This is a genomic window from Xenorhabdus indica (assembly GCF_014467235.1).
Classification (GTDB): Bacteria; Pseudomonadota; Gammaproteobacteria; order Enterobacterales; family Enterobacteriaceae; genus Xenorhabdus; species Xenorhabdus indica.
Window position 1 is genome coordinate 1 of the sequence record NZ_NKHP01000001.1, and the last position, 57,671, is coordinate 57,671.

Below are 57,671 nucleotides of genomic sequence, written 5' to 3' on the forward strand. Positions count from 1 at the left end.
CCGTACGCCTAATTCAATCAGGTAGTGCGCCAGACGGTTGGCGCGGAGGTTAAGTTCACCATAGCTGATAGTTTGTTCTTCAAACATGACGGCAATGGCATCGGGATGATGCGCGGCTTGCGCCTCGAATAATTGATGGATCAGCGCGTTCTGTGGGAAAACGGTCTGAGTGGCGTTAAAGTCCACTAATAGTTGTTGACGCTCTGTCGGAGGTAAGACGGGTACATTCCGAATCAACTGCTGCGGATTGCAGTGCAACGCTTCGACCAGACCGCTGATGGTGGTAGCCAGGTAATGGGTAACACGAGCTGGATCGATACTTGTCACAGTCTGGGCAGTCAGGCGGAAATTGGTTCCCAGATCATCCACGGATAAAGTGACAGGGTAGTTAGTCCGCTCTCCTATGGTGACGAGACGTATACCTGTCTGGTGAGGCCCAATCATGCCAGATCCATTGGCCTGGCTGTGACGATAATTGAGCAAGGTGCTGAACAATGGCATTGGCAGTGTAACACCGCTGCAACGTTGTGCCAGCACCAATGGCGCTTGTTCATGCTCCAAGAGTGTCGTCAGGCTGTGGTAAGCTGCCTGTATAACTTCCTGCACACTGCGATCTGTCAGAGAGATCCGCACGGGAAGGGTATTAATAAACATACCCAGTGTTCGGGCCGTGCCAACACCGCCTGATAATCTGCCCAGTAACACGGAACCAAAGACCACATCATCGCAACCGCTGATTTGTGCCAACACCTGCGCCCAGGCTGCATGGAACAATACTCCCGGACTGACGCCCAGACTACGAGCTTGAGTGCGGATCGCTTCTGCCAGAGTCGGTTCGAGCAGAAGTTGGGCTTCGATAATCGGTTCATTATCATTCTGCATTGAAAGCACCCCGAACGGTGCGGTCGGTGTGTCAATATCAGCAAGTTGGGTGCGGAAATAGGCTTCGTGTACCGTAGCTGGGACGCTCAGGGTTTGAGCAATAAAATTGCGATAAGGTAGTGCCGCGGGTAACGCCTCGGCATGGCCCTGTTGTATTTGGGTAATCTCGGCAAAAATCAGCGCCAGTGTCATATGGTCGCAGACCAGATGGTGGAAGCGCAGCGCCAGCAACCATTCTTCCTGTGCCGGATCGTAGGCGATATCTGTGGCAAACAGGGGGGCACGGCTCAGGTCGAGACGATTACAACGCTGGTCAGTGTGGGCCAGTAACTGAGTTGGAACGTCTTCTGCTGTGGCCGGAGTGAAACTGTTAACGTGCAATGGTGCTTTGCGCCAAACTACCTGAACAGGTTTCTCTAGTCCTTGCCAGTAGGCGGCAGTACGCAGAATATCATGGCGATCAATAACTTGTTGCAGAGCGACAAGGAAGGTATCGAGACGTTCACGGTTGTCAAAGGCCAGCAGGCTCAATAACAGATAAGTATCGCCTTGTTCCTGCAATAGATAATGGAACAAGATACCTTCCTGTAGCGGTGCCAACGGATAGATATCCTGTACATTACTCACTCCGCCAGGGGTTGCCTCAATGATGGCATCAATCTCTGTCTGGGACAGCGCAACCAATGGCAACATATCGGGCGTGATGTGAGTACTGTGTGCGGGGATACAGTTAGGTGGCACAGCAAACGTTTCAGTGTCCCCCTGAATAGCCTGTGCCATTTCGTTCAGGATCGGCGTAGAGAATATACTGCGTACATCAAGTTGCCAGCCGAGATCATATAATCGTTCGATCAGACTAACAATCATCAGTGAATGCCCGCCCAGTTCAAAGAAATGGTCATGACGACCCACTTGTTCCACTCCCAACAACTCTTGCCAAATTTCAGCCAGCGTGATTTCGATTTCACCGACCGGAATTTCATAGCCGCGAGCAACCACAGCGGATACATCCGGTTCAGGCAGTGCCTGATGGTCAAGTTTGCCGTTGGGCGTCAACGGAAAAGTTTCAAGTATGACAAAAGCACTGGGCAGCATGTATTCAGCGAGCTGCCGGGCAAGTTGTTGACGTAGATTGGCGGGAGACAGTTCAATACCCTCTAAAGGCCGGACATAGGCAACCAGACGTTTCTCGCCAGTAAGATTTTCGTGGGAAATATTTTCTTCATCGGAAATATATTCACGTGCCAAGACCACGGCTTCACGTACCCCGTGACATTGCATCAATTTGGCTTCAATTTCGCCTGGCTCAATACGGAAACCGCGCAGTTTGATCTGAAAATCATTGCGACCAAGGTATTCAATATGACCATCGGGCAGCCAGCGGCCGAGATCGCCGGTTTTGTACATACGGGCGTCTGATACAGGAGAAAACGGGTCAGCCAGAAAACGTTCCGCCGTCAATTCGGGGCGATTCAGATAGCCACGGGCAACACCCGCACCGGCAATATGGATTTCCCCCGTCACACCGAGAGGCACCGGTTGACCGTGGCGGTCAAGGATATAGATCTGGGTGTTGGCGATTGGGCGGCCGATATGGCTGACAAAACCTGTCGTCCGGCTCATCCGTGTCCAGGTTGAATAAGTCGTCGTCTCGGAGGGGCCATACAGGTTACAGACGTTTTGTACGGATGAGCGGGCAAACAAATGCTCAACGACATGAGGTTTCAATGCTTCACCGGCTAAATTGACCGTCTGGGTAGTCATAGGCACGGCATTGACTTCAAGCAAGTGCGAAATGGCGGAAGGCACCGTGTTGATCAGGCTGACGGGATGTTCAGTTGTGACCAGTGACAGCACATCAGAAACAAGATGAACCGTACCGCCAGAAATAAGCGGAGCAAAGCATTCGTACACCGCCAGATCAAAATTCAGCGAAGTGGCAAAAAGCGTGTGTGATAATTCTTCCCGGCCAAAAGTCCGTTGTGCCCAGGTCAGGAAATTGATTGTATTACAGTGAGTGATCGCCACACCTTTCGGCTGGCCGGTAGAACCGGAAGTGTAAATCACATAGGCCAGATGACGTGATGTTAATCCTAACGCGTGTACATCCAGATTGTGGGTAGGTTGTGACGTCAGGAAGGCTTCTTGGTCATCAAGTATTACCGTAGGTACTGGGGTATTTAGTTTTTCGACGAGTGTTGTTTGAGTCAGCAAAGCTATCGGCTTAGCATCTTCCAGCATATAAGCCAGTCGTTCACTAGGATAGGCCGGATCAAGCGGAACATAGGCACCACCGGCTTTCAGGATAGCAAGTAAACCCACTACCATATTCAGATTGCGCTCAACACAGATGGCGACCCGATCATCAGGCTGTATCCCCTGTGCAATCAGATGGTGAGCCAGTCGATTGGCCCGGTAATTCAGTTCATCATAACTCAGCGATTGGTCTCCACATACCACAGCCGTTGCATCGGGAGTGCGGGTAACTTGTGTTTCAACCAGTTGGTGAATCAAAGCATCCTGTGGGAAATCTGCTTTTGTAGCGTTGAACTCCACCAGAAGTTGTTGTCGTTCTGTTTCTGGCAGCATCGGCAGAGTGGCAATACGTTGAGTTTCATCGGCCACCATTGCCGTCAGTATATGGGTTAAATAGCCAACCATGCGCTCGACAGTCGCACAATCAAACAAATCCGCAGCATATTCCAGTCCACCAGTCAGGCCGGCGTCAGTTTCAGTCAACAAAAGCATCAAATCAAAGTGCGCGCTATGACTTGTCTGCTCAATCCGAGCGATCTGTAAACCGGACGATGTTTGATTCCGGGCGGGAGTATTGTCTAAGGCCAGCATTACCTGAAAAATCGGGCTGTAGCTCAGGCTGCGCTCAGGTTGCAACGCTTCTACCACCTGCTCAAAAGGCAAATCTTGATGGGCATAGGCAGCAAGTGCTCGCTCACGAACCTGTGTAAGCAGATCGGTTACGCTGGCAGAATCATCCAGTGTGATACGCAAGGCCAGTGTATTGACAAAGAAACCGATTAAACCTTCCAGTTCACTGTGCGGACGATTGGCAACCGGGGTGCCGATAACAATATCATCCTGACCACTTAACCGGGCAAGTACGATACTCCAGGCCGCCAGTATAGTCATAAACAAAGTCGTGTGATGACGTTGTCCAACGGCTTTCAGTGATGCCAATAAAGTAGCATCAAGATGGAAAGGCACCTGACTGCCGGTATAAGTCTGTACTGGCGGGCGTGGTCGGTCAGTGGGAAGTGACAGCAAGGCCGGGGCACCTGCAAGTTGCTTCTGCCAGAAATCACGTTGTTCAGGGAGTGTCGTTGCCTGCAAACAATCACGTTGCCAAACGGCATAATCGGCATATTGAATGGTCAATGGTGGCAACGGATCGCCTTGACCATTGAGGGCGACATGATAGAGCACATCCAATTCGTGCTCCAGTACACCTATAGACCAACCGTCAGCAATAATATGGTGCAGGGTAAGCAGCAACATATGGGTCTGGTCCGTCAGTTGCAACAGTTGAACGCGGAGTAAAGGGCTTTGACTGAAGTCAAAAGGTGTCTGCGCTTCAATAGCGGTAAGATCAGCGATGTGTTGAGTGTGGGCGTCTGGAGTCAATGAACGCAGATCCTGATAAGACAGAGCAACGCTGCTATCGGCGGGATTATTGATGTACTGATAGGGCTGCCCTTCAATCAGGATGAAACGGGTGCGCAGGCTCTCATGACGGACAATCAGGCGTTCGAATGCAACGATGAGAGCTTGTTGGTTAAGTTGTCCCGTCAGACGCAGTAACACCGGAATATGGTAAGCCAGACTGGCAGCAGGATCGAGCTGACTAAGGAACCACAACCGTTGTTGGGCGAAAGAGAGCGGAAATGGACGGCTGCGATCATCAATGGCAGGAATAACAATCTGAGTAGTGACCAACGCGCTGGTAAGCGTCTGAGCTAAGTCTGCTAATAGTGGTTGGGCAAAAAGTTGTTGTAGTGATAATTCCCGCCCCAATACCTGACGCACACGTGCAGCAAGCTGAACGGCAAACAATGAATGCCCCCCCAGTTCAAAAAAATGGTCGTGACGACCAACCCGCTCAAGCCCAAGCAAGTCTTGCCATATCTGTGCCAGTCGCGTTTCTATTTCCCCCATTGGCGCTTCATATCTGCGTGTCACCACAGCCGATGCATCAGGAACGGGAAGTGCACGACGGTCGAGTTTACCGTTGGGAGTTACAGGAAAAGCATCAAGCGTAACAAAGGCACTGGGTAGCATATAGTCGGCAAGATGCTGAGCCAATTGTTGACGCAGTTCTGCCGGGGTTGGTTTCGCGCCATCCAAAGGTCGCAGATAGGCAACCAGACGCTTGTGGTCTGGTTCATCTTCACGTAGCAGAACGACTGCTTCACGTATCCCGTGGCATTGTGCGAGTTGTGTTTCTATTTCACCAAGTTCGATACGGAAGCCACGCAATTTAACCTGAAAGTCATTACGACCGAGGTATTCAATGTTGCCATCGGGTAACCAGCGGCCAAGGTCGCCGGTTTTGTACATGCGCGCATCTGGTTTTGAAGAGAAAGGATTAATAAGGAAGCGTTCGGCAGTCAGTTCAGGACGATTCAGGTAGCCACGAGCCACACTGGTTCCGGCGATATGTATCTCACCAGTCACTCCGATGGGAACAGGCTGACCATATGGATCGAGAATATAGATCTGAATATTGGCGATTGGGCGGCCAATAGGGGGAAAAGTTGACCACTGTTCAACATCTTGGTCCAGTGTGTATGCCGTTACTACATGGCTTTCAGTCGGGCCATAGTGATTATGCAACTGGCATGATCCGGTACGCTGTATAAAGTGGCGAATGGCCGGTGTAATGCGCAGTTGCTCGCCAGCAGTAATGATATGAGCCAGACAAGAAAAATCGCCTTCAATATGATTTGCCGCCTCGGCAAGGTGCTGTAGCGCAATATAAGGCAGGAAGATTCTGTTTATCTGTTTTTGCTGAATTAGGCGAAGGAATTGTTGAGGTTCTCGACGCATTTCTTCATTCATCAAGACCAAACATCCGCCTTCGCACAGAGTCGTAAATATTTCCTGGAAGGCAACATCAAATCCTGGCGCTGCAAATTGCAGTGTTCTACCGGGAGCTGTTTTATCAGAACCAAAGAGATGTGAAAAATTCTGGCGATGCCATTGTAACAAGTTAAACAAGGCTGCCAGAGACATTTCCACGCCCTTAGGCAATCCGGTAGAGCCTGAGGTATAGATAACATAGGCCAAATTGTGTGATGTCAATCCCAGTGATTGTGTGTCTGGATTGTGAGTGGGTTGTTCCTCCAGAAACGGGATTTGCGGGTCGAGGATGATTTGGTGTACAGATGTGCCGGGCATGACACTGCTTAGCATATCAGCAAGTGCGGTCTGGGTAAGCAAAGCCACTGGAGTCGCGTCTTCAAGCATATAGCGCAGACGTTCGGTCGGATAAGCAGGGTCCAGCGGCACATAGGCACCACCTGCCTTGAGGATGGCAAGCAAACCCACGACCATTTCCAGACTGCGTTCGACACAAATAGCGACTTTATCGTCCGGGCGCACGCCTAACGCAATCAGATAATGTGCCAGACGATTGGCACGGTGATTGAGTTCGTCATAACTCAGTGCCTGATCTTCAAATATCACGGCAGTTGCGTCAGGATGGTGTGCTACTTGCGTTTCAACCAGTTGATGGATCAGGGTGTCTTGCGGGAAGTTCACTTGAGTGGTATTGAAATTGACCAGCAGTTGGTTCTGTTCTGTCAGTGATAAAATCGGTAAATTTTGAATCAGGGTCTCTGTCGATGTAAGAGCGGCCTCTGTCAATACCGCAATACGGGATTGAAGTGCTATCACATCTGCCCGATTCAGGTAGTTGGTTGAGAAATTGAACTCAACCGTGACAGGTTGATTGGTATCCTCACAGCCAGCAAATGCGTATCGGCGAAGCATGATAAAGAGAGGGAATGGGGTGCCACGTTGTATTGCGGAGTATTGGAAAATAGTACCCGAATTAGTATCCGATGAATTAGTATCCGATATAGTAGTGCCCGGCATGTTAGCGTTTGCTTCGAACAACTCAAATGACAATATGATATCGAATAACTGGGCGCGTCCTGTCTTTTGCTGGATTTGTGTATGCCGGTTAATCTCTGCGATGGGTAAACGTTGACGTTTATAACAACGACGTAACTCCGCAGCGGCTTTGTGCATAACATCAAGAAAGGTGTCATGAGGTGTAATGGTTATACCAACAGGAATAACGGATGAAAACATTCCTACTGTGCGTTTTTGTTTAGCATTCCTGCGGTTATGCACCGGAACACCAATAACGATCTCCTCAGCATCGGTACTGTGTGAGAAATAGCGAGTGCGTGCGAAATAGCACGCCAGAATGGCATACATGAAATGTAAGACAGACAACCCATGCCTGGTCACCGTCTCTTCAATGCGCTGAAAGAGTCCGTTATCTAATTGCCAAAGTAAAGGCTCGGTTTGCCCATGAGAGGTGGTTTTCTCTGGATTTAACGGTTGGAGCAATGCGGGGGGTAAGTTCGCATAGCGTTCCAGCCAAAATTGCCGATCTTGCACATAACGTTGTGAGTCGAAATAGGCGTTATCTTCGGTAACAAAATCAAGATAAGAAGATGCAGGCTCGAATAGCTGTTCTCCCCGGATTAAACCGCCATAAATATAAGCAAGATCTTCAGGAATCAAGCCTAAACTTGTAGCATCCCCGATCAAATGATGGCAACAGAATTGCCAGTACCAGCGTGTATCGTTTACTCGTAGTAGTTCAGCACGCCACAGAGCGCCATTAAAATCGAACGGTTGCATGAAAGCTGCCCGGATATGTTGCGTGGCTTGGGCTTCTGCGTCGGTATGCTGTGAGAAATCGTGAATTGTCACAGAAATGGGCAAAGTTTCTGCAATTTCCTGAAGGGGTAACGCTTGGGTATTGATGAGTCGTAAACGTAATGCGTCATGACGATAAACAACAGTTTCAAAAGCACGCATTAACAGAGCTTCATCCAATTTTCCTTCAATGAGAACAACTGAACCAAGATTATAGCAGGGGTTATCAGGTCGGATAATTTGGTCAAGCCAGACGACTTGCTGAGTAGAACTGAGTGAAAATTGGCAAGAAGGTACAGAAGAATTCTCAAATGCAAGTGGCTTTTCGTTATTGATACGACTGCATGACATAGGCATTGCTTAACTCCTGCTAGTTAGGCTAATGATTCGGCTAATGGATTAAATGTGAGTTATCTGACGTTGTTACCCATTGAAGATATTTAAGAGTTACATTTTTCATAAAACAGATACTGTATTTTTTAAATTGCCATCCTAAAAGGGGGATACTTCATTTATTTTTGATATGAGTAATTAAAATTGCTGATGGTTTTTTCATGAGATGAATAGTGATGAGTAGTAATCAAATTTGCCTATGTAATTTTTTCTAATAAATAGGCCGATATTAATGAACTAAATTGGCTGGCGATAATAATATCACAATGCAATAAATCAAAATGAAACATCAATAATATTAATTGAAATGGTAGGTGTGAAATAGCAGGTGGGAAGCAACTTCCAGGAGATCAGCATCTTTTGTTTTCTGGTTCCATTTCTATGATAGGGAAAGAACAAGCATAGAATAAGTATGAGAAATAACAGGAGGGGTTTAATGCCTCTCCTGCATTTGCATTGGGTTAGGTGTATTAGGCTAGATATGATCTGTCAGTTTGTTGTCCTCGGTAATCACATTTATACCGTGTGTTTAGCCAAGTCTTTAGGGGTTATTTTCTTGGACACATTGTCTTTATTAATCGATAAGACTATCTTTCCATGTAATCCATCCAATAGATTATCCCCTATCTTTTTTACTGTTAAAATTGCAGCTCTATTTTTAACGCCAGAAAAGATGGAGTCATCTTCATTTTTAAGCCTATCAACATCCCTTGGAGAATACATATCATTCATCATGACTTCTTCAGATACATCCTCAGGGAAATAGAGTTGGCCTACAAAATAGAATTTATCTTCCTGTCTTTTTTGTACATTCGCCTTCCTTGCTGATAAATGGATATGTAAAGCTCTTCCCGCATAAAATCCAGGGAAAATGGTAGTGAACCTGACGATGCCTTCTTTATCAGTCCGTTGCGCCCCACGAAGGAATGTGCTTTCATCCGTTCTTGAAATCGTCCCTATACCACCAGATGGAGCCTCGATATCTGGGTTTATATATTTCCAACCTGAATACTTACCCATTGCATTACAATGCCATATATCAATAAAGATATCATTTAAAGGTTTGCAGGTGACAGAATCAATTATTTTCATTGTCAATAAAAGAGGTATTCCTGGTTCATCCTCTGTTATATTCCTTCTCAACAGTTTGTTATTTATAAAATAGGGGCCTGACATTTCCTCTGGGGTCATTTCACAGACGCCGATATTAATATCCTCCTCTCTTTTGGATTGGCTATTTGAAGAAGCAAGAGCGCCTGTTGGAATCAGCGGTAATAATGAAAATATTGCACCAGTAATACTCGCCTGTTTCAGAAAAAGTCTTCTTTCATTTTTCATAAAGTGGTTCCTTATATGTTATTTTCCTTATGTGTTATTTAATAATATGATTTCATTCAAAGCCAGGTACGAGGTCAATGCAGGCGCTGAATGGCTATTAAACTGAAAAAGGGCAGCCAGCGCAAGTTGGTCATGTATTAAATAATTAGATACATATATTAAATATAGTTTATAGTTTTCACGCTTAATGAAAGTTCCTGTGACTTTATCGTGCATTCTTTCCGGCCTGAAAAAACAGAGGGTTTTTCAGTTCAACCGCTTGAGCCGAACTTAGGGAACCCGGTTAGCTCGCTCCTTATTCCCGCCTATGCCACCAGTCAGATTATCGGCAGAACAATAAACAGCGCCCCATTATCAGCTCGATGGGGGATTTTCGGTGTCCGGGGCCGCTGTACATTTCAGCCAAATGGCAATCACCTTTATCACTAAAATCAGGGTAAAGATTATTTAAAAACAGATAATTATATGGATGTTTTGCAAAGCTGAATACTAAGAACCAGTAAAATATAAGGTTAATTATTTCCGTTTAATGAAGAAAATTCATAACCGCTATCATTTTCCCGGTATTAATCAAAATTTATTAGGGTGTTAATCTTTAGCTACAACATGACGACTGCCTTTTTTCATTAGAGTTAATGGCAGCCATATTATTAGAGTTAATGGAAGTTATATTGATTAGCATCTCTTCGTACCCATTGCTGAACTTAACATATGTATCAAAACATATATATCAAAATGATCACGTTGTAACCGGATCACACTGATGGAAGAGAGGGGTATGAGTAAGATGCTGAAGGATAACTTTACGGCTATTTTTTATCTGATTGTCGTTGCGCATGAAAGAAGTTTCACTCGTGCTGCTGCAAAACTTGGACTCTCGCAATCTGCATTAAGCCATGCCATAAGGAGTCTGGAAGAACGACTGGATATTCGACTACTAGCCAGAACAACCCGCAGCGTGGTGCCCACGGAAGCGGGAGAAATGCTGATTAACAATATCAGCCCACATTTGAATGAAATTGAAAATGATCTCATCACACTGACGGATATGCGGGACCGGATTGCAGGTAATATCCGCATCACTCTGGGAGAACATGCGCTTCAGTCTACAGTGTGGCCATTATTGCAGCCTTTTGTGCGTGAATATCCCGATATTCATGTAGAGCTGTTTATGGACAACAGTATGACCGATATTATCAGCGGTCGTTTTGATGCGGGAGTACGTCTGGGGACGCTGGTAGCTAAAGATATGGTGGCTGTACGTATTGGCCCGGACTGGAGAGTGTGTGTCGTGGGAACGCCGGAATATTTTGCGGCTCACGGTAAACCGGAAACGCCGCTCGATTTGCAGAATCATAACTGTATCAATATTCGGCGGCCTACCTTAGGAGGTTTATATGCCTGGGAGTTTTCTAAGGGAGGGCAGCGAACGCGGGTACGGGTAAAAGGTCAGTTGACGTTTAATAATCTGGATCTCCGTATAGAAGCGGCTACTTTGGGGCTTGGATTATCCATTGTCCCTGAAGACTCAGTAGAAAAACAAGTTGCTGAAGGGAAGTTAGTTAAAGTTTTAGAGGATTGGTGTGAACCTTTCCCAGGATATTTTCTTTATTATCCAAGCCGAAAACAACACACATCGGCTTTTGTAAAATTAATTGAGGCATTTCGTTATAAAGGTCAAAGTAAAAACGGCCTGAAAAAAAACTGTCTGGAATATCAAGAAATAGGAACATAGTTTTTATTATAAAGTCACTTATTTGTCCAGGATCATAAATGCACGGATATTAATCTAAAATCTATTTGGTATTTCTTAACAAGAGAAGGAAGGATTTGTCATTAAAAAAACCTAATGATTTATTTAAAAAAGATTAAGTTTATTAAAGAATATAATTTAAGAATTAACAAAATGTCAGCCAATACATTTTGTTAGTAGTTCCACATACCAATCACTCATTAATAATGGGAAAATTTTAATATGTTTAATATGAAAACTACACCACGTAAATTAGCAATTTTGTCTGTTTTGATCTCCTCTGCATTATTATCTGAGACAGCAGCAGCTACAGCAAGTTCAAGTGGTACAACGTTTGTACAAGGAGCTGAAAAAAGTTCTGGCGGAACCTCAACAACAGAAGAGGTGTATACGAGAGCTCAGTCAGATATAGAGTTAGGTAAGAAGGCAAATGCGGCAGATGTGTACACGAAAGTTGAAGTAGATACTACGTTCGCCACGAAGGATGAAGTGTACACGAAGGATGACGCAGACAATAAAATAAAGACTGTGAAAGATCAACTGAACGCTAATATGAAAGCTGAGGTGAACAACACAGTATTAAAAGGTGTGGAAACTCATGTGAAAGCTGAGGTGGGAGCTCAAACAAGTAAGATTCAGGGAGAACTAAACACTAAGATTAGTGATGAAACTGAAAAACGTATTTCAGGAGATATAAAAACATTAAAGAGTGCGAATGATTATACTGATCAACGTTTCGATACACTACAATCATATACAGACCAAAAAGTTAATTATCTCGATAATAAAATTGACCGCATTGAAAAACGAGCTAATGCGGGTGTTGCCAGCGTAGCAGCAATGAGCAATATTCCTTATAGCAATAATACCGGATTTAGTCTTGGTTTAGGTTTAGGCCAATATAGAAATGGCAGCGCTGTAGCTTTAGGTATTCAGGATAAATTAAATGAAAATGTCAGCCTCAGATTGTCAACCAGCTGGAATAATTCAGGTAGTCCAGTATTTGGCGCTGGTGTTGGTATAAGCTGGTAAGTTTCCTCTTCTGTTTGCTCTAATATAGAGTCAGTAAAAACATGAAGTAAGTACGCGAAATAGCAGGAGAGGCTAAATGCCTCTCCTGACTTTTTAACGGACACCACCCGCAATCAGTTTGACTTGATGAATTTTCGGATAGTATCCAGCGATCTTCTTTTGATGCAGCCACCAGCGCAGGTAATTTGCATCATGGTGATGTGAATTGAATAACAGGCCAACAACACTGCCGCTATGAGCAACATTCAGGCCATAGATCCCAGTTTGTTCAACCAAATCCCGCAGTTGATCAAAACCGGGTTTCGGCAGTATCGCTTGGCTGGCGATGGCGCTTAATGTGCAGGCCTCCCCAAGACGATCATTGTCATGCCATTGGTTCGCTGTACGAAATTGCAGCCATGCCTGGCGGAATAGCGGGGCGTTATTTCGTAATTGTGCGTCATGATCCTGTTGATGGTATGTTTCTGTCGAAATTGTTTGTGAACTTTCCAATAGCAAAATATCAATATCCGGTTGCCAATCGAAAGGAATTTGAGTCCGGGCAGTGAGATGATCAAACAACGTCAATTGTTCGAATATGGTACTGTCAGTGGGTTCCAGTCTGACACAGAGCTGTGCTAACTCTGTACTGGTCAGTGACTTGCCCAATAATCTGGCAGTGGCCTGGGCGGTCGCCGCAATATCGGCTGTGCTGCTGGCCATACCTTTGGCGATTGGAATCGTTGATTGATGTTCAATACGCAAGCCAGCCGTCAATTCAGGTGGTTCCTGCCAGTAATCCAGCAATAAATTTACCATCTGCCGCATACGTGGCCGTTCGTATGGTATCGGGCTTCCTTCACTGACAGAAACATAACTGAACCAATTGATTGGGCAAGAGATTAATTTTTCTCCACCAAACAGCCACCCTTGTATAAGTTCTCCACAGGAAGCGGGGCAAGCGGCTTCAGCCATAAATCAAAACCTGCTGCATGGCTGCGATCAGGCGCTGATTTTCTCCCTCATTGCGCACAGCTATACGATAGTAACGTTCATCTAATCCGGCATAATTTTTACAATGGCGAATTAACAACCGGTATTTCAGCAAGGTATGCCATAAATCAACGTCAGGCTGATTGCAGCGGAAGAACAGAAAATTAGCTGATGGCGGCCAGATCGTCAGCTCAGGAAAGGTTGACAATTGACTGTATAAATAATGTTGCTGCGATTTCAGCCATTGATGTGTCGCAGAAATATAATCATGCTCATCAAACAAAATCTCACCAACCCGCGCAGCAAAGGCATTAATTGACCACGGTTCACGCCGGTTTTTCATCTCTGCAATCCCCGCTGTATTTCCGCTGACTAAATAGCCTAAACGTAAACCTGGGATGGCAAAAAATTTTGTCATTGAACGCAATACATAAAGATGTTGAGTGACTGCACATTGAGGTATCAATCCTCGGTTATCAGGCAAAAAATCGATAAAAGATTCATCGACAATCAGCGAGATCTCCTGACGCTCGCAATATTCCACCAGCGCTTGTATAAACGGGTTATCCGGCATTAATCCGGTGGGATTATTGGGCGTGGCGATAAAAACACAATCGGGTTTCGTTATCGCAAGCGTATCAAACAGGCGTAAGTCAGGTTGAAACCCGGCTTCTTCTGTTAACGGATAGTCAATAATTTCTGTTCCAATTTGCTGCAAGGCTCGTCGGTATTCAGCAAATCCCGGAATAAGCAGCAAAGCTCGTTTAGGATTGAGATAACGGACGACAGCATAGATCAGTTCTGTTGCGCCATTACCGGCTATTACCTTTGTGCAATCACATTGATGAGCCCTTGCAATTGCCTGATGCAAATGGCGATATTCCACATCCGGGTACTTCTCGATATCGGCAAGACTATTTTTGATCAATGCCTTAACCCGTTCAGGTGCGCCTAACGGATTGATATTAGCACTGAAATCAATCAGGTCATCGGCTGGCAGGCCATATTGTTGGGCAATGCCAATGATATTGCCGCCATGTTCATTCATGATATTGCTTCCTCAGCGCGATTCTCCAATGTAAGGAATAGCTCACCGAGTGTCAGATAAGTCGGTGAGAAGGAAAGTGTTTCCGCTAAATTGACGACATCACCAACCACAATCAGGGCAGGGGCATGTAGCCCTTTTTCTTCCACTTTTGCCGCCAACGTTTCCAGTGTGCCTGTCACACTCTTTTGTTTGGGATGGCTGGCGTACATGATCACTGCCGCAGGGGTTGTAGGGGATTTGCCATAGAGTATTAATTGCTGACAGATCTCCATCAAGCGGGTCATCCCCATTAAAATAATCAATGTTCCTTCCAATTGGGCAAGTATCTCCCAGTTCTGTTGTTCATTGCCTTGAGAGGTATGACCTGTTACAACATGGAAACTTGATGCGTAATTGCGGTGGGTAACAGGGATGCCAGCGTAGGCTAATCCACCAATTGAAGAACTGATCCCCGGCACAATTTCAAATTTAATATCCTGTTGTGCCAACACTTCCGCTTCTTCTCCTCCGCGGCCGAAGACATAAGGATCGCCACCTTTCAGACGGACAACCCGCTTTCCTGCCTGTGCATGTTTTACCAGAATTTGATTAATGTCTTCCTGTGGGATGGGGTGGTAATCATGTTCTTTTCCAACATTGATAATTTCACAGTGATCTGATCTCAGGGCAATAAGTTCAGGATTGACGAGACGGTCATAAACAATGACATCCGCAGATTGAATACAGTGTAATCCTTTGACCGTGATTAAACCTGCATCACCTGGGCCTGCACCCACTAACCACACATAACCTTTATTCATTGGATTACCTCTATGAATTTAAAATCTAAATAATCAAAGAAACAAAAATATATTTCTCATCAAAACAGGGAGGTCGCTCTTTATATTTTTAAAAAGATTCCTTTACTCTGGCCTATGTTTTTTATTCATTATTTTATTAATGATATTTTCTTGTTCTTAAAAAGCTTGTTATATCTGTTTTAATTTTTTCATCATTATTACCTCAATAGGAGATAGGTAAATTTGATTTATATCAATATTTTTATTTTTGAGTATGAATAATTTTCAAGTCGAAATTTGTTATCTATTGAAAATATTTACCCATATAAAAGTCATTTTATCATATTAATGAATTATATTTTTTCTTGTTAAAATAAATATGATTAAATTCAATCTATTATGTGTTTTTCTCTGTCTTTTTATTTATTGAATCATATTATTTTTTATTTTATCTAAACTAAAAATAGTTTTTGAAAATCAGTAATCATGAACAAGATCACAAAAATAATAAAGGGTGTTTTTATAAAGATGAAAAATGTGTATTTTGAAAATAAATGTATTTTCCTGTTGTGTTCTTGCATGAAACTTGTTTTTTAATCATGGCTTATTTGTTCAGGCGGGAATGAATAGTTGATTTTCAGACTATTCATGCAATATTAATTGTTCTGTCTAAAGTGAATTAAAACCCTTTTGTTTGATACATATCAATGATTGAGAATATTAATTGAGGATCCTAATACTCATGCGATTTTAAAACTAATACCATCTTAAAAGCTATACCGTCTTAAAAACGATGCCGACTTAAAAATAAGTCCGATTTTAACACCAATACAGGATTTGAATGTTTTGGGGTAAGCACATGCAACAAAAATATGCTTTTGTCATCGCCGGTACAGGCAGCGGATGTGGTAAGACAACTGTTACGTTGGGCATCATGCGTGCTTTGATGAACCGTTCACTGCGGGTACAGCCATTCAAAATCGGGCCTGATTATCTGGATGGTGGTTGGCATCGCGCTGTGACAGGGATTGTTTCGCGTAATCTTGATGCTTTTATGCTGCCCGAACCCATTCTGAATGGTTTGTTTAGCCAGGCTATGGCCGATAAAGACGTTGCAGTTATTGAAGGGGTCATGGGGTTATACGATGGCTATGGCACAAACCCCAATTATTGCAGCAGTGCGGCGATGGCAAAACAACTTAACTGTCCGGTGATTTTATTGGTGGATGGTAAAGCGGTTTCTACCTCAATTGCCGCTACCGTGATGGGTTTTCAGCAATTCGACCCGACGGTCAATATTGTGGGAGTGCTGATCAACCGCGTCAATCGGGATAGCCATTTCCAGTTATTAAAACAGGCAATTGAAGGGTATTGCGGTATCCCTGTTTTGGGGCGGCTTCCTGTTATGCCAGAGATTACCCTTCCTTCCCGCCATCTTGGGCTGATCCCTGCACAAGAACAGGGCAAACAGTGTGATGACAAAAATCAGTACGAAGCGTGCTGGTCTCGTCTTGCTCAGCAGATTGAAAACTCGGTGGATTTGGATAAGTTGCTGGCACTAACCCGGCTATCTTCCTTACCAAAAGGAAGTATCGACTCTCTGGTCGAGCCCTTAATCGGGCAGGGTTTGACACTGGCTCTGGCAGAAGATGAAGCATTCAACTTCTATTATCCCGATAACTTGTTGTTATTGGAAAAAGCAGGTGTGACTATCAAACGTTTCAGCCCCCTGCATGATCATCAGTTACCTGAATGCCAGATGATCTATTTGGGTGGGGGATACCCTGAAATTTATGCCCGGACCTTATCTTCCAACGACGCCATACATAGCGCATTACGTCAGGCGCATCAAAAAGGCATTCCCATTTATGCAGAATGCGGTGGTTTGATGTATCTCGGTGATGCCCTGATTGATGCTGACGGTGTACGGCATAACATGGTGGGCTTGATTGCCGGTGAAAGCCGGATGGGCGATCACCTGAAACGCTTTGGTTACTGCGAAGCCTCTGCACTGCGTGATACGCCTTTAGTTGCGAAGGGAGAGACGCTGCGAGGGCATGAATTCCATTACTCGGATTTTATCACGTCTCAACCGCCTGTTTTTCAATGTGTTAAAGGGGCATCAAAAGAAACACAAAAAAGCTGGCAGGGCGGCTACCAGAACGGCAATACGCTGGCGGGCTATCTGCATATTCATTTTGCCCAACGCCCTGGTTTGCTCCATCGCTGGCTGATGATGGCACGGAGGCTGTTATGACAGTCTTATTGTGGTTTGCCGCTTTTCTTCTGGATATGAAATTGGGTGATCCTCCTCATTGGCCGCATCCCGTGCGTTGGATAGGGCAACTTATCAATCAGACTGAGCAACTTATCCGCCGGTTTTGTCGGTCAGAAACTGGCCTGAAATGGGGTGGCGTACTGTTATGGTTGTTAGTCGTGGGGAGTGTCTGGTTAGCGAGCTATTGGGGTTTGCAGTTGGCCTATGGCGTGACATTTTGGCTAGGGTGGTTAGCTGAAATTTGGCTGATTTATACCGTGTTGGCAGCACGTAGCCTGAGTGATGCCGCAAATGATGTTTATCAAGCTTTATGTCAGGAAAAACAGTGTCAGGAAAAACAGTATCAGGGGGATTTGAATGCCAGCCGTGAACAACTTGCAAAAATTGTCGGCCGGGACACTTCTCAATTGCAAACGCCACAAATCAGCCGTGCCACGATTGAAACTGTAGCAGAAAACAGTGTGGATGGTGTGATTGCACCCTTGTTCTTCTTAATGCTTGGCGGTGCTCCACTTGCTATGGCTTATAAAGCTATCAATACCCTTGATTCAATGGTGGGTTATAAAACACCGCGTTATCGGGCACTGGGAATGTTTTCAGCGCGTATGGATGATGTGGCGAACTGGCTGCCTGCACGTTTGGGCTGGTTACTGCTGGCGATGGCGGCGAAATGGCAGGGTTTAGATTTTCGGCAGGCACTGCATATCGGTTGGCGTGATCGTTATCAACACAGTAGCCCCAATAGTGGCTGGCCGGAAGCAACGGTGGCAGGGGCATTAGGCATCCGTCTTGGCGGGCCGAATGTTTACTTTAATCAGCTTGTCGAAAAGCCGTGGATTGGTGATGCAAGGCGCGAGGTCACTCCTGACGATATTCCACAGTCTGTTCAGATGATGAAGGTGGCATCAGTAATGGCACTCCTGTTGTTTGCGCTGCTGCATAGTTTGGCCAGTGTGACGGTATAAGGAGAGAGCAACATGAACAATTACATCCGACAACCCCAACAGATTGAACGAAATAGCTTTGACATCATCAGCCGGCTTATTGTCGAGTCGCGTCCTGATTATCACTTTGTCGATGCAGATCAAGAAGCTGTGATCAAACGAGTGATCCATACCACCGCTGATTTTGACTGGCTTGATATTCTCTATTTTTCTCCTGATGTTTTGCGCCTTATTCGCGACGGTATATTACGTGGCTGTACGTTATATACCGATACGACAATGGTGCTGTCTGGCATCAATAAAGCCCGGCTGGCACAGTACGGTAGTGAATGCCGTTGTTATGTCAGTGATCCCCGCACCATTCAAATGGCAAAAGCACAGCAAATTACCCGTTCAATGGCGGCAGTCGATCTGGCCCTGCAAGAACCGGGGGAGAAGATTTTTGTCTTTGGCAATGCCCCGACTGCGCTGTTTCGTTTGATGGAACATCCAGTGACCCCAATTGCTGTTGTTGGTGTGCCCGTTGGGTTTGTTGGCGCAGAGGAATCAAAAAATGCCCTTATCAATAGCGGATTAAATTGCCTTGCTGCAAAAGGCCGCAAGGGAGGCAGCAATATCGCCGCCGCTATTATCAACGCCATTCTGTACCGGATGCCGGAGGTAAGGCATGAATGAAGTCAGCGATAAATCGAACGATGATAAACCCGTCGATAACCTCGGAACGATTTGGCACAGAGGGAAACAGTATCGCAAGGGTTACACCACGGGCTCTTGTGCTACAGCCGCCGCACGCGTGGCGGCGTTAATGATTTTGCGTCAGCAGATTATTCATCAGATTTCGATTGTCACGCCTTCTGGTGTCACATTGGCTTTGAATGTCGAGCAGCCTTTGATTGAAGGACAGCAGGCGGTTGCCGCTATCCGCAAAGATGGTGGCGATGATGTGGATGCAACCCACGGTATGTTGATTTTTGCCCGTGTTTCCCTGAATGACAGTGGCGTGATCACGCTGGAGGGTGGTGAAGGTATTGGCAGGGTTACGCGGGTAGGCGTGGGTTTGCCTATTGGTTGGGCGGCTATCAATAAAACCCCACGCCATACCATTGAAGAAGGTGTACGGGAGGCGATCGGGCCGAACCGTGGGGCGGATATCGTCATCTTTGCCCCTGAAGGTGAAGAACGGGCAAAGCAAACCTATAACGACAGATTAGGTATTAAGGGCGGAATTTCGATTATCGGTACGACTGGCATAGTGATGCCGATGTCGGAAGAGAGTTGGAAACGTTCTCTGGCGCTGGAATTAGAGACTAAACGAGCCAGCGGGCTGGATCGCATTATTTTTGTGCCGGGAAATCACGGTGAGCGTTTTGTCAGCCAGCAGTTGGGTATTGATGCTAATTATGTCGTCACAATGAGCAATTTTGTCGGTTATATGTTGCAAGAAGCGGTACGTTTGGAGTTTCGCCATGTCATGCTGGTAGGGCATGTCGGCAAATTGATAAAAATCGCCGCTGGTATTTTCCATACCCACAGCCATATTGCAGATGGACGCATGGAAACGCTGATCGCTAATCTGGCCTTGATGGGAGCCCCTTTCGAACTGGTTCAGGCAGTAGACCAATGTGATACCACCGAAGCAGCGATTGAGTTGATTGCAGAGCAAGGTTGGCAGGCCGTGCATCAACAAATTGCCCGGAAAATCTGTGGTCGTATCGATCAAATGTTGCGTTTCGCCAAAGGCAGGCCACAGTGCGATGCCATTCTGTTCTCCTTTGATAATCAAGTGTTGGGCTGCAATCGGCCTGTAGACGAAATAGTGAAGGATTTTATGGAGGGTTGCTGATGATTACTGTTGTGGGTATTGGCCCAGGTGCCACTGCAAACCAAACGTTAGCTGCGTTAGAGGCTATCAGGCAGGCAGAAGTCTTGGTCGGAGGAAAACGCCATCTTGATGAATTTCCCTATTTTAATGGGGAAACCCGTCGTGTGAATGCTGATGTAGATGGATTAATGCAGTGGCTTGAACAGAATCAGCATCGGCAAATTGTTGTGCTGGCTTCGGGCGATCCGCTCTTTTATGGCATTGGCAAGCGAATTACCGAACATTTTTCTGGGTTACATATTTCTGGACTACATACTGGCGAGCAAAATGCGGGCAGACAAAATATCCGCATAATCTCTGGTATCAGCTCGATCCAATATTTGTGCGCCCAAATTTTGTTAGATATGAACGACATTTACCTCACCAGTAGCCACGGACGCAAACCGAATTTTGACTGGCTGCTTCAACACGAAAAAATCGCCATGGTAACGGATGACATTATTGGTCCCTACCAGATTGCGCAAGAAATTCTGGCGCGAGGACAGCAACGTCGCATGGTGATTGGTAAAAATTTATCCCATGAACATGAGCAAATTATTTGTCTGGCCGCAGGAGAAGTCGTGCAACGCGGCGAGATTAATTATGGACTGAATGTCGTGGTGATTTTAAATGGTGATCCTGATGAAAGATGAACTGTTTTTGCGCGGTCATCGCATCCCAATGACCAAAGAAGTCGTTAGAGTGCTGGCGTTAGAACGACTGGAGCTGGAAAAAGCCGGCCGTTTTATTGATGTTGGTGCGGGTACTGGCAGCGTCAGTATTGAAGCGGCATTGCGCTATCCCGCATTGGATATCCTCGCCATTGAACGCAAAGAAGAGGCCCTGTCACTCCTTGCTGAAAATATTCAGCATTTTGGCTGCCATAGGATCTGCATCCAGTCTGGAGTTGCCCCTGTGCCATTGGACAACATTGCGGATGCTATTTTCATTGGCGGAACGGGAGGACATCTGACTGAAATCATTGATTGGGCGTTACTGCACCTGAATTCCGGAGGACGTTTGGTAATGACTTTTATCCTGCTGGAAAACTTCACGCAAGCATTGTCGCATCTGAAATCTTGTCGGGTGACAGCGCTGGATGGGCGTGAAATTCAGGTGGGAGAACTGACGGCATTAGGGCAAGGACATTATTTCAAACCTAATAATCCCACTTATATGTTGTCCTGTCAGAAAGACTTTGCGCAAGCGCAAGAGGGATTGGCAAAAGGAGCAGGACAATGACTGAACATATGAATAGCGCCAGTTTTGATTCCGATAAAGTCTGGTTTGTTGGTGCAGGGCCGGGAGATAAGAGTCTGATTACACTGAAAGGTTATCAATTATTACGTCAGGCTCAAGTGGTGATTTATGCCGGTTCGCTGATTAATCGGGAATTACTGGAGTATTGCCGTGCAGATGCCGAATGCCATGACAGCGCGAAACTGACATTATCGGAAATCACGGCGTTAATGGTGAATGGCGTGAAAGCGGGAAAATTGGTGGTTCGCCTGCAAACGGGAGATTTGTCACTGTTTGGTTCCATCCGTGAACAGGCGGAAGAACTGGCAAATCATACTATTGGTTTTGTCTCTGTGCCCGGCGTGAGCTCATTTCTTGGCGCTGCTGCGCAATTGGGAGTGGAATACACCGTGCCCGAAGTCGCACAAAGTTTGATTATCACTCGGATGGAGGGCAGAACCCCGATGCCGCCACGGGAAACGCTGGAATCCTTCGCCGCTCATCAGACTTCAATGGCGATCTTCCTGTCGGTACAGAACATTACAAAGGTTGTTGCGCGCTTGATTCAGGGCGGATATGCGCAGGAAACCCCGGTTGCCGTGGTTTACAAAGCAACCTGGCCAGACTGTCAGATTGTGCGGGGGACATTGGAGACGATAGATGAACAGGTACGTAGCGCCGGCATTCGTAAAACGGCCTTGATTCTGGTAGGGGCTTTTCTTGGAGAAGAGTATCACTATTCGAAACTGTACGATGCGAGGTTCAGCCATGAATACCGTAGCGCCTGACACAATGCCTGACCTAATGACAAGGCCACTTAACTCTATGTCATCTGACAAAGAATATGCCTTGTTTTGCCTGACAGAAGGTGGCATCGCGTTAGCTCGTCGTCTGCAATCCCATTTAGCAATGGATTGTTTCACTTCCCCTGAACTGGTGAATGCAGATAGCAGATTTATCGCGTTTGAAGGCGGTTTTGCCAGTACAGTACGTAAAGTTTTCACTCAATATGACGCGTTGATCATGATTGGCGCGACGGGGATCGCCATTCGGGTTATCGCTCCCTTACTCAAGGATAAAATGACCGATCCGGCAGTTGTCGTGCTGGATGAGAAAGGCCAGTTTGCCATCAGCTTATTATCGGGACATATGGGAGGTGCGAATAAACTGGCACAACAGATTGCAGATATCCTTGACGGGCAGGCGGTGATTACCACTGCAACAGATGTCAATCAGGTCGCAGCACTGGATCTGTTATCGCAACAAATTGATGGAAAAATGGAGAATTTCCGTGCCAATGTCAAAGCCGTTAATCAAATGCTGGTCAATGGCAAGCGGGTAGGAATTTGGTGGCATCCCAATTTGCACGATGAAAAAAAACGCTATGACACACGCGGGTTCATTCCGGTTGACGCTCTGGAGGATCGGCCTGAGCTGGACGCTCTGGTCTACGTCAGTTATGAACGGACAAATCTGGCGCTGGCAATCCCCACTTTTAAATTAATTCCTCGTCGTATCGTTGCAGGAATCGGTTGCCGACGAGGAGTTGAAGCTGAACGGCTCACCGCATTATTGGAACGCCATCTGCTGGAACATAACCTTGAACCTTTGGCATTAAAAGCCGTCGGCAGTATCGAACTGAAAAAAAACGAACCTGCGCTCATCCAATTGGCCCAAGAGCGTCAGATTCCATTCCAAACCTTTTCTGTTAATCAGCTTGCCGAGTGTGAACAAACATTCCCGGTTTCTGAGTTTGTCCGCAAAACGGTAGGCATAGGCTGTGTCTCCCAACCTGTGGCCTGGTCAATGAGCCAGGGTCATCTGGTTGGCCATACCCTGCGTGAGCAGGGCGTCACCATCACATTAGGAGTATTGCATCTATGTTAACTGTCATTGGAATTGGTCCCGGCAGCGAAGCCATGATGACGCAGGAAGCAATTGCTGCATTGAAAGCGGCTGATATCGTGGTCGGTTACAAAACCTACACCCATTTGGTGAAGCCACTGGTAGGCGATAAAGAAATTATCAAAACTGGCATGTGTAAAGAGATTGAACGCTGTCAGACCGCCATTGAGCTGGCCGAACAGGGTAAAAACGTGGCGGTGGTTTGTAGCGGTGATGCGGGTATTTATGGCATGGCTGGTTTGATTCTGGAGTTGGTCAGCCAGCAAAAGCGCAATGTCGAAGTCAGGCTGGTAGCAGGAGTGACGGCAAGTACCGCTTGTGCTGCTTTGCTTGGTGCGCCGCTGATGCATGACTTTTGTCATATCAGCCTGAGCGATCTGCTGACACCGTGGGAATTGATCGAGAAACGGGTACGGGCGGCGGCAGAGGCTGATTTTGTGGTCTGTTTTTATAATCCGCGCAGCCGTGGACGGGAAGAACATCTGGCACGGGCATTTTCTTTGATGGCTCCGTGGAAATCGGCAGAAACCCCCGTGGGTGTGGTGAAAGCGGCGGGACGTAAACATGAAGATAAATGGCTGACAACTTTTGGTTCAATGGATTTTTCCCGTGTTGATATGCGCAGCCTGGTGATAGTGGGCAATCAGTCAACTTATATACGTGATGGGCTGATGATCACGCCGAGAGGGTACAAGTTATGAAACGGCCACTGATCCAAATTTTTGGCGGCACAAGTGATGCCCGCCAGATTTGCGTGATGATGGATACTGTCGGCATAGATTATTGCCTGTCGGTGGCGACACCCGCCGGGGCACAGCAGGCGACGGGGATTCATGGTGAAATTGTTACCGGCAGGATGGAAGCTGAGTCGATGGTTGAGTATCTGCAACAGCGCGGGATAAAAAGGGTCATTGATGCATCTCATCCTTACGCCGAACGGTTAAGTCAAAACATTGTTAGCGCCTGCCAAAAATTGGGACTCCCTCTTATTCGTTATATCCGTCCCAGTGATATTGATGCGGTTGCACATCCTCTCATCTACAAAGTGGCAACTATTGAGCAAGCCTGCAAAGTCGCGGTCAATCTGGGAACGCGTATTTTGCTGACAACGGGCAGTAAACAATTGGCTGATTATGTGACTCACCTGAAAGGAAAAACGGTATTGGCCCGTGTCTTGCCGACAGCAGACGTTTTGGCAATGTGTGAATCTTGTGGTTTATCGGTCGATCAGATCTTTGCCCTGAAAGGCCCATTCAGTGCCGATTTTAACCGCTCATTTTACCAATTTTGTCAGGCAGAAGTCGTGATAACCAAAGAATCTGGTGATCAGGGTGGTTTCATGGAGAAGGTGGAACCATGTCTTTCTCTCGGTCTGCCCTGCATTGTGCTCTGTCGTCCAAAGCAGCAATTTGAAGGTGAGGGGATCACGCAAGCCAATGGATTGGAAGAAATGGGGCAATTATTGGCGAATTTTCCCATGTAAGTAGCGCTATGTATCAATAGAGCTATGTATTAATAGACCTATGTGTCAATAAACCAATAAGGAAAAGCGAGATGAAAAAGGCATTATTGGTGATAAGTTTCGGAACCAGTTATCCCGAAACGTTGAAAAACAACATTGAAGCCTGTGAGCAACAGTTGGCATCAGTGTTTCCAGACAGGGATCTATTTCGGGCATTTACCTCTGGCATGATCATTCGAAAATTACGCCAGCGCGATAGCATTCATATTGATACTCCCCATGATGCACTGACCAGATTGCATCACGCAGGTTATAACGATGTTGCTGTTCAATGCCTGCATATCATTAATGGTGATGAGTATGAAAAAGTGCTGCGTGAAGTTGAAAAATTCCGCCCTCGTTTTAAGCGATTAGTCTTGGGCACGCCGTTACTCAGCCATTTTGATGACTACCTGCAATTGATGCAGGCATTGCGTCATCAGCTTCCTTTACTGGCAGAGAATGAATGTGTCGTCTTTATGGGGCACGGTACAGAACACCATGCTTTTTCTGCCTACGCCTGTCTTGATCACCTGATGAACCATTACCATTTTCCGGCACGGGTTGGCGCGGTTGAAAGCTATCCCGAACTTCCTTTGGTTATAAAAGGATTAAAAGAGCAAAGAATCCGTAAGGTTTATTTGATGCCATTGATGTTGGTGGCAGGCGATCATGCCATCAATGATATGGCTTCAGATGAAGAGGACTCCTGGAAATCACAGTTGGAGAAATCAGGAATAATCGCTGTTCCCCGGTTACAGGGATTGGGAGAAAACCCGATGATTCGGCAGATGTTTGTCGATCACCTTGCTGACGCACTGAGTGATCAGGAGAAAGCCTTATGAACGAACAAGTAAAAGATAAACAAGCAACAGCAGGAAAACTGTATGTTATGGGCGTTGGTCCCGGTGCCAGTGATCTGGTCACTGTACGGGCAGTACGTATTCTTTCTGAACTGGATGTGATTTATACCCCAACGGGAAAGAAAGGAGCCAAAAGTCTGGCTCACTCCATTATTGAAGAATACCTTTCGCCGAAAACCGAAGTTTTCACTTATCACTTTTTAATGAAAGCGGACATGGCAGCAAAAAAAGCGGTGTGGGATGAAGTCGCACAGGCTTTAAAAGAGGAAGTGGCGAATGGCAGAAAAGTCGGTTTTATCACGTTGGGTGATCCGATGCTGTTTAGTACATGGGTATTTCTGTTGCAGCGGCTGGTATCGGAACAAATGAACTCTCCTGCATGGACAGCACCACCGTGGCTGGAAATAGTACCGGGTATCAGCTCATTTTCTGCTATTGCCGCAGCCAGCATGATGCCTCTGGCAATGGAAGATCAAACATTAGCGGTTATTTCCTGTACCGCTTCTGAAACAGTTCTGGAGCAAGCATTGCTCAATCACGATTGCCTTGTCCTGATGAAAGTCTATTCACGTTTTCCCCTGATCCGTGATTTGTTACAACGTCACAACCTCTTGGAACATGCACTGATGATGGCTGATGCCACTTTGCCGACTGAACAATGTTGGCACGATCTCACCACATTGTCTCTCAGTGAAAAAGAATGCAGGCAAGAATTATCTTATTTTTCAACAATTTTGATTAATAAAAACTGGCAATTATCGAGGTGAGTTATGCAACAGAAACTGACGAGATTTTCGTTAATTGGCGTAATTATCGCACTGTTTTTGGTGATGGCACCGCAAGAAGTTTTCGCGATGCATGTCATGGAGGGTTTTTTACCTCCAATGTGGGCTGTGGCATGGTGGCTGGCTTTTCTGCCTTTTCTGGCGGCAGGGTTGGTAAGGTTACGTCACATTGTCCAAGAGGAGAGTAACCAGAAAGTTTTGCTGGCACTGTGTGGTGCCTTTATTTTTGTCCTTTCTGCCTTAAAAATTCCTTCTGTTACCGGAAGTTGTTCACATCCAACTGGTGTGGCATTAGCAGTGATTTTGTTCGGCCCTTCCGTTGTGGCAGTACTTGGCGCAATTGTGCTGCTGTTTCAGGCTTTATTACTGGCGCACGGTGGTATCACCACATTAGGCGCTAACGGGATGTCGATGGCGGTGATTGGTCCATTGGTAGGATATTTGATATGGCGTTTCTCCTGCAAAATGGGAGTGCGCAAAGATGTTGGCGTCTTTTTCTGTGCCTTTGTTGCCGATATTGTCACTTATGCCGTCACTTCCATTCAGTTAGGCGTCGCTTTCCCTGATCCACAACTGGGCATGGGAACGGCAATCCTTAAATTCATGGGCATTTTCTGTATGACTCAACTTCCTATCGCAGTGGCTGAAGGGTTACTGACCGTACTGATTTATGACCAACTCGTAAAAAGACAATTAATTCAGGCTCGTAGTTTCTAGATACCGTCAATGAGCAGGAGTGTGGAAAATGAAAAAAACATTGATATTACTGGCCCTTGTTGCTGCATTGTGCATTATCCCATTTTTTATTGAACATGGAGGAGAGTTCGGCGGGGCAGATGGTCAGGCAGAAGCCCAAATCATGGAAATAGCACCAGATTATACACCGTGGTTTAAATCCTTATACAAACCTGCCAGTGGCGAAATTGAAAGCCTGCTGTTTACCTTGCAGGGAAGTTTGGGTACAGCCGTGATTTTCTACATTTTTGGCTATTATCACCGTAAACGGAAAGAACATGATCGGAATAGATAAACTCAGCTACCAGAGTCGTTGGTGTGATAAAGATCCCAGGGCGAAATTCGCCCTGTATCTCCTGTTTATGACTTTGGCGATGGTACTTTCTCCGCGATGGCAAGCTCTATTGTTGATTGGTCTTGCCTTATTGACTTGCTATCTGCTGCGGATCAGTTTGCTGCGTTACCTGAAATGGCTGTTAATCCCCATCGGATTTCTGGTATTTGGCTTAGTTGCCATAGTGTTATCCGCAGGCACTCAGCCGGAAAGTTTGCTATGGGGATTCCGAGTCGGTCAATACTGGCTCGGTATTGATCCGCAAGGCATTCAGATAGCTAACCAAACTCTCTGGCGTAGCCTTGCTGCGTTATCTGCAACATTTTGGTTCATGATGAACATGCCCTTTGAACAGATGATCAAGTTACTTAAATTTTGCCGCGTTCCTCATCTGCTGATTGAACAAATCCTTCTGACGTGGCGTTTTATTTTTATCTTTTTAGAGGAAGCGGTAGCGATTCATCATGCGCAATCACTGCGGTTCGGTTATCGCTCTTTACGGACAAGTTACCGATCACTGGCAATGTTGATCAGCATGTTGTTTGCGCGGGTGATGAGTCGTTATCAGCAAATGAGTGTGGCATTGGAACTCAAGTTATATCAGGGTGATTTTCATTTATGAATGATGTACATGAATTGAAGGTATAAGAGGTTATAGGAACATAGGATGAAAGTTGGAAAACATGGATAGAAAAAACAGGAGGGGACAATATGTTAGAAACTCGGACACTGTATTTCAGTTATCAGGATGAACCCATATTGAAAGGTTTGACACTTGATTTTAATTGCCACCAAGTCACGGGAATTATCGGGGCGAATGGTTGTGGTAAGTCAACCTTACTAATGAATCTTTCCGGCATCTTGCGTCCACAAAAAGGGGCGGTCTGGTGGAATAATGCCCCTTTGGATTACAGCAAAAAAGGGTTGATGGACTTGCGCCAGCGGGTTGTCACCGTGTTTCAGGACCCTGACCAACAAATCTTTTATACCGATATCGAAAGCGATCTTGCTTTTAGTTTACGTAACCTGGGTATTAATGAAACTGAGATACAGCGCAGAATTGAAGATGCGCTGACACGAGTAGATGCGCATACTTTTCGCAATAAACCGATTCAATATTTGAGTTTTGGTCAGAAAAAACGCGTAGCCATTGCAGGGGCGCTGGTCATGGAGTTTGATTACTTGTTGCTGGATGAACCAACGGCGGGACTTGATCCCGCTGGTCGTCAGCAAATGTTAGATATTATCAATACGATTGCTGCTGAGGGAAAACGGATCATTATTTCCAGTCACGACATAGACTTAATCTACCAGATTTGTGATGGTTTATATGTGCTGGCAAATGGGGAGATGATCAGTTCCGGCAAGCCTGAGACAGTATTACTACAAAAAACACAGCTTGAACAAGCGGGTTTGGCACAACCGTGGCTGGTAAAAGTACACACTGAAGGCGGATTACCTCTGTGCAAAACAGAGCAAAAACTTTTCTCTATTACTGCAAATACTGCAAAGTAATACTGTCAAAGACCCATTACTCACGGAACAAACCACCGTAGAAGAGTCACCTTAGAATAAGGGAGAAAACAGAATGACATTATCGCTGATGGTTCAGGGAACAGCATCTGATGTAGGCAAAAGTGTGCTGGTAGCAGGATTTTGCCGGATATTTTCACAGGATGGTTATCGTTGTGCTCCCTTTAAATCCCAGAATATGGCGCTTAATTCCGGGATTACCGCAGATGGAAAAGAGATGGGACGAGCGCAGATATTTCAGGCGGAAGCAGCCGGGATTGCACCGGATGTGCGTATGAATCCTGTATTGCTGAAACCCACCAGCGATCGCAAGGCTCAGGTGATTTTTATGGGGAAAGTCATGTGCAGCATGAACGCGGTGGAATATCACGAGCATAAACCCCAATTGCTTCAGCAGATTTTGATGGCGTATAACGGGTTAGCAGCAGAAACGGATATCATCGTGTTAGAAGGCGCGGGTAGTCCGGCAGAGATCAATCTGCGTGATCGCGATATCGTCAATATGGGCATGGCCGAATTAGTGGATACCCCTGTCATTTTGGTGGCAGATATTGATCGCGGCGGTGTATTCGCATCCATCTACGGCACATTAGCTTTGCTTAAACCCGAAGAAAAAGCCCGCATTAAGGGTGTCATCATCAATAAATTTCGTGGTGATATCTCTTTGTTGCAATCAGGAATTGAGCAGATTGAAGCCTTAACACAAGTACCAATATTGGGGGTATTGCCGTGGCTGGAGCTTGATCTGGAAGATGAAGACAGCGTTGCTTTGCAGGTGGGTAAATATGACCAACAGAAGCGAAAGACAGCAGATTGTCTGGATATTGTTGTCATTCAATACCCTCATATTGCTAATTTCACCGATTTCAATGCTCTGGCGGCTCAACCGGATGTGTATTTACACTATGTCTCCGAGCCTTCTGAACTTCAGGACGCCGATCTCATTATTCTGCCCGGTAGCAAGAATACGTTAGGAGATTTGGCATGGTTGAAAACTCAGGGCTTTGAGCAGGCAATGATCACAGCGCGGCAGAAAAATGTGCCGATTATCGGGATCTGCGGTGGTTATCAAATGTTGGGTAAGCAGATTGTGGATAGAGTGGAATCCGGCTTAATTCAAATGGCAGGTTTAGGTTTATTGGATACTGAAACAGAATTTAGTAGCGAAAAACAGACCGCGCAGGTCAGGGGAGTCGTGTTACCTGTGTTATCAGGTATGCTGAAATTATGCAGCGAACAACCTATTGTGGGTTATGAGATCCATATGGGAACTACCCGGCTTGGTAAGCAGGCAATGCCTTTCGCCAAAATGCATTTACATAATGGTGAAGAAAAAACATGGTTTGACGGAGCTATTGCACAAGATGGTTTGGTAATGGGAAGTTACCTGCATGGTTTATTTGATCAAAACACGTTTACCCGACCGTTATTAAATCAACTGCGTATCAGAAAAGGTTACGCTCCACTGGAAAATATGGCTTTTAATTACCGCCAACACAAAGAAAAACAATTTAATATATTGGCTGCCAGTATGCGCGAGCATCTGGATATTGCGCGGATTTACCAGTTAATGCATGGACACAAATCCAGTGAAGTCATGCCATGATATTTGAAAGCAATAGACGTTGAAGGAAGTAAACGTTGACAGCACTAGACAAAATCAATAAGGAGAGAATAATCAGATGCGATTGTTTCTTGTTCGACATGGTCAGACACGAGCCAATATTGATAATGTCTTTTGTGGTAAAACTGATTTACCTTTGACTGAAATTGGGATACAGCAGGGACAGCAAGTCGCTGATGCACTGAAAAACATCACTTTTCACGCTATCCACTGTAGTGAAATGCAGAGGGCACAACAAACCGCCCAAATTATTACGCAATCAAATAGATCTGAATTAACCATACAAAGTGAGCACCGTCTTAATGAGTTAGACTTTGGGGCCTGGGAACTGCGCCATCACACTGATATTGCCAATGAAGAGCCACAGGCTTGGTTACATTGGTTGGCAGATTGGCAAAATGGTTGTCCAACCGAGGGAGAGCCATTCCGGCATTTTTCAGCGCGGGTAGAGGAATATACTGAAGATCTGCATTCTGCTATTTCTTGTTCTGATACTGCCCGGAAAAATCAACTCATAGTTGCCCATCAAGGGGTTTTAGGTTTGATGATAACCAAGTTACTCAAACTACCCGTCACTGCTATGTGGTCTTTTCCCTTCCAGCAAGGGGCTTACAGTGTCGTCAATAACTATGCAGGATTTGCCACTTTGCAAGCATTTAATGCCCGGACAGAATGTTGGCTGGATAAACATAACGCGACAAACATTGACTGAACTTGAGTGTTGTATAGAGACAAAACTGATTGATTGGTCGGATACAGGTATAATAGGTTAGTTATGGATTGCCTATTTTCCCGCGAGAGTATCGCCTTGAACAACCGACAAAACAGAGAGACGGATTGTGGCAAAGAAAGCAAAAAAGCCTCACCATGATGCGTTATTCAAACATTTTTTAACGCAGCCTGATACGGCCAAGGAATTTTTATCCCTGTATCTGCCCGAAGAGCTTCGCTCATTGTGCGATTTAACCACCCTGAAACTAGAGTCCGGCAGCTTTGTGGACCGTCAGTTACGTCAATTACACAGCGATGTGCTGTATTCAGTTGAGACAACACAGGGAGAAGGGTACATTTACTGTTTGATTGAACATCAGTCCACGCCTGACCCGTTGATGGCCTGGCGGTTAATGTATTATGCGATGTCAGCCATGGCGACCCATCTGAAAAAAGGCCATACAACACTGCCGTTGGTCATCCCTTTGCTGTTTTATCACGGTGAAATTCGACCATATCCTTACTCAAATCGATGGCTGGACTGCTTTGCGCTCCCGGAACAGGCGGCCCGTTTATACCATCAGTCATTTCCATTGGTGGATGTCAGTGTGCTCAGTGATGAAGAGATCCTGTCGCACAAAAGCATTGCATTGCTGGAACTGGTGCAAAAGCATATCCGCTGCCGGGATATGCTGGAATGGGTCCCCCATTTGGTGGCCCTGCTAAATGCGGGGTATAATAGCGACGAACAGCGTAATATTGTGTTAAGCTATATTTTACTGAATGGACATACGCTGAATCTTTCACAATTTGTCCATCAACTGATTGAACAATCCCCGGAGCATAAAACAATGTTGATGACCATTGCAGAAGAGCTTGAACAAAAAGGGCGCGAGCAGGGCAGGACAGAAGGCAGAGCGGAAGGCCGGGAGGAAGGCAAACTGGAAACAGCCCGCGCATTATTACGGCATGGTGTCAGCCTGGACATTATTGTCACCAGTACCGGACTGAGCCGGGATAAAATTGAAGCGTTAAAACATTAAATTAATCTCTTCTTTCACAACAAAATGCCGACCTTGAAGATCGGCATTTTTGTTCTTATGACAGCGATATCTGCTCTTTGGATAGGCATCACGTCACCAAGGGATATTACGCCCAACAATTATTAACCAATTTTTAACAAATCATCACTTATTATTCACATCGATATTTTCTGAGTGTAATTTATTCAAAGTGGGAGACCAGAGAAACCATTTATAAATGAATAACAGTATACTTAGTGAGGTTATTAATGAAAAAGGTCAATATATTAATCACCATATTAGGTGCCTTGGGATTGATAACACAGGCTCAAGCAAAAGTTGGATATGGTATAAGCCAAACAGAAACTACACCACATCTTATACTCGGAGAGAAAAATAATGATCCCGCCATTGGTATCTCTCTCCCCATCGTGAAAGATAAACTTTTCACCGCATCTGAACTAAAAAGCATGGCCAAACGTGACAATAATGGCATCTATGATTTCAAACTGAAGGGTTTTCTCAATATCGAGAATCAATATATTGATGTTGCTCAAGTTCCCAATGCGGAAGTTTACTTCGGTGAATGGGCACAAAAAACGCCAGATAAATCAGATAAGACTCACACTGTTTTTTATACAGGTAAAGATGTTACAACCAATATGCCAAAAGGCGGTACGGCAACCTATATGGTGAAAGGCCTGAGCCAATATAATGGTCATAACCTTCTCTCCGGTCGGCTAGTCGCTGATTTTGATACTCAAAAACTGAATGGCTCACTCAGCAATAATTCACTCAATATAGGTATTGATGCCAATATCAATCAAGATGCCGGATTTTCAGGCAAAGCCACAGCCAATGGAAATATTAATGGTGTCACCGATGGAAAATTCTACGGTGATTCTGCCTCAGCTTTAGCGGGGTATGCCAAATTTGATAGCGACAGAAGTAAAGACACTGCTTTTGGCGGTAACAAACAGTAGCTGCTAATTTCACAAAGATAACAGTGCCATTTTGACACTGTTATCTTCTTCTTTTCTTCATCTTCTGCCTTATTTATTACGGCCTTGTATCGCTATTTCTGCTCAGAAGATGGATTTTGCAAGCGGGTTCCCCCTATGACTGGCAAGAGAAACGTGCCTGTATTACTTATGTCACTACTGACATCATGTCTTTTTTCAACAGGCTACGCCAATGATATATCAAATGCGATTTCGCCAATTGTTTTTTGTAAATCGATAAAGATTCATGGGCAAAAATTTAAGGTTGAAAATAATCTTAAAGATATCGGTCAAGCCCTGTACCTTGCCATTAATTATCAGCAATGGTCAGATGTAAGATGCTTTTTGTCGGCTTACCAAAAATTGCCGGGACATGATGTTATATTGGTCAATTTTGCCCAAGGTGGTCTGGCACGTCGTGAGGGAAATTTAACTCTCGCTGCTTCCCTCTATCAAAAAATCCTGCGTCAAAAACCGGATTTCACCCGCATCAAATTGGAATTGGCCCGTGTCTATTTTGAGGATCACAAAAATCGGGAAGCTAAACAGTTAATGGTTGAATTAAGTAAACAGCATCAACTACCTAAAATTGTTTTGAAAAATATCGACGGTTATATAAAAGCAATAACTCAAAGAAACCGCTGGCACAGTTCATTTTCACTCAGTTACGTCTATGACGATAATGTAAATATGTCTCCAAATACGAAACCAGACTGCCTGCTTGCCTTAAAAGGAGAATGTAAAATTGAACGGGATATACCAAAAGCGATCAAAGAATGGGGAAGTGCTTATCATGTTACATTAAACCGGCGTTACCAGCTTGTTGGTCACCACGGCATTTTTGGTCGTGGAATGATTGATGGTGAGGTCTATCCTCATTACCATAGCGGAAACGAAAACACGTTTTTGCTGGTCAGTGGCTACAACTTTAAAAGCAGGAATCATAACTTATCTTTTGCTCCCTTATTTGAATATAAACAACAAGCCGGGATTACCGAATACCATGCTGTCGCTGCGAAAATAGAATGGCAATGGGCTATCTCTGATCAAACCTTCCTCAGCGCTGAATTTGAACATAAGTGGCTCAATTATCAGCCGCTTTATCATTGGAAAAACGGCGAACTTTCCTCATCTTATTTCAATCTCTCTCATGCTATCAGCAACGGTTTTATTCTGTTTGGCGGCACTGGCTGGAGCCATCGAAACAATCAACAACCCGCAGCTCGCTATCAACAATGGGGAGTTACTGCGGGGATAGCCGGGACACTTTATTCCGGTATTGATGGCTCGCTGTTTGCCACATTGAAAACGCAACATTTTGGCGCCTACAGCGCATTACTGGGTGCCAAACGTCAAGATAATGAACAGATCTATACCGCTTCCATTAGATTTACTGCCAGCAAAATCTTGGGGATGACACCTTCTGTCACTTTCCGCCACTTGCACAATCGTAGCAATGTAAGCTGGCAATACAGTTACGATAAAAACGAAGTACAAATACAGCTAGAAAAATATTTTTAGTCGAAACGATGGACTTAGCCTTTAAGTTCCCTGGCACACTGGCCGGAGCCATTGAAATGATGCAAAACGGATGTTATGGCGTTCGCGATAGGGTCATGCTTCCAATAGTTAGATCGCTTAGAGGAAGTAGTATTCACGCTCAATAAACGTTCCTATCACTTTATCGTGTATTTCTTCAGATTTGGAATAGCCTATCGTTTTTCGATTCAGCCTCTTTATCCGGATACGGAGAGTGAGATTAGTTCTCTCAATACGTTGGGTAAATTTCTTTCCAGTGAGATGTTTTCCCTCAGGAAGGCAGTTGTAAACGGCATAATTATCCGTACAGTAGAACTGGATGTTGAAAGGAGACAGAAGTGTCAGCAGTTTTTTCAACGTCTTCCTGCTGCGATCACCCAATACATGTGCCACTATCCACTTCATCGTTGGCTCCCAAGCATACCAGAGCCAGCGTGGGTTTTTCTTGTGACCGACAAATGACCACTGCTCGTCTATTTCACAGATAATATGGATGTCACTTCCCACCAGAGGCCGCGAGGTTACATTTTCTGGCGTGAGTTTTTTAATTTGAGCAAGAAAACTATGTGCGGTAAGAGGGTAACCTTGAAGCTGTAAATCGGACACAAGTTGAATAGCATCAAGCGAATCTCCCCCTAATTGGAAGAAATCATCATGTATTGTGAATGTAACCCCCTGAAGCTGTTTTCTAAATGCACGTATAACATCTTGTTCGCATTTATCGGCAGGATTACCAATAGGACCTATTGATTCTTTAGACTGACGCTGTTCGAAACTTTCAATCAATATTTTCTTGATAGATGATAAATCTACTTTGCCGTTGGAAGTCATCGGCATATTGTGAAGATGTTCAAAGCGGGCAGGAATCATATAAGGGGGAATGCGCTCACTGAGAGTATGACGCATTGCCTCAATATTGCTTGCTAAGCACAATAAATAATCGTGGTTGTTGTAACGGTGACAAAATGTTGCAGTATGATCGACTCCGGCAAGGTTACGTATTTCTCGTTCTACTGCTTCAAGTTCAACCATAGCAGGTCGCCGATTCATTAAAATTGCGATAAGCGAATCAGGCTTAGTTAACCGCTGATTAATGAATTTAGCGATATTAGTAGATTGAATTAAATACATCCATAAATGTACTTATTTTGCAAACAATACTTGGGCAGATAGTAACATTAGAAAAGTGAGTTAAAATGTTTTTGTATTCATGCAACCATGAGTGATGAGTACGGGGAAAATATTTTACATCATGAGCTTTCATCATAATCTTGCACAACCTCTATCAGTAACAACAAAAGCACAACAGAAAAACTGTTCTGCCTAATACCTATAAAACATGCAACATTTAAATCAATTAGTTTACATATTAATAATGTTGCATAACTAATAGTATATCAATAACAACTTGATAATATTAAGGTTTCTTGAATGGAATTTGAACAACATTCCAGTTTGGTATTACTTTATTAGGCGCTGCCTACACATCAGGAGTTATGTCCTGCCAAGTGGGGTTATCGTCTTCTGAAAATGACATCGGCACTATAACCTTAAGTTACGATGCCTTTTGATCATGTTTTTTTATTCTACTTTGTTATTGGTTTGTTGTTATTTACAGGTGAAAATTCTGTTACCTTAAGTAAGAAAGAAACGGTGGGAGAGGCATATGCCATCAAATAATTGCACTCCTCAGCATGGTTTGCACAACAAAATCGGATTGCTCTATACACTCCTTTCAATTAGCACTATAACAGGTGCATCACTCAGTGCTTCGGTAAATCCAGCATGGATTTGGCTCCACTATCTGACTAAACCCACCGCCACCGCACTATTAGTGTTTTGGATTCTGTTGATCCGAGCACCTTTCTCAATACGTTATCGTAACGCCATTGTTTTTGGACTTGCATTCGCCGTAGGGGGTGATTTTTTTTTGATGTTACCGCAAGACTATTTTTTGGCTGGACTATTTTGCTTCCTGCTCACACATTGCGCTTACATTTATGCTCTATGTTGCGACAGTATTTATACTTCTGTTATTAAAAACAAATACTTCAGTGCAAAATTTATAACTCTTCGTACAATTTTCATTGTAATTGCAGTTTTTATCATATTTATAGTCATCTCATTATTAATAGTCATCGGGCTGTGGAATCATCTACCTAACAGCATGAAAATGCCGGTTGCCATCTATGCTGCGATTTTGACTTTCATGGCCGGGTTAGCGGTTAACAGAGCAATTATTTATCCATTTAAAAGCCCGATGCTTCCAGCACAACATGCAGCGAATATTGCAGCTTTTGGCGGTATCTTTTTTGCTATCAGCGATAGCATGCTCGCTGATAGCCATTTTTACTTTGAAACTCCGTTAAGTCCGCTCTTGGTACTCGGCACTTATTATATAGCTCAATGGTGTTTTGCCTGCTCTGTGCGGAGGCGTGATCAATGACAGAATTAATCAACACCAAATTTGACGCACTGCGCCAAGCTTGGGAACAGAATCGACCTGATGAATACCAACGCCGGGATGATCTGCTGTGTTTGCGCGCAAATTTTAAAGCCAGCCTGAATGAAATGGTGGAAGCCGTTTCCTACGATTTCGGCCATCGTTCTCGCCACGAGAGCATAATGGCAGAAGCGATAATTGTATTGAGGGAAATTGATCTTTGTCTGCGGTATCTTAAAAGATGGATAAAACCGCAAAGACGCAAGGCTGGATGGCAGTTGTGGCCGGCAACGGCTGAAGTACGCTATGTGCCGCTCGGCGTTGTTGGCATCATGGCGCCGTGGAACTATCCGGTTAATTTGACTCTCACACCATTAGTATCAGCTCTTGCCGCAGGTAATCATGCATTTATCAAACCTTCAGAACATACGCCACATACCAATGCCTACTTAGAAAAATTTCTAAGCAAAATTTTTCCTGAAAATCGTGTCAGTATTGCACAAGGCGGAGCAGATATTGCAGCCGCTTTTTCTGCCTTACCCTTTGATCACCTGTTTTTTACTGGCTCCAGGGCGATCGGTAAAAAAGTAATGGCCGCTGCCGCACAAAACCTCACTCCTGTTACGTTGGAACTTGGCGGTAAGTCTCCAGCACTGATTGCCCCCGATGCCGATCTGAAAAAAGCGGCTGCTCGCATTATAAACGGAAAGCTTTTCAATTCTGGACAAACCTGCATAGCACCCGATTACGTATTATTGCCGGAAAGTGTCATTGAGCCGTTTATTACAGAGGCTAAGGAACAAATTTCGCAACGCTATCCCCAACCCAACAACTTCCCAGACTATACAAGCATTATCAATAACAACCAGTATCGACGTCTTATTAAATTACTTGAAGATGCAATCATACGCGGTCATCAGATCATTCCGCTTATGCCTCTTATTGATCCGAGACAAGCGCTTAAGCAACGTATTCTTGCTCCTACACTAGTTCTCAACCCTGATGATGACAGTGCTATCATGCAGGAAGAAATTTTCGGCCCACTGATACCGATTAAAACCTACCGCTCTTATGATGAAGCAATCCATTATATTGCAAGCCGTGATCGACCATTGGCCTTTTATTGTTTCAGCAAAAATAACAAGCAAATTGAGGCGGCTTTATTGCACATCGTCGCAGGTAGCATTTGCATCAATGACACACTGTATCAATTTGCATGTACAAGTTTACCCTTTGGGGGTGTAGGCCAGAGCGGTATGGGGCAGTACCACGGCTATGAAGGCTTTAAAACTTTTTCCAAAGCCATGCCTATTTTGCGCAAATACAATCTGGCACTGACAGATCAGCTACGTCCTCCCTATGGTAAGCATGTTAATATGCTTATCCACTTTCTCACACGATAAAAAACTGCTGCAATATTTCAAGTCAAATTTGAAACAGTCAGGGCGTATTCACAAGCTGACCAGCACAAGCAGATTTGTTTGTGTGAGTTAATAATGTCAGTTTCATTCAAGCATTGATCCAGCATTTTTGATGCTCTAAAAACAGCTATATCAATAGGTTATGCATCAGCAACTATCTCTTGTGTACAAACTTTATTGCTCTTACACACGTTCACATTTCCTACATATTTTTTCTACTTATTAAAATACACATTTGAAAAAGTAAGATTTTCACAATAATATGGTGTGAGTCATAAGTCCCAGTTTTTACGTAGCGCAATCAAAAGACATTGGAGTCAGAGGGCAGTTATGCACCATAAAGATGAGAAGAACGATAAAAATAAAGAGGAGAAAAACTCACTGATTGTGCTTTCTGATGAGCAACAGAATTCCAGAGATTATCAAAAGCAGGGAATGGTTATGCCATTGTCTGCATCTGATCAGATATATGACAATCCTGCCATTGCCTATCTTGTCAGTCTTGGTTCAAAGCGAAGTCGCCAAACTATGAAGTCATTTCTTAATATTGTGGCAAAAATGTTGGGTTACCAAAATGTGCAGGACTGTTTATGGCGTAATCTACGGCGCCATCATATTCAGGCCATTATGGAAATGCTCTCTGATTCAGGCAAAGCACCCGCAACGATCAATACTTATCTTTCTGCATTGAAAGGCGTTGCACTAGAAGCCTGGACAATGAAACAACTTGACACGGATAATTTTCAACACATTAAACAAGTACGTTCTGTCAGGGGAAGTCGCTTAACCAAAGGACGGGCACTTGAGCGTTATGAAATTAAGACCTTATTTTATACCTGTGAAAACGATCTCAGTACAAAAGGCTTACGCGATGCCGCCATTATCGGTATTTTGATAGGTTGCGGTCTGCGCCGTTCAGAAATTGTCTCATTAGATCTGAAACACATCATTTATCGTGAACAAGCATTAAGAGTGATGGGGAAAGGAAACAAAGAACGTTTGTCATATATGCCGGAAGGGACATGGAGGCGGTTGAATTGCTGGGTGGATGAAGTTCGGGGGGAGCATGCCGGGCCATTATTTACTCGTATCCGCAGGCATGATGATGTAACAGAAGATCGTCTTTCTGATCAGGCTATTTATCATATATTGGAAACTCGCAGGATTGAAAGCGGAATAGAAAAATTTGCTCCTCATGATCTACGCAGAACCTTTGCCTCGGCTATGTTGGATAATGGCGAAGATATTGTGACCGTCAAAGATGCAATGGGACACTCAAGTATTACGACAACTCAAAAGTATGATCGGCGCGGGGATGAACGTCTGAGAAATGCGGCCAGAAATTTGAATTTTTGAATATAGTAATTTTGATATAGTAATCAAATCACACTAATACAAATCATAGTTTGCCCGAAACTTGAATAAATCTTATTTCGGGCAAACTATCGAATCATTGTCGATTATTATTCATCCACATCAATCGGACAAATGAAACCATCAGGTTTAATTGCCAGCAGATCGCATTTTAACCGGTCAATAACATGTTCTGCAGTATTACCAAGAAATGCAGCAGACAAACCTGTACGCCCAAGAATGCCTAAAACAACCACACCAGCATTAATTTCCTCGCAGATTTCAGGAATGACTTTTTCCGGCAAGCCTTCCTGAACATGCGTTTGCTCTTCGCTGATACAAAATTTCTGTCGTAGTTCTTTCATTGCGACCAAATGCTGACCGCGTAATGCACGATTGTATACATTGGGATCAAAATCAGGCAGTTCTGTTGCAATGTTTAAAGGCGCTGCGGGATAGGCACTGACAAGGTGGATAAGAGGTTCTTTTACAATCCTGTTAGCAAGTTCTTGTGTTTCACCAACTAATTTCAGATTAAGTTCATTATGATAGGATTCTTCGTTTGATAAATTCACCGCAACAACTGCCGACCCTTTTTCTGGCCATATCTGGTCTTTTACCATCCAGACAGGACAAGGGCATTTACGTAATAAGTGCCAGTCGAGCGGTGTAAAAATCATCGACTCTAACAGAGAATGCTGATGTGCCATCTTCAATAGCAAATCATGTTCTCCAGAAATAACTTCCTGAATGATCGCTTCATAAAAACGATTATGCCAAACTACTTTGATTTCAATATCAATTCCTGATTCAAGGTAGTAATGTGCTTGTTGTTTTATCCAGGCGACCCGTTGACCAATAACACCTTTACGCATAGCGTTTCTTTCTTCGGGAGAAAGTAACGTAGTCATATCATAGGATAGATCATAAATGGGCAAGAAAGCCTTAATCCGGCCACCATTACGTTGCACGATATATACCGCACGTCTTAATGCTGGCTGATCATCCTGATTCGGATCAATTGCAACTAAGAGGTTTTGGTAGTTTGCCATATATTAATACCTCGCAGAGGCTGGATGTGCCTTTCGTACAGAAAGATAAACTAATATCGACAACTATAACAGTGTAGGAGAGTGCCAGATCAGCAAAATATAGTGATCTGGCTTAAATTTTGAAATAACTTTATGCCACATTTACGTGGGCTTTACCTGCCAGTTCAGTTAATTTTTCCATGTTTTCTATAGTGATATACTTTCCTTTAACACTTAAAATGCCATTTTTCTGAAAACGCCCAAGCAGACGGCTGATAGTTTCAACTGTCAAGCCGAGATAATTACCGATATCACCACGTGTCATAGTCAGACGGAATTCACGGGGGGAAAAACCGCGTTGCGAAAAACGGCGGGACAAATTATAAACAAATGCCGCCAGCCTTTCTTCTGCATTCTTCTTGGATAATAAGAGGATCATTTCCTGATCACCTTTAATTTCACCACTCATCAAACGCATCATTTGCTGGCGGAGATTCGGCATTTTTCCGGAAAGATCATCTAATGTTTCAAATGGGATTTCGCATACCATTGAAGTTTCCAATGCCTGAGCAAAACTGGGATGCTCTGTATTGATTATGGCATCAAATCCGACTAAATCTCCGGCAAGATGAAAACCTGTGATTTGCTCATCACCTTCTTCAGTGATTGTATAGCTTTTAATAGTTCCAGAACGGATAGCATAAAGCGATTTTAATGCGTCACCAGCTTTAAAAAGAGTTTGTCCTTTTTGGATGGGTTTTTTACGCTCAATGATATTATCAAGCTGATCGAGTTCATGTTCGTTTAAAGTGAAAGGAATGCATAGTTGGTTAATGCTGCAATCCTGACAGTGGATTGCACAACCACCTGATTGAATCCGCCTAATAATGCGTTTTTCCGGAACCATAGGAAGTGCTCGTTAGAAATGATTGATGTTCGTCAATTTAACATATTTAGGTGGCTCTGATAAGAGCCTGATTTTTTTGTTAATCATTATCTTTGTCATTGACGAAGAAAAAAATGAAATTTTGCTGTGATTAAGTCTTAACTTGCGTAAAATTCTGCACATTCGATATAACACACCAATAAAACTGAAATTATATTAATAATATAATGTCATGTTGATGGTGGTGTATTGACGATAGAGGTGGGTTTACAGATAAATGGATGGATTAGCATGAGTGAATGGCTGTTAATTGCATTTACAATGATAGTGCAAAGTTCTATTGGCCTGGTACTGATGAGTGCACTTTATATTTATTGTTTTAATCAGAAAACAAACGCAGGGCAAAAATCAACGGTTGTCCCTGTCCGCATAGCTTTAGTCATCAGTAGCATACTGTCTGGAATAGGTTTGCTATCTTCTTTGGATATTATGGGATATCCATTCAGTGTGTATCATTTATTACAATTGCATAACATAATACACCGGCGAGAGTGGATAAATATAGAAACAACATTTGCTGCCATCTACTTTGGTACTTTGAGTTTATATACACTTTTTGTTTTGGTCACCAGGCGCGGACATGTATATGTTATGATGGGGATCGGTATTATTGGCTTAGCTGATATTCACTATATGGTCAGTATTTATTTGAACAGTGCCATGCTCACCTGGACAAATATTAATACTTATTTTTTGTTCTATGGCGCAGTATTTACGTTGGGGCCAGCACTGGCTTTGTCGTTTATTAGTCAGTCGGGCGGGAAACTTATGCGAGAAAAAATTCCTACCAAACTTATTATGTCAGCGCTGATTATTGTTTTTATCAGTGTGACAATCCGATTGATTGAACAACCAGCATACATGGGATGGTTAGTAGAGACGGCATTGGAAAGTGAAGGAAAAAACACCATTTTTCCCCATCAACCAGAACTTAACTTCAAAAGTGCATTTGGTTTTAGAATGATAACATGGTGTTTATACATTATCGCTATGGCGATCTGGACATATACATTATGGAAAGGGCGAAACAGAACACGCATTCGAACAGGTTATTCTATTCTGTCGGGTACAGTCATTATGTTTATTGCGGAAATCATTAATCAATATATTTTCTTTATCATGTGCAACATGTAATTATTAACATCATTATAAAGTCATATATTCCATTTATTCTAATCTGCACAATAAAAAATGTGATGCCGCCACTGATTTTATGTGCAGAAAACCACAGTATATTCATGGTCTTAAATTTACAAACCATCCTTAAAACACTACTGGATTACATCTTTTCTTTATCATTTTTTTGTTCTAGTGCACAAATTTAAAGTATTTATTAACTTGTTATTAATATTTCAAATCATATGTTTTATATCTGTGTTCATAGCTTGACTTAGTTAATGAATAAATAGCTAACAAAGAATAATGAACAATCGAGGATATTGTGATTATGACTAAGCCACTTAATTCTAACTTAAATGTAGATGCTCTATTTTTAGGTCCAAAGTCAGAAAATGCTGTGTTTTTCAGGGAAATGATGGATTATGCGGTCAGTGAGCATATGCATTGGCGTTCAGGTTTTCATCCTGAAGATTCCGCTCTGGTTACATCAGTTGATCGCTATGAGCATAACTACAGAGAAACACTGTATCGGACAGAAGGAATATTAAATCAGTTATCGGCAAAACTAAAAAACACCTCCATTCCTTTCTTTTCTCCCCGTTATCTTGGACACATTAATGGCGACACTTTGATGGTTTCTAATCTCGCTTATGTTATGGCGATGATGTACAACCCCAATAACTGTTCTTATGAAGCATCACCAACCACAACAGATCTTGAGCTTGAATCCGGATTAGATCTCTGCCGAATGTTTGGCTATGACACACAACAAGCCTGGGGACATATCACCTCAGGAGGAACCGTGGCTAACTATGAGGGACTTTGGGTTGCCAGGAACTTAAAAACACTGTCTTTAGCCATTTCTCTGCATCCTGAAACCAAAAACCTGCTCAGTCACAAGTCTCAAAAACAATTAATGAATATTCCAACAGCAGAAGCCATTGATTTAATTAGTGAGTTAAAAAGGCAGGGAATATTTAATGAAATACGCGATATGACATGTCGTGGCATAGGCGTTAAACCGGAAATTTTAGGCAAGCTACTTGTACCACAGTCTAAGCATTACTCTTGGATAAAAGCAGCCGATATTTTTGGTATTGGACAAGAAAATATTATTCCATTGCCCGTTAATGAACATTATCAGACTGATGTTGCCAAGATGCGTGAAATCACGCTTTCTCTTATTGAGAAAGGAGAAGCTATTTTGGCAATGATTGCTGTGGTAGGTACAACGGAAGTAGGAGCAATTGATCGCATTGATGAAGTGATAAAGCTGAGGCAGGAATGTGAAGAGCATTATGGGGCATCGTTTTACATCCATATTGATGCTGCCTATGCAGGTTATGCCTGTTCTTCACTCCTGGATGAGCAGGGAAAATTTATGGAATATGATGAATTAGTTAAGCATCATCATGAAATTGGACTTATCCCTGAAAATATTAACTGGCCTAAACTGGAAGTCTATCAGAGTTTCAAGGCACTAAAACATGTCGATTCGATTACTGTTGATCCCCATAAGATGGGATTCATTCAATATTCGGCTGGTGCTATCTGTATGAAGGATAAGCGAATTCTCGATTTGATTTCTTCCCATGCTGCTTATGTCTTTGAAGATAATGATGTTCACAATGATTCACCAACCAGTAATCGAGGAATATTAGGTGCCTCTATAATGGAAGGTTCAAAGGCTGGAGCAACTGCTGCCGCTTTGTGGGCAGCGCACAGATTATTACCTCTGAACATTCATGGGTATGGCAAAGTGATCGCTGCTGGGATCGTCACTGCTAATCGATTATTAGATAAGATAACCAATATGCAACCTATAAAGGTTGAAAAATATCAATTTGAAACGTATATCATGCCAACACCTGACTTTCATATGATTAATTTTTCTTTCAAGGAAGTCGGAAATACCAGTCTGCTGAACCATAACGCCCTCAACAAACGGATCTATGAACTATGTTCATATTCCACCGGACGTGCTTATGCCAATGATTTTCTCACATCATCAACAATACTGGATTACAAAGAGTATGGTGATACTCCCAGGTATTACGCTGAGCAATGTGGTTTTAGTTATAGTGAATGGCAAGCAGTACATCATATATATATATTGCGGGCAGCCGTCATGACACATTGTCTGCGTAATGAAGAACACTTCGAAGAATATTGGGAGCAATTAAAATTTATTTTTGTTAGAAAACTGACTCAAATTGTTGATGAAAAAGAAAAGCAATTACATCAAAGGTTAGATTTTGATACTTCATTTCTTAGTTGATACTAAAGGGATATAGATATGAAAAATCGTACCCTGGGAAGTATTTTTATTGTCGCCGGGACAACGATCGGAGCAGGTATGCTGGCAATGCCACTTGCCGCATCTGGTATAGGTTTCAGTGTTAGTTTTATTCTGCTAGTTGGGATATGGATTTTGATGAGTTATACCGCATTATTGCTGGTTGAAGCTTATCAGTATGAATCATTCGATACCGGTTTGGGGACACTGGCTTATCGTTATCTTGGCAAATATGGAAAAATCATTACTGGTTTCAGCATGATGTTTCTGTTGTACGCCTTAACTGCGGCTTATATCAGTGGGGCAGGTGATTTACTTACTGCCAACATTAATAAATGGACAGGTGTTTCATTTCATGGTGCCGTAGGCGTACTTCTATTCACCTTGATAGGTGGAGGGATAGTCTGTGTTGGTACCAGCTCTGTCGATTTTATAAACAGAATATTGTTTAGTGCCAAGATTATCTTTCTGGTATTGATGCTTGGTTTGATGCTTCCACACATTCAGCATGTAAATTTATTATCCATGCCTGTTGAGCAAGGTCTTATTTTATCTGCTATTCCTGTTGTTTTCACTTCATTTGGTTTTCATGGCAGCGTACCGAGCCTTGTACGATATATGAAAGGTGATATCCGTAAATTACGATGGATATTTATTATCGGCAGTGCAATTCCTCTGATAGCTTATATACTTTGGCAATTAGCTACATTAGGAAGTCTTGATTCAACTACACTATTGGGAATTCTAGCTGAAAAATCCGGATTAGATGGATTGATCCGCTCGATTCGTGATGTAGTTGTATCATCAAAAACAGAATTTTCAGTGCAAATATTCGCCAACCTGGCGTTAGCAACGTCTTTTTTGGGCGTCACTCTTGGGTTATTTGATTTTCTGGCAGATCTTTTCAAACGCCAGAATAATGTAGCAGGGCGCTTACAAACCGGATTGCTAACATTTGCACCTCCATTAGTGTTTGCCTTGTTTTATCCAAAAGGATTTGTCATGGCGTTGGGATATGCTGCTATTGCGTTATCAATCCTTGCTTTGTTATTACCCAGTATTTTGATTTTTAAAGTTCGCCAAAAAAATGTATGCCAATATCGGGTCTTTGGCGGAACGCCCGCATTGGTTTTGGTATTTCTTTGTGGGATCGCAGTAATTTCTATTCAAATAGGTATTGTGACAGGAATCTTACCTGAAGTTGGATAAGTTCATTAACTCCTTATCATTGTCGAAAGGCTTTGGAATTCACCAAAGCCTTTTAGAAGGAAGAGATTTTTCTACATGATGGATAAGATGATAAATTTCTTTATTATTCAATTCGTTGGGTACGTGAGTTTCAGCTTATTCAGGATAATACTAATAGAACGGACTAAGGATAGTGTGTTTAGCCACAAGCTCAGTTCAAAAAAGTCAAATGTCGTATTTTACAGTTTCGCTTCCACTGGGCCATTTTGTTACGTTTATTGGCCTTGATTTAGTGACAGTGTCACCAAAAATCTCTCAATATCATCCCAATAGCTATTATCAAGCAGCTTCCCAGTATTATCATTGCCGCCACGATACCGTGCAGGGTTAGTTGCGTAGTCACAATGGGGAGTAAAAATAGAATTGCCAGATTATTCAGGCTTTCAGATACTGCCAATATTTGGCCTTTATTCCGCTTCGCTCGATTTGCCAGAATAGAAGTGCTCACAGGGGCTGCAAGTCCGAGTGCACATCCCCATAACATCAGGCAGCCAAGGCTAAAGAATAAAGACAGTGGTAATAACATGAATGCAGAACTGGTTACGAAAAGTGTTATTATTGTCAACAGTAGCGTGCATTCTTCCCGGATCCGTAAGTGCTTCACAAAATATGTAGATAGATTCCCCAAACCAAGCCCGATGCCAAATGCAGAAACGGAGATACCAACTGCGTCTGTTTCTAAATCATAATGTCGTCTTAATACTTCTCCGGTCAATATAAAAGCAGATACTGCCGTACCATTCCAAAACCCTTTTGCGATAAGAGGGCGGATTAAATTCCCCTGGTATATCCATTGAAATGTTATTTCTGTTTTTCTTATGTGATGATTCTGGGAAGAGTTTTTCTTCAGAGTTAAAGGCAATTTTCGGCTTAAAACATTTCTGCTTAAAATAAAAAGCAAAATACATCCTATCGCATTCATCAAAAATGGTATCCGCCAGTTAAAAACGGCTGTTAACACTCCTGCGAAGACAGGGCCGGCCGCAATACCCGCAGTCATGCCAAACATAACGATTCCCATTGCTGGGGTTTGTTTATGGGGAGGGAAAATATCTGCAACCAATGCAAAAATAGTTGGGATCAGAGCAGCCGAAGCAATACCTCCGAAAATACGCAATCCGATAGCAATTTCTAAATTGGGGGCTATAGCCAATGCCAGCCCATCAAATGAAAGAAACAGCAAAGATGTCAGCAACAATTTATATCGACTTATTCGATAAGATAACCAACCAAAAATCGGTGCTGAAAGTGCGTAAGCGAGGGCATAACTGGATACCAGCCAGGTCGCTTTATCTGTTGTTGTTTCAAACGATTCAGCCAATGGTTTGAGTATGGGGGATAGCATAAACTCTGTCGCACCGATGAAAAATACAGCAAATGAGAATATCGGTAGAATTAATGATGAAACTTTAGGCAAAATAATACGTGATGACATATTCAGGCCTTCTCTGATAAAAAATTGGATTGAGTGGAAATAGATAAAATTTTTAGCTGTCTTTAGCTACTACATCATGTGTTGGATAAAAAAATAGGGGAGTGAAGGTAGTGTGGTGTTTCACTGCCAGCGATTACTGGCAGTGAGATTGTTTATTTAGCAGCAGTGGCTTCAATATCAAGTACACTAATTTGGCTATCATTTTTTGCCATATCTTGACCATATGCACATACACGCCATGGAGCTTCAGATTTAGCTAGAACTATAGGCCTCCAGGCAAAGCCGTAACCTGATTTATCATCACAGTGGGTTGTTGCTTTAGGACCATATTTCACTTGAACACCCATGAGTTCATATTGTTGAGCTTTAACAGTTATATACCAGTTGTTACTCCCATGGTCATCCTTATGAATGATTGGTTTAATTGATGGTGGAACATTATCAATTTCTCGCAACATCACTGAGGCATCTTTTGTTTTTTGCCATTGACCATCGTTGTTCTGATGGATAACACAGAGTTTATAGATACCGTCTTTTTCAGGCAATAACATGTTTTTCAATAGATTCTTGCTAGCTGAAACTGGAGCGCTATATCCGGCTTGATTTGTACAATCCACTTCGCTGATCAGCCCTGTTTTATAGCGGATATTTTTGACATCAGCACCTTCTTTGATAATGACATCCCATTTTGCTTTCTCTCCGTCAACAACACCTTGAGTAATCCAAGATGACCACAGCAGACTTCTTTCTAAAATGTCACCGCTATTATTTTCCAGTTTAGATAGATCCAGTTTGTTGTCCTTGGTTATTGCATTAGCAATGGTATCTACAGGAATGAAATAGCTGGCTCCTTCTTCTGAAACTCCTTTATTGTTTTCGACAGTACAAGGCCTGCCGAGTCCACAACCAGTCATACCTGGTGTTGTGGTTGTATTAAGAACACCAATAACGTCCGTTTTACCTTTTTCAAAAACAGGGGAACCAGATGTTCCACCGACTACACCAGCACAGTTAACAGAGAAGATCGGAGACCAAATCCATGGGGCAGAACTTTCATACAATAATGGTGATTTTCCGGTAATATCACATTCCGATTTTCTAAGGTAAGCAAAATCGTAATCAACATTATTGACAGGAATATGTGTCAACACGATAGGCTGATATTTCATCTTCAGGTTTTTCTTCAGCTTCAAAGGATGATAGCCTTTCTTAGCCAGATCGCCATAAGTAGCCTTCAATTGTAAGACAGCGATATCTTGGTGTTTCATCGTTGAATACAGAATACGGTCAATTTTTATTGGTGAAAGGTTGGCTTTTTTGTCAATAAAATAATCCGGAGTATATTGCCAATATTCCATTTCTACTGGCTGATCAACGATCACTTCATTTGTTCCTACATTGCTATTAACACAGTGTCCTGCTGTTAGTATCAAGGCCGGAGTCTTTGGGCTTGGTTCATTTTCACCAGCAATCAGGGTTGCAGTACAGCTTGCTCCCCCCGAAAATTTACCGACAGTTCTGAATTTATCGGCACCAGGATCGGTTGATTTCATTAATGGAGCACCATTATCATTAGGCTCAGAAAAATCAATAGATGTATCACTCAACGCTAAAGCATTTGAACTTGCTGTGATAGAAAACAAACTAACTAACAGTACCTTACGATAAGCCATAATTATCCTCCTTTAGATTATGTAGATGACTCGGTAGTCATTATCTGACTGACAATGCATAAGATCTACTTAACTATTTTGTATTGCTGTGGATACAAAGCCATCAAATGAAGAAGAAAAGAAAAACTCACTGCCAGCTATTGCCAGCAATGAGTTTGTTTTTTATGAGGTTTTTATTACTCAGAATTTCCAGTTGGCATTGAAGAATACACCGTTATCTTTGTGATTGCCTGATAAGACACCGTTATATCCCAGAGATAATTGAGCATTTTCATTAATGTTCAATGCCGTACCTGCTTTGATGACAGCGGCGTTACGTGCTGCTGAAACACTGTTGAGAGTAAATGCTGCATTGCTATTACTGAAACTTAATTTACTGCCACGATCGACATTGCCAAATTGATGTTGCCAACCCAATTCACCATACATACCTACAGTAATTTGATTTTGCGTCTGCCATTTTTGATCAACGCGTAAACCTAATGTGGAGAGAGTTGCATTTTTTGATTGTTTTTCGCCAGTTAATGCCGCAGCACCACCTTGCTCATTAATACCACCATGACGGAAATTAACGTGAGACAAATTGGCAAATGGTTCCAAATTCAACCAGGGAGCATTAATACGATAAGCTGCTTCAGTAAATATCTGCCCGGTTTGTGCACCATATTTAGCTTTCAAATTGTCGGACTGACTGCCAAAAGCAACCGAACGTTTTGTATCAAAACGATGCCAGCTATAGGTCACACCAGTACGCAATGCCAGAGCATTAATCTGTTTGCTACCATATAATGCCAGATGGAAATTGTTGCTGTCGGCTGAAGTATTATAACCACCGCGCAGAGAAGAGCGGGTATAACCAGTAGACATACCGATACGCCAGTCATTCGTTAACGTCTTGTCTGCGCCCAGTAACACACCATAATTAGACATACGATAGCCGTTGATTTCACTGGTATCATCGGCGCGTTGCCAGTGGCTGGTGATTTGCGCCCAAACACCATTTTTATCTGCTTTGATATCCTGATTAGTGGTTCCACCATCTGCCTGGCGTAAGCGTGTATTCAATGTATCGCGCAGATAACGGCTGCTATTGATCTGTGCAGCAGCGATATCGGCATGGATCTGTCCAGAAGACAACTGTTGGAATGCCTGGCGAGCCTGAGCAGGCGTATCAGACATTAAGATACTCTCATAAACCGGATGACCCAGATTCAGCTTATCAGCAGCATTGGCTATCGCACGTTCATTAGCGGTTTTACCCATACTGGCAAATGTAGTGGTATTACGTTTTATATCTAACATCACGCTATTAGGTTGATAGTTAAGATGAGTACCAACGAACAAATAGTTAGGTGCAACGGTAGTAAATTGACCATTGATACCACGGTTTGCCTGTAAGATATTGTATTGCTGACCAAGCAGGCTACGAACTTCATGTTTTGAGAGTAAGTTGCTGTTGTTTTCTAATGTGACCTGTACAGCTCCACCTTTCAATATCGCTGAACCATTGCTGGAAATGCGATCACTACGTCCTTGAGTATTTGGTGCAACTTCAACCAGATAACGAGAACCTTCCTGGAAAGTAACATCACGATCAACGTTCAAGATTCCAATTGAATTTAAATTGCCTGGAGCAATATTGGCACTGGCATTGGCCATAAGTGAGCCAACAGTACCACTTCCACTCAGTGTTGCATCATTTTGCACAGTGACATCAGAAGTTATAGAGCCACTAATTTGCAACTGGCCTTGTTCTACCCAGGTTGGCCCTTTATAAGTGCTATTTTTACCAGCAAGTTCAAGCATTCCTTTACCGGTTTTAGTCAATCCACCATGACCTGCAATATCATTACTCCAATAGTCATAGGCACACTCAATGCTATCGCATACCCGTTCTACAGTAGTACCTTTTTCCACTATCCCCCCCATTCCGGGGATATTTGCGACAAACTGAGTTTCCGTATATGAGCCGGGAACATAGAATTCAGCAGGAATATCTTTCTCAGTGATAAACATTTTAGGGCCATCAATGGCATCTTTCAGGTTCAGCATTCCCCAGCCATAGAGCCGGTCAATACCTTTTTCCCCCAGATCAGTAGCAGTTGTTTTGAGAACATCAGAGATTTGCCCCGCTGTCATATAAGGAAAACGCTGCATCAAGACAGCCGCCGCTCCGACTACATGCGGGGATGCCATAGATGTGCCTGTGTAAGCCTCATAAGTAGGATTAATCTCCAGTTCACCCTTATTTAAGGCATCTTCGTCTATTTTTCCATTATTTTTCGAAACAAAATCACCTGTGCTACTGTAAACTCTGGTGCCTGGTGCGGACAAACAGTAACTAGCGGTATATCCGCAACTGGTTGATGAGACGTTAATTTGATTGTCTCTGGTCAGGTTGGCTACGCTGAGGTAATTCTTTAATACATCAGGGAAGAAAAACGGCATCCCCGCGTGTAACCAGGTGACGTTATAGTTGTTGGCATTTCCCGCAGCAAAAACAACTAATTTATCTTGACGTGCTGCACGCAATAAGGAAGCTGATCTGATTGTTCCCAGTATTGGATAGAAATCATCCTCTGGGATCGGAGATTTACTTAACTTATCCAACATTTCTTTAATCGGGGTGGCATATTTAATGACATCGTCTAATGTGACTTTATCATATTTTACTGTTCCATTTGGAAATCTTATAGGATTACCTTTGCTATCAGTAGCATATCCAGGACGAACACCCCAACTATTATTGATAACCCGAACATTACTCTGAATCATGGCTTCTGTACGATTAAACTCATTTTGCAAATATTTTGCAGTAATTAAGCCCGAATCAAATGCCACGCCGTGCATCCCTTTACCGTCTCTGTTTGCGGCAATAATTCCTGACACATGGTTACCGTGAGCACCGAAGATGATCGTTCCATTTTTCTTTTCATCGTAGTTCCAAATATCTTCAGGGCTTAATATCTTAAGTTTTCCTGCAAATTCAGAATGCTGAGTAACAGCCTCATCCAGCACACCAACATTAATCCCTTTCCCAGTATAACCACGTGCATAAGCATAATGCGCACCAATTGCGGTTAATCCCCATTGACGCTTGAATTCCTCTGATAGCCAACTATCAGGCGAGTTTTTCTGCCCTTGTTCCTGATATCCAGTATCGGCCATTGAAGCATTAATAGGTAATAGTCCACAAAATAATGTCACCCACAAAAATATAGGTTTTACTGTATTGTTTTTTTTCATAAGAGTAGGTCCATTTTTTACATGATGAAATCTTCCGATTCGCTATTCAATAAATAACTCTTCAGAAAACGCTTATATTTAACAGGTCATTTGAGTTCATATAACTGGCAGGATTAAGTTATTCCCAAAACAGATGGACGTTGCAGAATAATCTTTAAATAATTAATTAAAGATATCAAAAAAATATCTATAACTCGCCAGCAAGTTTCTATGAAATGATAACTAAACATCAAATGCAAGAATTTATTTAACCCACTGATAACATTTGATTTACAATAATTTAATTTTATTTTCTTTTTAAATTCAAATGGATAAATTTAAATTTTAGTTATTTTACACTGATATACAGTTATTTATTATTAAGTAAAAAATAAAAAAAATACTTCTCCGTATTTTTGTTAAGCAATCTTTTATTTATTAAATGGATATTTATCAGGGTAATAAAATAAGTATGATTGATATAAAAACACAGTAGAGATGACAAGGTTTTTATAAATTATTATTCGTGTAATAATTTATGCTATATATAAAAATTATAAAATAGCCTTATTCTTTAAACGGGATTAAGATCATGAGTTCTCAACAAAAGGAATCATTAAAGAAGCTATAATATTAAATTAACCTGATTATTAACTTCTTTCACAGCTTTATAAAAACAATAAGAGGTGAATATATGAGTAAATGGGAAGAAAAAGAGCTTTCTGAGTTTTTTTCACAATACAATGATATTCTTGAAAAGAAATATGCTTTCACAACTATTTGTGATTTTATTAAGCAACATAATTCCATAAAAAAAGTTCTTGATCTTGGTTGTGGATCAGGAGCATTAATTCCTTTTCTTACGTCGATTGTGCCTCACGTAATCGGTGCAGATATTTCAAAATATGCTATTGAATTAGCAAAAGAAAAATATAAAGAGAGTGGGGCTATATTCATTTATCCAACTGAGCTGCATCACTATACGAATGACAGCCCTTTTGATACGGTAGTCAGCTCTTTTGTGCTCTGCACACTAAAAACAGAAGACTCGTACAAAGCTATTTTTCGTCAGGTAAATAGCCATTTAGTTAAACATGGTTATTACATGACTCTTGATTTTAATTTGGATGCTTTAGGCATAGATTTTGGTCCATTCAAAACAGGAGAAGCAGGAAAGACTTACCGTGACGGAGATACATTGTTAACGACTTTGTGGACTGAAACGGGTAAGCCATTCTCTTTTAATGATACGTACTGGTCATTAGAAAAACGGATAGCATGTGCAGAAGAGGCAGGGTTTTCTCTTCACCAAAAATTAATTCCTCATGTTCCAAATTTTAAGCCTCCATTTATAATATCTGTCTTCAAAAAAGAAGAAGAATTATAAGGTCCACAGAAATGATCAGGAAATTCACAGAAGCAGATATGGACGACATTCTGACAATTTGGCTGGAGGCATCTATTAAAGCACACCATTTTATCGCGGCTGATTTTTGGAAATCTCAGATCGAAAATATGAGAAACCTCTATATTCCGGCTTCTGAGGTATATGTTTATGTCCAAAACGGAAAAATCATCGGTTTTTACGCACTACATGACGATGCATTAGCAGCAATTTTCGTATTACCGGATAACCAAAGGCAGGGAGTGGGTAGTGAATTGATTGCCGATGCCAAAAATCGCAGAACAGAGCTTACCTTGGCAGTCTATCAAGAAAATGAAATAAGCTATAATTTCTATTTATCACAAGGATTTTATGTTGCTAAAGAAGGGAAAGACGAGGCAACAGGGCATCTGGAGTATGTTATGCGTTTTCATCACTGAATAAGTCATGTCAATTTTAAAACAGCGCTGTTCTATGACCTAACTCAATATCATCATAGAACATGTCAGACTACGGATTGATTATGAAGGAGAAATTTCATAATGGATAACGTTGTTACTGATATCACCACACTTGAGCAAATTTACGGAAAACCCGCGGCACTTTCTGTGCTTAAGGAAACGGATCATATTCATCCGATTTATCGTCCTTTTATCGAATCAGCACCATTTGCAGCATTAGCGACAACGGGTAAAGAAGGGATGGATATTTCTCCACGTGGAGACCAACTTGGCTTTATTCATATCGAAGATGAGAAAACGTTGATTTTGCCAGACAGAAGAGGGAATAACCGAATCGATAGTCTGCGTAATATCCTGCACGATAACCGTGTTGCTCTGTTACTGCTTATTCCTGGTATTGGTGAAACATTACGCATCAACGGTCGGGCAGAAATACTAATTACTCCGGAAATACGAGAGCGTTTCGCTTACCGTAACGTTTTGCCAAACTCTGTATTACGTATCACCGTAGATGCTGTTTTTTTCCAATGTAGTCGTGCCATTATACGTTCAGGTTTATGGGATACTTCAACCCAGATTGAACGCAGTGCTTTACCCAGTCCAGGGCATATTCTCAAAGAACTCAGTAAAAATGAGTTTGATGGTGCTGGATACGATGCGGAATTACCTCAGCGCCTTAAGGACAGCCTGTATTAATTCATATAAAAGATCGGCAACCCGATCTTTTATACTCGACTCATATTATTGAGCCGAGCCTAGTTTTTAATACTTTGATTTTTAATAAAAATAGTTATTCTTGTCTATTTTACATACCATAATGATACTTTTTATTTTCCTCTCCAATAACTTCACGTACATGTTTCAGAGCTTCGGCATAAGATTTGAGTAGTTTCAGTGTGTAGTGAACTCGTCCTTCAAATACAGCATCATTACACATCAAATCTGGGGAGATTAAGCTTTCACTTTGGCGGAAAATGAGATGATCCGGCAAGAAGCAAACATGATTATTTTTAAAACCGGTCAGACGTAATTCTGAAAGCGGGTAAACACCATTTGGGCCAGCAGAAACGCTAGTCAATAATGCTGGTTTATGCCCCAGTTCCGTCACAGAGCAATATAACAATAGATTTTTTAGCGCTGGTGGCACCATTCCATGCCATTCAGGAGACACAAAAATAAAGGCTTCACTTTCTCTTAATTGGTGAGCAATTGCCTGCCACGGATGTGACTCTGCTGATATATCTGTGGTATAGCCATCATGAAGAGGAAGTTCAACATTGCACAATTCGAGGAAATTAGTATCCGTAAATCCATATTCATTACTGAGTTTTTGCAAATAGCGGGCTACACGTTGACTGCTGGAGTTTTGACGCTGGCTGCCAGATATCAAAGTCAATTTCATACTGTAATTCTCCTGAATTATATGGGGTTATAAGGCTGTTTGAGTACGAATTCGAGGAATAGAAAACCAAACAGCAATCATAATGATGCAGGCTCTGATAAATTGGAATAGGAAAAAACCATCGTCGTTACAAACCTAATTGCTTCTCTGTTTGTTTTTTTAATCCCATCACAAGTAACGTAATTCTGATAATACCCAGAATAACTGGTGTAAAATTCATTACAAAATGTATCTTTATGTAAAGATAAATTAAAATAATAGCCTATATAAATTTTATCAAGTATCTTTTCTCAAAAATAAATGAATAGGGAAAAAGACATGAAGTACGATCACGTTGACCGTTTACTCATACAATGGGAGCAACAGCGCCCAGACCTTGATCCTTCACCAATGGGTGTGATTGGGCGTTTATACCGTGCAAATAAAATTATCGAACAGCGATTACAGCCTATCTTCAAGGCATACGATTTAAGCGCTATTGAGTTTGATATCCTTGCGACACTACGCCGTTATGACACACCAATTACACCCACTGAGATGTATCAATCCGTTATGTTGACTTCGGGGGCAATGAGTACCCGCATTGAGCATATGGTACAACGAGGACTGGTTGAGCGTGTTGCAAATGCTAAAGATCGACGCAGTTGCAAAGTCTCTTTGACTACGGAAGGAAAAGAACTCATAGATAAAGTGGTTGAAAGCCATCTGGAAAATGAGAGAGAAATTCTTGGGGCACTATCCAGTGAACAGCAAGAACAACTTGCTATGTTATTGCGTCATTGGCTATTGACGAATGAATCCGATATTTAGGATTCCTCTGATAATTATAGCCCCATAAAAGTATCTTCCTAAGAAGATATTTCTTAATGCTATGTAAAAATAACTTTAATAAAAAAGTTCATTAAGAAATGGTGAAGACTTTGCCCCGACATCATTCAGGGCAAAGTCTGGGAGGCTAATGTGTTAGAATTTCACGTTAAATCTGGCCCAATAAGTACGACCAGGTTCATTTACTGGCGTATTGGCCGAATAACCAAAGCCGCTATTTCCTGCCAGATTGAGGTGTTCGCTGTAAGTTCTGTTAAAGATATTGTCAACACCAGCACTAATCTGAATATCTTGGGTTACTTTATAGGCAGTATTCGCAGAGAAAACGGCAAAACCAGCACTGCGGTTAAAATCTTTCCCGACAACGTTACCTTCGTTGATTGCAACCCGATTCTGACTGTTGACTAAACGCAGCAAACCACTAC

45 protein-coding genes and 2 pseudogenes (1 of these 47 running past the window's edge) are annotated in these 57,671 nt (G+C 42.9%); 33 read left to right on the top strand and 14 right to left on the bottom strand.

From position 1 onward, the window contains the following. Positions 1-8,148: amino acid adenylation domain-containing protein (locus Xind_RS00005; protein WP_187649194.1), on the bottom strand; the 8,148-nt coding region annotated here is incomplete at its 3' end. A 552-nt stretch (positions 8,149-8,700) separates the two neighbouring features. Then, positions 8,701-9,522, bottom strand: coding sequence for an intradiol ring-cleavage dioxygenase (locus Xind_RS00010; protein WP_047683785.1), 822 nt, complete (start codon positions 9,520-9,522; stop codon positions 8,701-8,703). A 787-nt stretch (positions 9,523-10,309) separates the two neighbouring features. On the opposite strand from Xind_RS00010, the gene Xind_RS00015 reads away from it, so the two are divergent. Together Xind_RS00015 and Xind_RS20760 are read left to right on the top strand one after the other, a co-directional pair. Then, positions 10,310-11,257 (top strand): LysR family transcriptional regulator, encoded by a 948-nt coding sequence (locus Xind_RS00015; protein WP_052189653.1) that lies wholly within the window; start codon positions 10,310-10,312, stop codon positions 11,255-11,257. A 240-nt stretch (positions 11,258-11,497) separates the two neighbouring features. Continuing rightward, positions 11,498-12,307, top strand: coding sequence for a YadA-like family protein (locus Xind_RS20760; RefSeq protein ID WP_246432430.1), 810 nt, complete (start codon positions 11,498-11,500; stop codon positions 12,305-12,307). A gap of 93 nt (positions 12,308-12,400) precedes the next feature. Here the strand turns inward: Xind_RS20760 and Xind_RS00025 are convergent, their stop codons facing one another. The 3 genes from Xind_RS00025 to cobA are packed head-to-tail and all read right to left on the bottom strand — an operon-like array spanning position 12,401 to position 15,127. Beyond that, entirely contained in the window at positions 12,401-13,261 is an 861-nt protein-coding gene (locus tag Xind_RS00025) for a GHMP family kinase ATP-binding protein (protein WP_187649195.1), read from the bottom strand. Next, complete coding sequence (cobD, locus tag Xind_RS00030) at positions 13,254-14,327, bottom strand: threonine-phosphate decarboxylase CobD (RefSeq protein ID WP_187649196.1); 1,074 nt, start codon at positions 14,325-14,327, stop codon at positions 13,254-13,256. Before cobD ends, Xind_RS00025 begins: the two co-directional genes overlap by 8 nt. Continuing rightward, the gene (cobA, locus tag Xind_RS00035) at positions 14,324-15,127 is read right to left on the bottom strand and encodes a uroporphyrinogen-III C-methyltransferase (RefSeq protein WP_047683774.1); all 804 of its coding nucleotides are present in this window, start codon (positions 15,125-15,127) and stop codon (positions 14,324-14,326) included. Before cobA ends, cobD begins: the two co-directional genes overlap by 4 nt. Positions 15,128-15,965: 838 nt before the next feature. Here cobA and Xind_RS00040 point away from each other — a divergent pair. The 21 genes from Xind_RS00040 to Xind_RS00140 all read left to right on the top strand — a co-directional run bounded on the left by Xind_RS00040 (position 15,966) and on the right by Xind_RS00140 (position 34,963). Next, positions 15,966-17,363 carry a cobyrinic acid a,c-diamide synthase CobB gene (locus Xind_RS00040; protein WP_187649197.1) on the top strand — a complete coding sequence of 466 codons (1,398 nt, stop codon included), beginning with the start codon at positions 15,966-15,968 and terminating at the stop codon, positions 17,361-17,363. Beyond that, positions 17,360-18,349, top strand: a complete 990-nt coding sequence (gene cbiB, locus Xind_RS00045) for an adenosylcobinamide-phosphate synthase CbiB (RefSeq protein ID WP_047683769.1) — start codon at positions 17,360-17,362, stop codon at positions 18,347-18,349. Before Xind_RS00040 ends, cbiB begins: the two co-directional genes overlap by 4 nt. Before the next feature lie 12 nt (positions 18,350-18,361). After that, complete coding sequence (locus Xind_RS00050; RefSeq protein ID WP_047683767.1) at positions 18,362-19,003, top strand: cobalt-precorrin-8 methylmutase; 642 nt, start codon at positions 18,362-18,364, stop codon at positions 19,001-19,003. Next, positions 18,996-20,171, top strand: coding sequence for a cobalt-precorrin-5B (C(1))-methyltransferase CbiD (gene cbiD, locus Xind_RS00055; protein ID WP_047683764.1), 1,176 nt, complete (start codon positions 18,996-18,998; stop codon positions 20,169-20,171). Before Xind_RS00050 ends, cbiD begins: the two co-directional genes overlap by 8 nt. Further along, complete coding sequence (gene cbiE, locus Xind_RS00060) at positions 20,171-20,842, top strand: precorrin-6y C5,15-methyltransferase (decarboxylating) subunit CbiE (RefSeq protein ID WP_047683761.1); 672 nt, start codon at positions 20,171-20,173, stop codon at positions 20,840-20,842. Before cbiD ends, cbiE begins: the two co-directional genes overlap by 1 nt. After that, on the top strand, positions 20,832-21,431 hold the full coding sequence (locus Xind_RS00065; RefSeq protein WP_052189647.1) for a decarboxylating cobalt-precorrin-6B (C(15))-methyltransferase: 600 nt from the start codon (positions 20,832-20,834) through the stop codon (positions 21,429-21,431). The genes cbiE and Xind_RS00065 overlap by 11 nt, the downstream gene beginning before the upstream one ends. Next, complete coding sequence (locus tag Xind_RS00070; protein WP_187649198.1) at positions 21,428-22,216, top strand: cobalt-precorrin-4 methyltransferase; 789 nt, start codon at positions 21,428-21,430, stop codon at positions 22,214-22,216. Before Xind_RS00065 ends, Xind_RS00070 begins: the two co-directional genes overlap by 4 nt. Further along, positions 22,197-23,315 carry a cobalt-precorrin 5A hydrolase gene (cbiG, locus tag Xind_RS00075; protein ID WP_187649199.1) on the top strand — a complete coding sequence of 373 codons (1,119 nt, stop codon included), beginning with the start codon at positions 22,197-22,199 and terminating at the stop codon, positions 23,313-23,315. The genes Xind_RS00070 and cbiG overlap by 20 nt, the downstream gene beginning before the upstream one ends. Further along, positions 23,309-24,034, top strand: a complete 726-nt coding sequence (locus Xind_RS00080) for a precorrin-3B C(17)-methyltransferase (protein WP_047683756.1) — start codon at positions 23,309-23,311, stop codon at positions 24,032-24,034. Before cbiG ends, Xind_RS00080 begins: the two co-directional genes overlap by 7 nt. Beyond that, on the top strand, positions 24,031-24,816 hold the full coding sequence (locus tag Xind_RS00085; RefSeq protein ID WP_187649200.1) for a cobalt-precorrin-6A reductase: 786 nt from the start codon (positions 24,031-24,033) through the stop codon (positions 24,814-24,816). The genes Xind_RS00080 and Xind_RS00085 overlap by 4 nt, the downstream gene beginning before the upstream one ends. A 71-nt stretch (positions 24,817-24,887) precedes the next feature. Then, positions 24,888-25,679, top strand: a complete 792-nt coding sequence (cbiK, locus tag Xind_RS00090; RefSeq protein WP_187649201.1) for a sirohydrochlorin cobaltochelatase — start codon at positions 24,888-24,890, stop codon at positions 25,677-25,679. Continuing rightward, a complete protein-coding gene (locus Xind_RS00095; protein ID WP_047683750.1) occupies positions 25,676-26,464 on the top strand; it encodes a cobalt-factor II C(20)-methyltransferase in 789 nt (262 codons plus the stop codon). Before cbiK ends, Xind_RS00095 begins: the two co-directional genes overlap by 4 nt. Before the next feature lie 3 nt (positions 26,465-26,467). Further along, a complete protein-coding gene (locus tag Xind_RS00100) occupies positions 26,468-27,199 on the top strand; it encodes an energy-coupling factor ABC transporter permease (protein ID WP_047683748.1) in 732 nt (243 codons plus the stop codon). Between the two features lie 28 nt (positions 27,200-27,227). Further along, on the top strand, positions 27,228-27,512 hold the full coding sequence (locus Xind_RS00105) for an energy-coupling factor ABC transporter substrate-binding protein (protein ID WP_038268444.1): 285 nt from the start codon (positions 27,228-27,230) through the stop codon (positions 27,510-27,512). Further along, positions 27,496-28,173, top strand: coding sequence for an energy-coupling factor ABC transporter transmembrane protein (locus Xind_RS00110; RefSeq protein ID WP_047683745.1), 678 nt, complete (start codon positions 27,496-27,498; stop codon positions 28,171-28,173). Before Xind_RS00105 ends, Xind_RS00110 begins: the two co-directional genes overlap by 17 nt. 89 nt (positions 28,174-28,262) lie before the next feature. Further along, positions 28,263-29,066: an ATP-binding cassette domain-containing protein gene (locus Xind_RS00115; protein ID WP_187649202.1), complete on the top strand. Its 804-nt coding sequence runs from the start codon at positions 28,263-28,265 to the stop codon at positions 29,064-29,066. Positions 29,067-29,139: 73 nt separating this feature from the next. Next, positions 29,140-30,690: a cobyric acid synthase gene (locus Xind_RS00120; RefSeq protein WP_187649203.1), complete on the top strand. Its 1,551-nt coding sequence runs from the start codon at positions 29,140-29,142 to the stop codon at positions 30,688-30,690. Positions 30,691-30,766: 76 nt separating this feature from the next. After that, positions 30,767-31,420, top strand: coding sequence for an adenosylcobalamin/alpha-ribazole phosphatase (locus tag Xind_RS00125; protein WP_047683734.1), 654 nt, complete (start codon positions 30,767-30,769; stop codon positions 31,418-31,420). Positions 31,421-31,547: 127 nt separating this feature from the next. Beyond that, positions 31,548-32,462 carry an Rpn family recombination-promoting nuclease/putative transposase gene (locus Xind_RS00130; RefSeq protein ID WP_047683729.1) on the top strand — a complete coding sequence of 305 codons (915 nt, stop codon included), beginning with the start codon at positions 31,548-31,550 and terminating at the stop codon, positions 32,460-32,462. 248 nt (positions 32,463-32,710) lie between these two features. Then, a complete protein-coding gene (locus Xind_RS00135) occupies positions 32,711-33,424 on the top strand; it encodes a Slam-dependent surface lipoprotein (protein WP_047683728.1) in 714 nt (237 codons plus the stop codon). A gap of 135 nt (positions 33,425-33,559) precedes the next feature. Then, entirely contained in the window at positions 33,560-34,963 is a 1,404-nt protein-coding gene (locus Xind_RS00140; RefSeq protein ID WP_047683726.1) for a porin family protein, read from the top strand. A gap of 117 nt (positions 34,964-35,080) precedes the next feature. On the opposite strand, the pseudogene Xind_RS23730 reads toward Xind_RS00140, so the two are convergent. Together Xind_RS23730 and Xind_RS23735 are read right to left on the bottom strand one after the other, a co-directional pair. Next, a pseudogene (locus Xind_RS23730) lies at positions 35,081-35,533 on the bottom strand (IS1 family transposase); the annotation flags it as partial. A 15-nt stretch (positions 35,534-35,548) separates the two neighbouring features. Further along, positions 35,549-36,112: pseudogene (locus Xind_RS23735) on the bottom strand (phosphopantetheine-binding protein); the annotation flags it as partial. Between the two features lie 535 nt (positions 36,113-36,647). Between Xind_RS23735 and Xind_RS00150 the strand changes: the two are divergent. The 3 genes from Xind_RS00150 to Xind_RS00160 all read left to right on the top strand — a co-directional run bounded on the left by Xind_RS00150 (position 36,648) and on the right by Xind_RS00160 (position 40,201). After that, a complete protein-coding gene (locus Xind_RS00150; protein WP_187649205.1) occupies positions 36,648-37,427 on the top strand; it encodes a lysoplasmalogenase in 780 nt (259 codons plus the stop codon). Then, a complete protein-coding gene (locus tag Xind_RS00155) occupies positions 37,424-38,827 on the top strand; it encodes a coniferyl aldehyde dehydrogenase (RefSeq protein ID WP_187649206.1) in 1,404 nt (467 codons plus the stop codon). The genes Xind_RS00150 and Xind_RS00155 overlap by 4 nt, the downstream gene beginning before the upstream one ends. Before the next feature lie 459 nt (positions 38,828-39,286). Next, a complete protein-coding gene (locus Xind_RS00160; protein ID WP_369793148.1) occupies positions 39,287-40,201 on the top strand; it encodes a tyrosine-type recombinase/integrase in 915 nt (304 codons plus the stop codon). 107 nt (positions 40,202-40,308) lie between these two features. On the opposite strand, the gene uspE is transcribed toward Xind_RS00160, so the two are convergent. Then, positions 40,309-41,250 (bottom strand): universal stress protein UspE, encoded by a 942-nt coding sequence (gene uspE, locus Xind_RS00165; protein ID WP_047681469.1) that lies wholly within the window; start codon positions 41,248-41,250, stop codon positions 40,309-40,311. 130 nt (positions 41,251-41,380) lie between these two features. After that, positions 41,381-42,136: an FNR family transcription factor gene (locus Xind_RS00170; protein ID WP_187649207.1), complete on the bottom strand. Its 756-nt coding sequence runs from the start codon at positions 42,134-42,136 to the stop codon at positions 41,381-41,383. Between the two features lie 270 nt (positions 42,137-42,406). On the opposite strand from Xind_RS00170, the gene Xind_RS00175 reads away from it, so the two are divergent. The 3 genes from Xind_RS00175 to tyrP all read left to right on the top strand — a co-directional run bounded on the left by Xind_RS00175 (position 42,407) and on the right by tyrP (position 46,799). Continuing rightward, positions 42,407-43,309 carry a dimethyl sulfoxide reductase anchor subunit family protein gene (locus Xind_RS00175; RefSeq protein ID WP_187649208.1) on the top strand — a complete coding sequence of 301 codons (903 nt, stop codon included), beginning with the start codon at positions 42,407-42,409 and terminating at the stop codon, positions 43,307-43,309. A gap of 313 nt (positions 43,310-43,622) precedes the next feature. Continuing rightward, positions 43,623-45,572: a pyridoxal phosphate-dependent decarboxylase family protein gene (locus Xind_RS00180; RefSeq protein ID WP_187649209.1), complete on the top strand. Its 1,950-nt coding sequence runs from the start codon at positions 43,623-43,625 to the stop codon at positions 45,570-45,572. A gap of 18 nt (positions 45,573-45,590) precedes the next feature. Further along, the gene (tyrP, locus tag Xind_RS00185; RefSeq protein ID WP_187649210.1) at positions 45,591-46,799 is read left to right on the top strand and encodes a tyrosine transporter TyrP; all 1,209 of its coding nucleotides are present in this window, start codon (positions 45,591-45,593) and stop codon (positions 46,797-46,799) included. Positions 46,800-47,079: 280 nt separating this feature from the next. Here tyrP and Xind_RS00190 read toward each other — a convergent pair whose 3' ends face one another. The 3 genes from Xind_RS00190 to Xind_RS00200 all read right to left on the bottom strand — a co-directional run bounded on the left by Xind_RS00190 (position 47,080) and on the right by Xind_RS00200 (position 53,192). Beyond that, positions 47,080-48,273, bottom strand: a complete 1,194-nt coding sequence (locus Xind_RS00190; protein ID WP_187649211.1) for an MFS transporter — start codon at positions 48,271-48,273, stop codon at positions 47,080-47,082. A 152-nt stretch (positions 48,274-48,425) separates the two neighbouring features. After that, positions 48,426-49,946 (bottom strand): trypsin-like serine peptidase, encoded by a 1,521-nt coding sequence (locus tag Xind_RS00195; protein WP_047681481.1) that lies wholly within the window; start codon positions 49,944-49,946, stop codon positions 48,426-48,428. A 180-nt stretch (positions 49,947-50,126) separates the two neighbouring features. Continuing rightward, positions 50,127-53,192 carry an autotransporter domain-containing protein gene (locus Xind_RS00200; RefSeq protein ID WP_187649212.1) on the bottom strand — a complete coding sequence of 1,022 codons (3,066 nt, stop codon included), beginning with the start codon at positions 53,190-53,192 and terminating at the stop codon, positions 50,127-50,129. A 673-nt stretch (positions 53,193-53,865) separates the two neighbouring features. Here Xind_RS00200 and Xind_RS00205 point away from each other — a divergent pair. The 3 genes from Xind_RS00205 to Xind_RS00215 all read left to right on the top strand — a co-directional run bounded on the left by Xind_RS00205 (position 53,866) and on the right by Xind_RS00215 (position 55,712). Continuing rightward, entirely contained in the window at positions 53,866-54,558 is a 693-nt protein-coding gene (locus Xind_RS00205; protein ID WP_047681487.1) for a class I SAM-dependent methyltransferase, read from the top strand. An 11-nt stretch (positions 54,559-54,569) separates the two neighbouring features. Then, positions 54,570-54,995 (top strand): N-acetyltransferase, encoded by a 426-nt coding sequence (locus tag Xind_RS00210; RefSeq protein ID WP_187649213.1) that lies wholly within the window; start codon positions 54,570-54,572, stop codon positions 54,993-54,995. A gap of 102 nt (positions 54,996-55,097) precedes the next feature. Next, complete coding sequence (locus Xind_RS00215) at positions 55,098-55,712, top strand: pyridoxamine 5'-phosphate oxidase family protein (RefSeq protein WP_222941680.1); 615 nt, start codon at positions 55,098-55,100, stop codon at positions 55,710-55,712. A 109-nt stretch (positions 55,713-55,821) separates the two neighbouring features. Here the strand turns inward: Xind_RS00215 and Xind_RS00220 are convergent, their stop codons facing one another. Next, positions 55,822-56,418: an NADPH-dependent FMN reductase gene (locus tag Xind_RS00220; RefSeq protein ID WP_047681495.1), complete on the bottom strand. Its 597-nt coding sequence runs from the start codon at positions 56,416-56,418 to the stop codon at positions 55,822-55,824. A 318-nt stretch (positions 56,419-56,736) separates the two neighbouring features. Between Xind_RS00220 and Xind_RS00225 the strand changes: the two genes are divergently transcribed. Further along, the gene (locus Xind_RS00225) at positions 56,737-57,228 is read left to right on the top strand and encodes a MarR family winged helix-turn-helix transcriptional regulator (protein ID WP_047681498.1); all 492 of its coding nucleotides are present in this window, start codon (positions 56,737-56,739) and stop codon (positions 57,226-57,228) included. Positions 57,229-57,381: 153 nt separating this feature from the next. On the opposite strand, the gene Xind_RS00230 is transcribed toward Xind_RS00225, so the two are convergent. Then, positions 57,382-57,671, bottom strand: the end of a protein-coding gene (locus Xind_RS00230) for a TonB-dependent copper receptor (RefSeq protein ID WP_187649214.1). Its footprint extends 1,759 nt past the window's final position; only the last 290 of its 2,049 coding nucleotides appear in the window; the start codon falls outside the window, past its right edge; the stop codon is at positions 57,382-57,384.

Bases quoted from the DNA above. Each gene is read 5' to 3' on its own strand.
- Xind_RS00095 (WP_047683750.1), top strand. From the start codon at position 25,676: ATGAACGAACAAGTAAAAGATAAACAAGCAACAGCAGGAAAACTGTAT.
- Xind_RS00175 (WP_187649208.1), top strand. From the start codon at position 42,407: ATGAGTGAATGGCTGTTAATTGCATTTACAATGATAGTGCAAAGTTCT.
- Xind_RS00125 (WP_047683734.1), top strand. From the start codon at position 30,767: ATGCGATTGTTTCTTGTTCGACATGGTCAGACACGAGCCAATATTGAT.
- cbiG (WP_187649199.1), top strand. From the start codon at position 22,197: ATGAATACCGTAGCGCCTGACACAATGCCTGACCTAATGACAAGGCCA.
- Xind_RS00065 (WP_052189647.1), top strand. From the start codon at position 20,832: ATGAAAGATGAACTGTTTTTGCGCGGTCATCGCATCCCAATGACCAAA.
- Xind_RS00040 (WP_187649197.1), top strand. From the start codon at position 15,966: ATGCAACAAAAATATGCTTTTGTCATCGCCGGTACAGGCAGCGGATGT.
- cbiK (WP_187649201.1), top strand. From the start codon at position 24,888: ATGAAAAAGGCATTATTGGTGATAAGTTTCGGAACCAGTTATCCCGAA.
- Xind_RS00140 (WP_047683726.1), top strand. From the start codon at position 33,560: ATGACTGGCAAGAGAAACGTGCCTGTATTACTTATGTCACTACTGACA.
- Xind_RS00115 (WP_187649202.1), top strand. From the start codon at position 28,263: ATGTTAGAAACTCGGACACTGTATTTCAGTTATCAGGATGAACCCATA.
- Xind_RS00070 (WP_187649198.1), top strand. From the start codon at position 21,428: ATGACTGAACATATGAATAGCGCCAGTTTTGATTCCGATAAAGTCTGG.
- Xind_RS00010 (WP_047683785.1), bottom strand. From the start codon at position 9,522: ATGAAAAATGAAAGAAGACTTTTTCTGAAACAGGCGAGTATTACTGGT.
- Xind_RS00155 (WP_187649206.1), top strand. From the start codon at position 37,424: ATGACAGAATTAATCAACACCAAATTTGACGCACTGCGCCAAGCTTGG.
- uspE (WP_047681469.1), bottom strand. From the start codon at position 41,250: ATGGCAAACTACCAAAACCTCTTAGTTGCAATTGATCCGAATCAGGAT.
- Xind_RS00085 (WP_187649200.1), top strand. From the start codon at position 24,031: ATGAAACGGCCACTGATCCAAATTTTTGGCGGCACAAGTGATGCCCGC.
- Xind_RS00180 (WP_187649209.1), top strand. From the start codon at position 43,623: ATGACTAAGCCACTTAATTCTAACTTAAATGTAGATGCTCTATTTTTA.
- Xind_RS00050 (WP_047683767.1), top strand. From the start codon at position 18,362: ATGAACAATTACATCCGACAACCCCAACAGATTGAACGAAATAGCTTT.
- Xind_RS00080 (WP_047683756.1), top strand. From the start codon at position 23,309: ATGTTAACTGTCATTGGAATTGGTCCCGGCAGCGAAGCCATGATGACG.
- cbiD (WP_047683764.1), top strand. From the start codon at position 18,996: ATGAATGAAGTCAGCGATAAATCGAACGATGATAAACCCGTCGATAAC.
- Xind_RS00120 (WP_187649203.1), top strand. From the start codon at position 29,140: ATGACATTATCGCTGATGGTTCAGGGAACAGCATCTGATGTAGGCAAA.
- Xind_RS00225 (WP_047681498.1), top strand. From the start codon at position 56,737: ATGAAGTACGATCACGTTGACCGTTTACTCATACAATGGGAGCAACAG.
- Xind_RS00205 (WP_047681487.1), top strand. From the start codon at position 53,866: ATGAGTAAATGGGAAGAAAAAGAGCTTTCTGAGTTTTTTTCACAATAC.
- Xind_RS00025 (WP_187649195.1), bottom strand. From the start codon at position 13,261: ATGGCTGAAGCCGCTTGCCCCGCTTCCTGTGGAGAACTTATACAAGGG.
- Xind_RS00210 (WP_187649213.1), top strand. From the start codon at position 54,570: ATGATCAGGAAATTCACAGAAGCAGATATGGACGACATTCTGACAATT.
- Xind_RS00170 (WP_187649207.1), bottom strand. From the start codon at position 42,136: ATGGTTCCGGAAAAACGCATTATTAGGCGGATTCAATCAGGTGGTTGT.
- Xind_RS00110 (WP_047683745.1), top strand. From the start codon at position 27,496: ATGATCGGAATAGATAAACTCAGCTACCAGAGTCGTTGGTGTGATAAA.
- Xind_RS00100 (WP_047683748.1), top strand. From the start codon at position 26,468: ATGCAACAGAAACTGACGAGATTTTCGTTAATTGGCGTAATTATCGCA.
- Xind_RS00015 (WP_052189653.1), top strand. From the start codon at position 10,310: ATGCTGAAGGATAACTTTACGGCTATTTTTTATCTGATTGTCGTTGCG.
- cbiB (WP_047683769.1), top strand. From the start codon at position 17,360: ATGACAGTCTTATTGTGGTTTGCCGCTTTTCTTCTGGATATGAAATTG.
- Xind_RS20760 (WP_246432430.1), top strand. From the start codon at position 11,498: ATGTTTAATATGAAAACTACACCACGTAAATTAGCAATTTTGTCTGTT.
- Xind_RS00135 (WP_047683728.1), top strand. From the start codon at position 32,711: ATGAAAAAGGTCAATATATTAATCACCATATTAGGTGCCTTGGGATTG.
- cobD (WP_187649196.1), bottom strand. From the start codon at position 14,327: ATGAATGAACATGGCGGCAATATCATTGGCATTGCCCAACAATATGGC.
- Xind_RS00195 (WP_047681481.1), bottom strand. From the start codon at position 49,946: ATGGCTTATCGTAAGGTACTGTTAGTTAGTTTGTTTTCTATCACAGCA.
- Xind_RS00150 (WP_187649205.1), top strand. From the start codon at position 36,648: ATGCCATCAAATAATTGCACTCCTCAGCATGGTTTGCACAACAAAATC.
- Xind_RS00200 (WP_187649212.1), bottom strand. From the start codon at position 53,192: ATGAAAAAAAACAATACAGTAAAACCTATATTTTTGTGGGTGACATTA.
- Xind_RS00105 (WP_038268444.1), top strand. From the start codon at position 27,228: ATGAAAAAAACATTGATATTACTGGCCCTTGTTGCTGCATTGTGCATT.
- Xind_RS00215 (WP_222941680.1), top strand. From the start codon at position 55,098: ATGGATAACGTTGTTACTGATATCACCACACTTGAGCAAATTTACGGA.
- Xind_RS00190 (WP_187649211.1), bottom strand. From the start codon at position 48,273: ATGTCATCACGTATTATTTTGCCTAAAGTTTCATCATTAATTCTACCG.
- cobA (WP_047683774.1), bottom strand. From the start codon at position 15,127: ATGAATAAAGGTTATGTGTGGTTAGTGGGTGCAGGCCCAGGTGATGCA.
- cbiE (WP_047683761.1), top strand. From the start codon at position 20,171: ATGATTACTGTTGTGGGTATTGGCCCAGGTGCCACTGCAAACCAAACG.
- Xind_RS00160 (WP_369793148.1), top strand. From the start codon at position 39,287: ATGCCATTGTCTGCATCTGATCAGATATATGACAATCCTGCCATTGCC.
- tyrP (WP_187649210.1), top strand. From the start codon at position 45,591: ATGAAAAATCGTACCCTGGGAAGTATTTTTATTGTCGCCGGGACAACG.
- Xind_RS00220 (WP_047681495.1), bottom strand. From the start codon at position 56,418: ATGAAATTGACTTTGATATCTGGCAGCCAGCGTCAAAACTCCAGCAGT.